Origin of the sequence: Okeania sp. SIO2B3, assembly GCF_010672525.1 — a bacterium.
Taxonomy (GTDB): Bacteria; Cyanobacteriota; Cyanobacteriia; order Cyanobacteriales; family Microcoleaceae; genus Okeania.
This window is the reverse complement of the sequence record NZ_JAAHGH010000027.1, coordinates 1-45,123: the sequence shown is the minus strand read 5'-3', so window position 1 is coordinate 45,123 and position 45,123 is coordinate 1. Positions and strand designations below refer to the sequence as shown.

The window sequence follows — 45,123 nt, the reverse complement described above, 5'->3', positions numbered from 1 at the left end:
TCTGATAATCTGAAAAATATAAATGTTATAAGGGTTCGCTCGCCCCTACGCATGACTTTTTATTCAACTAAAAAATTGAATCATCTCTCCAGCTTCCACAATAGTAGTAGTCAAAAAATTAATCATTCACAAGTTTTGCATCATTGAAGAAGCATTTTAACGAACTCGTCAAACAAAGCTAAGTCAAGGTTTTAGGTTGGTGATTGAGTCAGTTTCACAAATCAAACTTTCCCCAAAAACTTCAGTGTCTTTCTCCATCACCTTCTCAAAGGGATAGGTCAAGCGATCGCCACTAACACTCAACAATAATTTTTTACCCTCAGCCACCGTGAAATCATCAGAATTTTCATTTTCTGAAGCTCAAGAAAATTGTGAACAAAGGGGTTGCCAAGAGCCTCAAACTCTGATAATCTGAAAAATATAAATGTTATAAGGGTTCGCTCGCCCCTACGCATGACTTTTTATTCAACTAAAAAATTGAATCATCTCTCCAGCTTCCACAATAGTAGTAGTCAAAAAATTAATCATTCACAAGTTTTGCATCATTGAAGAAGCATTTTAACGAACTCGTCAAACAAAGCTAAGTCAAGGTTTTAGGTTGGTGATTGAGTCAGTTTCACAAATCAAACTTTCCCCAAAAACTTCAGTGTCTTTCTCCATCACCTTCTCAAAGGGATAGGTCAAGCGATCGCCACTAATACTCAACAATAATTTTTCACCCTCAGCCACCGTGAAATCACCAGAATTTTCATTTTCTGAAGCTCAAGAAAATTGTGAACAAAGGGGTTGCCAAGAGCCTCAAACTCTGATAATCTGAAAAATATAAATGTTATAAGGGTTCGTTCGCCCCTACGCATGATTTTTTATTCAACCAGGAAAATGAATCATCTCTCCAGCTTCCACAATAGTAGTAGTCAAAAAATTAATCATTCACAAGTTTTGCATCATTGAAGAAGCATTTTAACGAACTCGTCAAACAAAGCTAAGTCAAGGCTTTAGGTTGGTGATTGAGTCAGTTTCACAAATCAAACTTTCCCCAAAAACTTCGGTGTCTTTCTCCATCACCTTCTCAAAGGGATAGGTCATTTCAGTTATCAGTTAACCTCCTCCGGAGGAACTGCGGACTTCAGTACCTCTGCCTGTTTGCGCAGCATGACAAAGGTCAAGTCAGAGCCTTGAAATATTGAACTTTATTTTCTCTTGGTCGATTGCATATGGCGCAGGTTTCGGAGCCATCCCACCCTACGGGAAGCTCCGAAGATTGACCGCTTTTTCATCCCCTTGTAGAGCGGTAGCTCGCGGCGCAGCCAAGGGGATCTCACGGGGTGACAAGCATCTCAAAACCATTGCGAGATAAAGGTTTACAGGATATTCACTCTGTCAAAAATTGACGTTTTTTGTGAGAATAATAATTATTATTGATAAGTGTGCTGGTCAGCGATATAGCTGCCGCTAGGCTCCGCCAACGCTAACTCATACCCTGACATTAAATTGATTCATTGTTCAATTAAAGACCTAGCAAAATTAACAAACAAAATTTGTATCCCTCAATTAAAAAAGTGCTGAGATATCAAAACTACAAATACTTAACCTAGATTCCACATTTTGATGTGTGGCGGAATGTAAGCTTAATCTAGTAAAATGGACATAGCTTTCAATCCCCTTTGATAATTATGCTTTTTGTGGGGATTAAAATTCATCATAGTTTGGATAATATCGACTAAATATTCCCAACCGATGACCCATAATTCACAATTGCATACCTACCCAAAAGTTGCTATGCCTTCTGTCTTTTCGCCCTTGCTCTTTTAAGCGACAAATATAGTTTTGATAGCCAGTTTTTTTGATAATTTTACCACGATAAAATGAACCACAATAAGCAATGGCTATCAGTAAAATTAAATTGGTCAAGCGTTGTGTATTACCTTGACTTCCTTCCAAATTATATCCACCTGTTTGACAATCTTTAAACATAGCTTCAATGCCCATGCATGAGCGATAAATTTTTAATACTTCATCTAAATTAGAGAGATTTGTTAAAAGGTACCAAGGTTCTTTTTCTGTCTTTTGATTATACTTCCGTTTCCAATATACAGCTAAATTAAAACATCCAAATCCTTTTTTCTTGGTCAGGTTAATGTTATTACTTTTTTAGTTCCCGGAGCCACAGGCAAATCAGCCAATAGCTGATATTTTTTTTGATGAGATTTTTTATAGCAAGTGTCTTGCTTTTGTCTAAATATAAAATTAATTCTTTGAGTCCTAGCTCTAGTTTTTAGCCAGTGGGATAACTGAACACCATGTTAGCGGAGCTTTGCGTTAGCAAAATTCTCGGTCTCCAATAATTATCAGTTGATATGCTTTAAACAACCGTAAAACTGGTTTAATAAGTGCTTTCTGTTCTAGGAAATTGGTACTGCCTTTTTTCTTCAAAACTTGCCAGTAAATAGGTAAAGCTCTTTTTTTGTAGACAGCAGCAATAACGAAGACATTATTATTTTTCCATTGTGTTCTATCTATAGTGAGAATTAAACGACTACCATGAGCAAATTCTTGATTAATAATTGCCTGAATAATGGGAAACCAAAATACAGGTAAGCTCAAGGAAAATAATGTTAAAAATCTTTGAATGTGACGACGACGGCTTTCATACTTAATGGGTAAAGAAAAATAAGCAGCTAACCTTTCTATTTTGACAGTATGCATGGACAGTCAGTAACCAAACTAAAATTTTCAAAGTTTGGACTTGAGTTACAGTCAAAGATTGTTTAAAATAAGATTCATACAATAATATTAAGTTCATAGCAAGTCGGTCTATTGATGTAAGTAGACCGACTTTTTTGATCATAAAATGTGACTTATGGCCACCATCAGCATTGACCTAAAAATCAATATAAATTGGTGGAGAAGAGGTTAGCGTTGGCGGAGCCTAGCGGCAGCTATATCGCTGACCTATACACTCATCAATAATGATTATTATTCTCACAAAAACCGTCAATTTTTGACAGAGTGAATATCCTGTAAACCTTTATCTCGCAATGGTTTTAAGATGCTTGTCACCCCGTGAGCAAGGGGAGGCTTGAGACCTTATTTTTTGGTCAAGCGATCGCCACTAATACCAAATTGATAAATGTTTGCTACAAATATCTAGGGTATTTCTTAGGAGTCAACCCACCCCTAGCCCCTCCCAACCCACCCCTACCCCTCCCAGGAGGGGAGGGGAAGTCAGGAGTCAGGAGTCACACGGGAATAGCTTTAATACCATTTTTTAGGGCGTAAATTATCTTTTTTTCTCCAAGGTACATCTCCTGGAAATTATTTTTATCGCTCTTACTATTCGTAACATTCTTTTTTCACGCTTGGTATAACACTCAACAATAATTTTTTACCCTCCGCCACCGTGAAATCAACAAAATTTTCATTCTCTGAAGCTTCAAAAAATTGTGAAGAAAGGGGGTTGTCAAGAGCCTCAAACTCTGATAATCTGAAAGATATAAATGTTATGGGGGTTACTCGCCCATATGTATGACTTTTTAGTCAACTAAAAATCTACTACTCTATCTATAAAATTGATATCGATCAAGATATTAGAGTTTCAATTCATAGAAAAAGCCGATGAGGAGACTCGAACTCCTGACCGTTCGATTACAAGTCGAGTGCTCTACCAACTGAGCTACATCGGCAACGTTTTTAATAATAGCAAAGCTGCACCTATTTATGCAACCCCTTTTTACTTTTAAATCACATTTGTTTTAAATAGCTTAACAAATCGGCCATTTCCCGGTCGCTGGGCTGAAATTGGGGCATAGGTGGTGTTTGGCCACTAACTACTTGCTTAATAATTGCCACATCTGACTTGCGTTGGGAAATTCCTTCTAAATATGGTCCGATCTGACTCTCTAAAACCCACTCGTGACAACCTGCACAGTTCATTTGAAAAATCGCGTGGCCTTGAACTGGGTCTCCATCAATAGACAATACTCTCTTTGTATAAGGATCGGAAACCTGAAACTGCCTAAATCCTAAGAACATAAATAGGACTACCAACAGAACAGCCAGACCAGCTAAGGCGCTCCACTTGAGTAAGACTTCTTTTTTGGTATCAGCAAGCTGGTTATCCAAAATCTTTATATCTCAAAAACTATCTACAAGAAAGTTTAATATCAATTAATATACCTTAACAGTATGGCTCTTTTTTGGGTAATTCTTTTATATCAAGTAAAAGATTTAATATTAATCAATACTTTGAGGAACTATATTATTTATATTTGTATATATAACCAATTTGGTATATTTACCCGCGTAAAAATTTGAGAGGCAAGTCATACATGGATTAAAGCAATAATTGAAAATACTTTAATACGCCCCATCTGCCCATCTGCTCCTATATTTTTAAATAGATCCCATAAGGGTTTTATATATTGGCCTGGGAGTTCTCTACTGGCACTTTATCCCTAGACTCAAAAGAAATAGTAGTATTGATCAATAAACAAATAAAAATTTCAACTATAAGGAGTTGGCTTCGTGGTAGAACCATTACTTTCTGGAATCGTACTAGGTCTAATCCTCGTGACATTGGCAGGACTATTTTTTGCAGCTTACCAACAATATCGACGGGGCAACCAATTAAACATCGACTAGATTAGTCAATCTCTCCTCTTGCTCGGGACGAAAGAAGGTCAAAGCTGTATTGCCATAGACTTTCTGCCGACAAACTTCTAAGGTGGACACAGATTTAACAGACAATCCTTCGGGACTATGTTCCACTGCTAACTCGCTGGTTGGTGCTAGAAGTTGATATTGGGCGATCGCCTCCAATACTGGTTGATATAAATCACTAGCATAAGGTGGGTCAAAATAAATTAAGTCAAACTTCTGCCCTACCAGCACTTTTAAACGTTTTAACACATCTCCCCGTAACACCTGAAATTCCTGGGATGACCTGGCCACAAGTTGCCAATTTTGATGAATTACAGCACAAGCAGGGCCATATTTTTCAATAGCGATCGCTAAGGATGCTCCTCGACATAAAGCTTCAGCACCCATGGAACCCACTCCTGCACATATATCTAACCATCGACAACCAACTATATTAGTTTGCCAAATATTAAAGACTGCTTCTCGCACTTTGGCCAAAGTTGGACGAGTGGTCATTCCTGGTAAAGTTTTTAACGGACGATTTCCATATATCCTTAAGTTCATGGTTGCTCTAACCAGCTAAAGCCAAATTTTCAGATATAACTTTACTCACAAAATTTGACAAAATTTGTAGTCCAAGAGTAGAAGATTTTTCTGGGTGAAACTGTACTGCCATTAAATTGTTTTGCCCTACTGCTGCTGTGACTGTTTGATGGCCGTGGGTGACTGTTGCTGCTGTAACTTGAGAGTCAGTGGGGTCAACATAGTAGGAATGAACAAAATATACCCAAGGTTGAGAAGTTATTTCACTCCACAAAGGATGGTTTAGTTGAGTAAATTGTAGTTGGTTCCAACCCATTTGGGGAATTGTCAGACCAGGTTCAGATTTAAATCGACGTACTTTTCCAGCAAGTATTCCTAAACCTGGTTCCTGACCTTCTTCGCTACTTTCAAATAATATTTGCAATCCTAAGCATATACCTAAAAAAGGTTTTCCTGAAGCAATGACTTGTTTTATGGGTGTTTCTAAGTGGCGCGAACGCAAGTGTTGCACTGCTGGGTCGAAAGACCCTACTCCTGGTAAAATTACTGCATCAGCTTGTTCTATTTCTATTGGAGAATCTGTAATTTTTGGGGTTGCACCAGTTTTTTCTAAACCTTTACAGACAGAGTGTAAATTACCCATATCGTAGTCTATGACTGCAATAGTTGGCATTAATTTTTATCCTCATCTTGTGGTTGGCAATTTTATTATAGTCAAGAAGTTAGTATGATTTAAAGAATTTACACATTTTTTTATTTTGTCTTTGTTTGAAGAATGAAAATCAAAGTTTTACTGACATCATTTGATATTTGGAAATATCACCAGAAATCTAATTCTTCTGATGATTTACTTGATTTAATATTTGTTCAAAATTTCAATGATTATTCGTTAAGTTTTTTAAGAAAGTTGCCTGTTAATGCACAACTAGCTACAAAGATTGTTATTGATAAAATAGAAGAGATTAAGCCTGATTTTATTGTTTGTTGTGGTATGGCAGAAAAAAGGAAAATTCTCACAATAGAATCTCAAGCTAGTTGTGGAGAAATGGTGATGAAAACTTCTATTGATTTAGCAGAGTTAGTTGTAGGTTTGGATATGACTGAGATTAGTCATGATGCTGGAAAATTTGTTTGTGAATACTTGTATTATTCAGTTTTAAAATATCTGGAACTGAGTTATTTGAGAAGTAAATGTATCTTTGTTCATGTACCTATTTTAACAGAATATAATCGGGATATAATTGTAGAAGATTTTATGAAAGTAGTATCATTTTTCAGTCAAAAATGAAGATTTTTTAATAGTTTTTTTAATGCTAATCTTTAACTAATATCATGGTAAGCATTCAGCTGTCAGCTATCAGCCATCAGCTATTAGACATCTCCAGAAAAGAGGCAACAGGCAACAGCTCATCTGGCAACAGGGGGAAATAATTGATAATTTATGGATAATAATTGATTCTATTTTTGATTTTTGGAGATGTCTATTAGTTATGAACTTACTATTACACTGAAGGAGGAATTAGTCTCCAAAGAGAATTAAAACTTATGTTTGCGTAGCATTCCGCAGGAAATAAAAAGGTCATTTTTGTAAGTTATTAGGTTCAAAAGCTGTTTGCGTAGCATTCCGTAGGAAGAGCTGAATACTAATAGCTGAAATGCTTGCCGAATAATTAATAATTAATCATTATTAATTAAATAATTCAGCTTACTCTGCCTCCCCTTGGCTGCGCCGCGAGCTGTCGCTCTACAAGGGGAAAATAAAGAAATAATATTTCCTTATGTTCAATCCTCTCAGTTTTAACCAGAGGTAATTATCCATTATCCATTAATGAAATATTATGTCCGGTTGAATACTTATACTTTGGAGGAAGGAAATTGGATCTAAGGACGTTACATACAACATCACTACCATTTGTAACAAACATTTATTAAATTGGTATAATAATGGGCTTGGGGAAGAACTCATGGATGTTTTCTACACAATGCTACGCAAATATATAAGAGAAGCAGAGTATATGAAATTGTTTCATTTCACCAATGTAAAAAAGTTACAGTAATTGGGGAAATAAGTATCAAAAAAATAGTGGGATTAATGATAATAAATAATTCAATTGATAGTCAAGCATTTTAACTATTTATCAAGCATTTTTTAGTATTTAATTTATGGTCAGGATTGGTAGTAGTTAGAGCTTGCTGATTAATTATAAAAGTATTGGCTGATATTGATTTTAGCGTTTTAGAGTTAAAAAAATTACCAGCTTTTCGGTGGCAAGAGCTGCATAAAGCTAGTATTTTGGGATGATTATGGCAGAAAAATTGAGAGACAATTCTTAACTCCTACCTCCTCGCTCATTCCTCGTTTTTCCACTCCACCGGAGGGGTTAGGGGTGGGTTGTCTCCTGTCTCCTACAAAGAGCAAAAAGACTTTTCATACGCAAACCCTAGTTATAGATAACTTACCTGCACATAAATTAGCATCAATTGAACCACAGAATTGAATCTGTAGGAGCTGTAGGAGCTAAAGTTAAAAGTTATTTGCCGATCTTCATATAGGGTTTCTCAGCCTAATGAAGTACACCTATCTTTTATCTTTATTTGTCTTCTGTTCCCTGTTCCTTGTTGGCTATTCCTTGTTCCCTAAAACCAACGAATTTTATACCTCACTCTTCTTGGGAAATACTATACTCTCCTAATTTTCATACCATTGAATTATAGTAGTCACAACTGAAGTCAATATATACGCAGTTTTCTATTCGTTAGAAAATATTGTTCATTAACCATTAATTTTAACAACATTAAAATAATTATTCGAGCGGGAAATTTTGAAAAGTATTAGTTGCTTAATTTGAGAATATAAAAAAATGAAGAATAGATTTTAAATTTGAATTATCTTCATTGACAGTATATTTTTTTTGTGATAAATTACGAATATGCTATGTAAATGTATTTATTATAGATCGACTATTTCTATAATTACCTGTAGCTAAACTGACTCTAGATTGAATCAATATACGAATAATCTAGTAGTTATAGCAAGAGTAAATGCTTCTAATAAAGGCTTATATCTAGAAAAGTTGATTTAAAGAATATTCTTAATAGTACCGAAAAATACTCCACTGAATCGATGATGCTAAAAACTATTAGTATTCGATATAGCATTCTCATGTCTAAAAAAACTGGTTTTTTGTAATTCTGTACTATACCTATCAGCCTTGAGTAAATTAATTAATTAAGTATAGAGCAAAATGCTCAACCTACTTAAGATGTATAAAAAAAATTATACTGATATATCTAATCATGTTTCCTGTTATGAATAATTGTATATGGGTGTTAGATCGAGCAGGGTATTTTTTAGAAAGTATTCCAGTAAATAAAGAAGCCTGCTTTTCACACCATAACCACCTAGAATTTCAGAGAATATGTAAATTTATTGAAAATAATCAGAAAAATTTTTTGAGCAATCATGTTCAAATTTGTTTAAAAACAAATAGCCCTGTTGAAATAGAAAAAATCTATCATATAGAAAAACAAAATGTAAAAGTTAACGCTATAATTTACCCAATTAGCAAAGATAAAGTAATCTTAATTACTAATAATATTGAAGCGATAGACTCCAATATTCAATCACAAAAAAAACACTCTATAGCCACAGAAACAGACGAAAAATTACAAACACTTTTAGAAGCAATGCCAGGATTAGTTTCTTGGATTAGTTCAGATTTATATTATCTAGGAGTGAATAGACATTTAGCTGAAATTTACAAATTATCTCCAGAAGAATTTATTGGTAAAAATCTTGGTTTTCTGAGTGGAAATGATGCAGAATTCCCCAAATTTGTACGTGATTTTTTTGATAGTAACTCCACCGTTACTGTACAAGAAATGAAATCATCTGTAGGTCAATATCTCATAGTTGCTCAAAAATACAATCAGGGTCAAGCAGCGTGTACAGTTGGACTTGATATTACTGAACTACGTCAAACAGAAACAGCTCTGGCATTGACAGCTAAAGCAGTAGAAAGTAGCAGTGAAGCAATTAGTATGACCGATGCTAGTGGTAATCACATCTATCAAAATCTAGCATTTACTCAACTTTTTAATTACGCAACAGTAGAAGAATTAAATGCTAATGGTGGGTTACTAAGTTTAATAACAGATGAGAGAGCAGCTCAACAAATATCTGACACTATGAAAAATGGAAAATCATGGAATGGAGAAGTCTCCTGTCGTAGTCGTGGCGATCGCCTAATTCAGATTTTTATCCGGATAGATGCGATCGAAGATGCAAAAGACCAAGTGATAGGGTTTGTTGCTGTTAGTGCAGATATTACTGAACGAAAGCAAGCAGAGAAACAAATGCGGGAAAATGAACAAAGATTCCGAGCGCTAATTGAAAATAGCACAGATATTATCCAGATTTTAGACAAAAATGGTATTTATCAATACCTTAGTCCCTCCCAAGAAAGAATTTTAGGTTACACTTGTAAAGAATTAATAGGCAAATCTGCATTGGAATTAATTCACCCCAACGATCAGTGGTGGATGAAACAGGTAATAGAAGCAGTAAAACAACATCCGAAAACACGCCGGGGGTTAGATGAATATCGAGTCCGCCATAAAAATGGTAGTTGGTGTGTATTTGAAGCAGTAGTCATGAATTTACTTAATGATGAATCAGTTCAGGGAATTGTTATCAACTGCCACGACGTAACAGAAAGAAAATCAGCAGAGGATAAACTGCTGCACCAATCACTTTATGATAGTCTCACAGATTTGCCAAATAGAGCTTTATTAATGGAGCGACTACAGCAAGCATTGGCACGCACGCGTAGAAACCCCAATTATCTATTTGCTGTACTCACTATTAATTTAGATAGATTTAAGATAATTAATGAAAGTCACGGTCACTCTACGGGAGACCGACTCTTAGTTGAAATTGCTAAAAGAATCCAAATTTGTTTGCGACCAATAGATACAGTAGCACGAATAGGTAGTGATGAGTTTGTTATTCTCCTAGAGACAGTTCACGACCAAGGAGATGCCATTGGGTTAGCAACTCTGATACAAACAGCGATCGCTCAACCTATAGAATTCGATACTCAGAGACTCTTCATTACTTCGAGTATGGGTATTGTCATCAGTTCAGATGATTATCAATGGGCAGGCGATCTGCTCCGAGATGCTAATATTGCTATGGATCGAGCCAAAGCTCAAAATCAGGGGAGTTATTTAGTATTCACCAGATCCATGCACAACCACGTTACAGAAATGATGCAATTAGAACATGAGCTGCGTCACGCGGTAGAAATGCTAGAAGATTTAGCTTCCCCAGTTACCAATAATTTTTTGCTCAACTACCAACCAATTATTTCTCTATGTACAGGTGAATTATTAGGGTTTGAAGCTTTAGTACGCTGGCTACACCCTGAACGTGGCATTATTTCTCCAGTAAAATTTATCCCCCTCGCAGAAGAAACAGGTTTGATTCTTCCTCTCGGTCAGTGGGTATTGTGGGAAGCTTGTCGTCAACTCCAAGAATGGCAAAAAATCTACTCTCAAACTGACCTTACTGTAGCTGTGAATATTTCTGGTAAGCAGTTTTCCCAACCTAACTTAATTTTACATATTCAACGTATTTTGCAACAGACAGGTATAAATTCTCAAAGGTTGAAAATAGAGATTACAGAAAGCGTGGTCATGGATAATGCTGAGTCTGCTATTACTGTTTTATCTCAACTACAAGAATTAGGAATACAGTTAAGTGTTGATGATTTTGGAACAGGATATTCATCTCTGAGTTATTTGCATCGTTTCCCTATTAATACTCTGAAAGTAGATAAATCTTTTGTGACAAATATGGGAGTTAATGGCGAAAATTGTGAAATTGTACGGGCAATTATTACATTAGCTCATAGTCTAGGATTAGATGTGGTAGCAGAGGGGATAGAAACAGAGCAACAGTTGACTCAACTAAAGAATTTAGGATGTGAATATGGTCAGGGATACTTATTTTCTAAACCTGTAGATGCGACAAGAGCAACAACATTATTAGATACTAATTTTTTGGAGTCAGGAGACAGGAAACAGGAGACAGGAGACAGGATGTAACCCACCCCTAACCCCTCCCAGGAGGGGAAGATGTGGGGAGAAATAATACAAAAAATTCAATACACCAGAGCAGGTGTTTCCTCAAAATTGATGCGCTAAAAGACTTGACTACTATAATTAGGGTTTGCGCTCAAAAGTCTTATGGGTGAGGGTAGGAGACAGGAGACAACCCACCCCTAACCACTCCCAACCCACCCCTAACCACTCCCCTCCTGGGAGGGGAAGACAGGAGAAATGGGTACTTAGAGGAGGTTGGAGTAAGAATTGTAAGAATGATTTTTCTTCCCAACTATGAGCCTAAAATACGCTCCTTTTTGAGGATTTTCGACGTGATACCATGCACTTTTTAAAGGCCTCAAAAAGGCACTTACCTTTATCTGTAAATACTTTTAGATTTAATCAGCAAGCCCTAATTATATAGAACTCAATATATTAATATTAGACATCTCCAGAAAATAAATCTTTTACAGCGCTTTTCAAATTGATGAACCACATCGTCATAAGCAAAACCCAGTAGGGACGTTCCATGGAACGTCCCTACTGTGGTCTACTGAGATGAAAACCGCTGTAATTAGAGCAGGCTAAGGATACGAAAAATTCACCCTACAAAATCTTTTTTCGTGCCTTTGCGCGTAAAAATATCTTACCTGTTGCCAGATGAGCTGTTGCCTACTCCTGCAAAAAACCTATATCTTTTTCGGAGATTTCTATTGAAGTAAGCGATCGCCAGACTCCAAATCAAACCAATGAATCTGTTTAGCAGGTAATTCTAAAGTGACTAACTCATCCCAAGTTTGGTCATAAGGAACTAAAGCACGGATATTTTGTTCGGAATTTTCCACCCGAGCAATTAACAGTTTTTCCTTACCTAAATTCTCTACCAAAAAGACTTTACCTTTAATAGCAACCTCAGAAGTTTCAGCCAAAACAAAACCTACATCTTCCGGACGAATACCCATAACAATTTGTTTTGGTATTGTCGGAAAATCAGGTAGAGGAATTTTAAAATTACCCAAAATAGCATAATTTTCTTCACATTTAAGAGTCAGTAAATTCATTTGCGGACTACCAACAAAACCAGCTACAAATTTATTAGCAGGACGACTATAAATTTTATGAGGCGCATCAAGTTGTTGTAAGTAACCATCATATAAAATTGCTACTTTACTTGATAAAGTCATCGCTTCAGTTTGGTCGTGAGTAACATAAACTACAGGTTTTTGTTGAGAGTTAAATAACTGTTTCAACTCTGCTCGTACTTGTTCGCGCAATAGTGCATCTAAATTACTGAGAGGTTCATCTAACAAAAATACTTCTGGGTTGCGTACCAGCGATCGAGCTAATGCCACCCTTTGTCTTTGTCCACCAGACATCTCCCGGGGTTTGCGGTCTAATAATTGTCCTAATTCAAGTTTCTGAGCAACATTATTAACTCGTTGCTGAATTTCATCTTGAGGTATTTTACGGAGTTTCAAAGAAGCAGCAATATTTTCAAAGACCGTCATGTGGGGATAAAGGGCGTAACTTTGAAACACCATTGCAATATTACGACCGCCCGGTGGTACATTTGTTACATCGCGATCGCCAATAACCACTTTACCCTGAGTGGGTGTTTCTAACCCAGCAATAAGTCTTAGTAAAGTTGACTTTCCACAACCAGAAGGCCCCAATAAGGTTAAAAATTCCCCATCTTCAACTTCAATATTCATATCTTTAACGGGAATAACATTTTTAGTAAATTGTTTTCTGAGATTTTTTAATTGCAGTTTTGCCATAATTTTGATTACTTCTTACCTCTTGATATTCACTTACAGCAGTTACCATAGCTCGTATAGACAAATTAAAAGTCTCAAAGCTAGACAAAGTAGGATGTTGATTTCTGCCTCCAGCATAGCTGCTATAAGTGTAGTCTAGTTATCTGATTATTACCTTACAGAGCTTTTCAAATTGATGAACCACATCTTCACACATCAAACCTTGTAAGGACATTCCATGGAACGTTCCTACTGTGGTCTACCGTGCAGGAAAACTGCTGTATAGGTTTTATATCTGAGACAAGCGATCGCTCTATATCTCTCAACCAACACCTGAAATACATTTATATTACATTGTATTATTGCGGCATACGCATTAGTAGAGAAAGAAGATGTTAACTAGGAGCTTTATAGAACCCCTGAGTGATATCTTGACCTTGATGATAATTTTGAGCCATGGAGTCGTTCGTGGGAATTAGGAAATACTAGAAAAAGGAAAAATATTCCCATACTCCTGTGACTCTGTTTCTGAAATATTTACCCGCGTCAAAATTTGAGAGGTACACAGTCCTACATGGTTTCAATAATGAATAATGAATAATGAATAATTACCTCTCCTTGAAAAGAAGAGGATTGACTAATCATGAAAATTTTTATTTATTATCCCCTTAAAAGGGGAGGCACATACCCACAATTTTTCGGTAAAACAATAATTGAAAATACTTCAATATACCCCACCTCCGCATCACCTGATTTTTACAGCACTTTTTAGGATAAATGAGGTACAGTTTTAAGATTAATCTTTTTTTCCCTACTCCCTACTCCCTACTCCCTACTCCCTAAAGTCCTAAAATTTTGTACCTCTCACCTGGTCTGCTGCTCTATTTCTGAATAGGTTTTATATCTCAGACAAGCGATCGCTCTATGTATCTCAACCAAAACCTGAAATACATTTATATTACATTGTATTATTGCGACATACGCATTAGTAGAGAAGGAAAAGTTATTTGTTCCTGTCAGCGGAACGGAGTTCTATAAGCAATTAAACGGACTTTATATCACCTCTCTACAACCCACATTCGGAACTTCAAGAGCGTATCATTAAAAGTAGTATATAAATTTGTATTTTGGTAGGTATTTATCATCAGCAAATCATCTCAATTACTTTTTTTCGTTCATCAAATTCCGAGTCAAAAATTTACGCATAAATACTTGTTTGATTGATTACTCAATCACGGCAGTTATGATTTTCTTCTCAAATTCTGTCTCCTGTCTCCTGTCTCCTGACTCCTGACTCCTTCTTCGGTTGCTACATTTTGTGGTGCGGAATGTGGGCTACAAGGGTTGCTCGAATTGGAATATTTAATTTCTAGAGATGTCTAATAAAAATCACATCTGCTGACAAAGAATATGGAATTTCCTTATAAGGGTTGCTCGAAAAAGCTGATTTCAACAATTAATAATTAATAATTAATAATTAATACCAAATTCATAAGAAGTTGCATATTGCACAACCTAATATTTTAATTAGAGTTGACTATAGATCGAGATAGAAAAGTTAATAAATTTCATAATTTTGTGCTACCTTACATAAAATTAAACACGATTCAGTTAAGGATTTTTGTTGTCAGTTCTGTTGTGTAAACTCAAGGTTAGATATCTACAGGAAATTTAAGTTTTTTTCAGGGTTTTAAGCCTTCTTCCGTCTTCCGTCTTCCTTCTTCCTTCTTTCTAATCCTTACTTGACAATCCTGATGCTACGGGACTTGATATTACCTCACTTCCCAATAATTAAAAAAATATACCAAGCAATATCCTCACATATTTAAAACTATCAATAATTGAGTAATTCTTCCTTTCCTTTTTAGCTATCTATAGCATTATTTTCAATATTTTTTTCGCGCCTTCCTTCTTCCTACTTCAGGTTTTAATGCTGCATTATAATTTTTTTCATTCTCCTTAACTGACTGCCACAAATCAATCATTGGTTGTGGATAATCAACACCAATTTTTACTCCAAACTTCTTTTGCTCAACAGTTGATAATTTCCCAGGTTCATGTATTTTAGAAGCAGGTATTGCTTCTAATTCTGGCAACCAATGTTTAACATATTTTCCTTCGGGGTCATAATCTTTTGCCTGTTTAGGAATATTAAAATAACGAAAACCTCGTGCATCATTTCCTACTCCAGCAGTATAATTCCAATTCCCCCAATTACTGCAAACATCATAATCTATAAGTAAAGACTCAAACCATTCAGCACCAATTTGCCAATTAATTCCTAAATTTTTAGTCAGGAAACTAGCAACATTTTGTCTACCACGATTTGACATAAAACCTGTCATTAAAAGTTCGCGCATATTAGCATCTACTAAAGGAAATCCTGTTTTACCTTCTTGCCATTTTCTAAATTTTTCCCAATCTTCTTGCCAAGGAATATCTACTCCTTGTAAACCAGATTTATAAAATATTTTATTTCCATGTTTTTGACAAATAAATCGAAAATAATCCCGCCATAATAATTCAAATATTAACCAATAAGTAGAATTATTTTTTACCCTCCGCTCTTCATATTCTTGTACCTGTTCATAAATATAACGAGGTGATAAACATCCTAAAGCTAACCAAGGAGAAAATTTAGAGGAATAATTTGCCCCTAGCATTCCATTTCTTGTTTCTTTATAAACTTTTAAACAGTCTTCCTGCCAAAAGTAATTTTTTACTCTTTCTTTTCCAGCAGTTTCTCCACCTCTAAATGCTAAAACTGCTCGTGAATCTTGTGGTGGTAATTCTAGATTGAGTTTGGATAAAGTAGGTAATTCTCCCAGCTCAACTTCTGGCAAAAATGGTAATTTTTCAGGAGTTGAAAATGTAAGATTTATAGTAGATTTTTTTTCTATCTCTTTCCGAAAACTGGTAAATACTTCTGGTAATTGTGTAATTTCAAAAGGTAAATCATCAGGATGGTAAAGTGTGTTACCCCAAAATGGTTGAAACTTAACCCCAATTTGTTTTAATGCTCGATGAAGTGCTTTTTCTACTTGAATTTCTTCTGCTGTAACTTCTTGATGAAAAAATACAGATTTAACCTTTAATTCTTGAGCAAGTTGAGGAATTGCTATTTCTGGTTTTTGTTGACGAATTATTAAATTGCTACCTAATTTTTGCAGACTATTACGCAACTCAGCAATACTTTCAATTAAAAAATTTGCCCGAAAAGCACCTGTTTTAGGAAAGCCAAAATTAGTCTGACCAAATTGTCTTGGATCGAAGCAATAAATAGGAATAATTTGAGCCTTAATTTTTAGTGCTTTATCGAGCGGTTCATGGTCATGGACGCGTAAGTCGTTACGATACCATAATATAATTCTGTCTTGATTCATAAGCTTTTATACCAATTTGATAAATTTTTCCTACAAATAACTTTCTAGGCGTTAGGTGTTAGGTGTTAGGTGTTAGGTAAATTATTAATTGTTAGTTATTAATTATTAATTATTAACCGAAAAATTGTGGTTTAAAGCTTCCCCTTTTAAGGGAATAATAAAGAAAAATTTTCCTTTGAGTCAATCCTATCCGTTTTCAAGGAGAGGTAATTATTAATTATTAATTATTAATTATTAATTATTAATTGTAGAAGAGCCAGTTTATTTGTAATATTCTTTTTTAAATTTGGTATGATACATTGAAATTGTGAATAATATTAATAGACATCTCCAGAAAAGAGGGAGTAGGGAGTAAGGAATAGAGAGTAGGGGGAAATAATTGATTTTATTTTTTATTATTGGAGATGTCTAATGACTTTGGATAAATCTACAATTTAATCTATCAAAAATAAGAGCGCGAACAAAAAAACTTTCTCCTTCTACCACTCTTTCTTCTTCTTTATTCCCTCCTGAGGACTGAGGACTGAGGACTGACTCCTCAATAATAATAACTTTGGATAAATCTACAATTTAATCTATCAAAAATAAGAGCGCGAACAAAAAACTTTCTCCTTCTACTGCTCTTTCTTCTTCTTTATTCCCTCCTGAGGACTGACTCCTCAATAATGAAGATTAATATCATATACTAATTCACCAATACCTAATTATTTTTGATGAAAAAACTGATTACTACACTAACACCTGAGCAAGAAGCTCTAATTCGAGTTTATCGGAAAAAGTGGCATACAATAGCACATTCTACCCAACCTATTAATCGTCAAAAAGCTACTGAAGCGATTCAGTTTGCCTACAATTTAATGGGCGACCCAAATCCAGAAATTGTTTTTTGTGAAAGTCCCTATGCGGCTTTTGACATTCTACTTAGTGTCATTTGGCAGCGATGGGAAAGCAAAGATGACTATGGTCATCGTCACATTTTCGGAGATAGATGGCAACTTTTGAGAGAACAACTAAAGTTACAAATTACCGATAAATTATGTGAAGAAATAGATAGTAAAATTCGGGAAGATACTGACAGCTCATTAACAGAAGAGTCATTAAAACCAGAGGAACTTTGGAGCCATATTCTTTACTCTCAAATAGAAGAAAAATGGCAAGAAATAGTTTCTGAAATTTCAATTAAGTTGTTGTGTTTATGGAGTTATCCTATTCCCACAGAATTATGGAGTAGTTATGTTGCTTGGATAGATTTTTGTATTTCTGTGATTAATTGTGATTATAATTCAGACCACTGGCAAGTATTAGAATCTATTGTTAGAGACTGTGGTTGGATATATCCTTTGAAAAATCTATGTATTATTTGCGATCGCCCTAGAAAATTATTATTGGATGATGAATATCGCCCCCACGCTGAAGGCAAACCAGCAATTGAATTTACTGATGGTTATAGTTTATATGCTAATCATGGTGTGAGATTACCAGAAGAATATGGAATATTTTCTCCCCAAAAATGGGAAGCAAAATGGCTTTTGTCTACAAAAAATGCCGAACTCAGACGAGTATTAATTCAGGAAATTGGTTATGAGAAAATTTGCCAAGATTTACAAACTTTAGAAATAGATAAATGGCAAGAATATACTCTTTTAAGAATAGATGATGATGCCGATATTGAGCCAATATTAATCTTAAAAATGATTTGTCCAAGCACAGGAAATATTCATACTTTAAGAGTACCTCCTAGCCTAAGTTCGGCGAAAGAAGCTATTAGTTGGGTAAATTGGGGAATTGATTCAGAAGCATTTCATATACAAACTTAGCAATATCATTTCCGTGAATAGAGTAGGTGGAGACAAGGAACACTAACGGGAGCAAGGAACACTAAGAACGGGAGCAAGGAACACTAAGAACGGGAGCAAGGAACACTAAGAACGGGAGCAAGATGCTCCCACTCTATTCTACTATGACAATGCACTACTACCTAAGATTTTTGGCATGAAAAAATACCGACCACATTGCTGCGATCGGCTCCTTTGACTCTTTATTCTTCTAATTTTTCGTTTTTTGGTGGTTGCTCAACCTGTTCCAAGACTTTAGCCATTTCTCTTTCTAAAGCTGCTGCTTTATCTAAGAAGCTAGCAATAGAGACATCGCTTTCGTCGCCCCGTTGCTTTAAACGCCCATTATGGGCATACATATAATTTAATGCGTCGCGGACAATTTCTCGAAACAGGTCAAAAATTCCCCCAATAAGCCCACTGACTGCATCTGGTGCCAGCCCCTCGCCCATTTTTCTATCAACTCGCTCCGACTGATGTTCAGAGCATCCGCTATTTCTGCCAATAATTCCTTTGTCTCTGGAGTAACTGTTAGATTCAATTGTTGTTTCTTTTGCTCGTACTTGATCTTTCTTCCCATCTATTTTTTTTTGTCCATTGTAAGCGCTTAAAAATATTTTACTCAATTACTTGACAATATTATAAGCGCTTATCTATACTTATTTAAGTAAAAAGCGCTTAAAAATTTTTAGGAGGTGATGCCCAACGGAGCAGTTCAAACAGTTAAGACTTAGTACTTAACTGACATAGCCTTTAAATTTCTCAGTGACTATCTAATGGATATCTTTCCGGGTGAGGCAATAATGCTGCTAACTTCACCCCTTTCTAAGTAACCTAACTTTTTCTTACTTTTTTATGATTGGAAATTTATATGACCACAAATTCGAGACTCCTTTCAATGACCCACAACTTCCCAATTGGGCAGATGGATATCTAGATAAATTTTGCGATTTATTTTGGGACAACACCTGGAAAGAAGGCGATGAGGCGATCGCTTCTCTGGAAATAGATATGCTGGCCGATAGATATGCCTATATCAAAGAAGGTATGGCTTTGAGGGCTTTTCAGATTTATAAATTGTATAAAGATTTAGGATTTAAAACCTTCAAAGAGTATTGCGTAAAAGGCTTGAAAAAATCGGTCTATTACGTCAAACGAGTCATTAAAGCTGCTCAAATATCTTGGTCATTGATGCTGGAAGGATTTACCGAATTGCCAGATAACGTATCTCAAGCCCAAAAATTAGCCAGTTCTGCGGGACGAGTCAGTGAGGAAGTTGACGAGACAGTGAGCTGTTGGCAAGAGGTTTTGGGTAAAGCAAAGCAAGAATCTAAACCTATTACAGCAACTTATATTGAAACTACTATTATCGGGGAAACTACACCCCTCCTTGCCACAGCAAAACTACCCAGAGACGTTTGGGACAAATTAAAAGCTCAGGCCAAACAACAGGGAGTCAAGCCTGAAAAATTATTAGAAGAAATTATCGGAAATTATTTAGACGAAAGCTCGGAACCAGAGACCCAGACAGAGCCGGAACCGGAACCTCCATTAACTAACGAAACACAAGTAAACCAAGCATCCTTAGTTGAATGGGAAAGCGACTTACAACAACTTGTAGATCAACATTTTGAAGAGTATAAAGAAAGCAACACAACCTCAGACATTTCCTCAATACAAGAAGGTGAAAGCTCAATAAGGCGACCTCCGACTTAGAGCGACTTGAGAAAAAGCTCATATCATGTCCGGTTAAATACTAGAACGAAGGCAGAACTGAATCCAAATATACGTTTGAGCCGATAAAATCTAACTTTTGACTTTTGAGTTTTGATTTCCGTAGTTGTGGATCGTGGCAAATAAAAAGAGTCCCTAATTGCTTTCCAGCCAAACTGTAAACATTTTCAGTATGACTGAGGGACTCCGTTGTCCTACCAGAGAGAAGAACACCATAAGCAATGTAATTAATATTATGAAGTTAATGACAAGTTTTGTCAATACTTTTAGGTGGTTAATTTCAGATTAGTTTTGTATCAACCATTTGTAGCAGCAAAATCAAAGAGTTTTATTTCCTTAATTTTAGGCATTCTTAAGATTTCACTCTGTTAAGGAAAAAAATTAATGATAAAAAATATCAAAAAACTCTTGACAAATCCAGAATTTTATTGAATATTAGTTGCAATAAGTATGTAATATCCTCTGAAACAAGAGGTAAAAGGCCATAACTCTAAATCTGGACATCTGAAAAAAGTATTTAAACTTACTCTAGTCCAGAAGCAAAAAAAATGACCACTGTAATTAGTGGCCAAAGCTATGTATTTTGATTAGGAATATGATATCACAATTAGAACCTTCTACCCATTTCAGGAATACAGAATAGAGCTGAGTACTCAGATGAGCGATCGCATTTCTACATACTGCCATCTGCTCAAATTAGTGACTTAGCCGACACAAAATTAGAATTTATGCTATGGCAGTCTCAAATTTCATGCTGCCATAGTTGTTGACTTTATGAAAGAAAGTTCAACCAAAAATGGTGTAACTTTCTGATAAATTGTCAACCAATTTTATCTGTTAAAAATAGATAATTATTACTACTTAATATCTGCTCTATCCGCAGTTAAATCTGCATATTTAGTAGATAATCATCTCTTTATAGCTATTTTGATTAGAAATGCTCAAGCATTATTACTTGTAAAATTCATTGAACAAAATTATCTTGATATTTTTCAAAATACTCTGAAATTCAATCAATTAAAAAAAAAGTAATTAATCATACTGTTTTTATTTTTAATGTATATAATATATAATTATATCAGCAAACATTAATTGCTGTATAAAAAAAAGTAGTAATTGTTGTCATAAATTATTGCTGCTCGGACTCTAATCCAAGAAAAAAACCATGCAAACTTACGATAATTCAGAGGTTAAATACGACTGGTGGGCTGGTAATGCTCGCTTCGCTAAACTATCTGGTTTATTCATTGCTGCTCACGCAGGTCAAGCAGCTTTAATTACCTTTTGGGCAGGAGCATTTACTCTGTTTGAAATTTCTCGATATTCCCCTAGTTTACCTATGGGAGAACAGGGTTTAATTTTACTGCCACACCTAGCAACTTTAGGTTTAGGCATCGGAAACGGTGGAGAAGTTGTAGATACTTATCCCTATTTTGTCATCGGTGTTGTACATCTAATTTCATCAGCAGTATTGGGTGCAGGAGCACTTTTTCATACCTTTAAATCTCCAGAAAACTTAAAGGATGCAACAGGTGGAGCTAAGAAATTTCACTTTGAATGGGATAACCCAAAACAGCTAGGAATAATCTTAGGTCATCACCTACTTTTTTTAGGATTTGGCGCTCTATTATTAGTAGCCAAAGCTATGTATTTTGGTGGGCTTTATGATGCAGCAACTCAAACTGTACATTTAGTAACTAATCCCACTCTCGATCCATTCGTAATATATGGATATCAAACTCATTTTGCCAGTGTTGATAACTTAGAAGATTTAGTTGGAGGTCACGTTTATGTGGGAATTCTACTAGTCTCAGGTGGCATTTGGCACATTATCAAAGAGCCACTTCCTTGGGCAAAACGGGTTTTAATCTTTTCTGGCGAAGCAATTCTTTCCTATTCTCTAGGTGGAATAGCTTTAGCAGGATTTGTTGCGGCTTATTTCTGTGCCGTTAATACTTTAGCTTATCCTGTAGAGTTTTATGGCCCAGCTCTGGATATTAAGCTTGGGATTACTCCCTATTTTGCTGATACTGTGGAGTTGCCTTTAGGTGCTCATACTGCTCGTTGTTGGTTAGCTAATGCCCATTTCTTCTTAGCTTTCTTCTTCCTTCAAGGCCATCTCTGGCACGCTCTGCGAGCTATGGGTTTTGACTTTAAGCGTGTTGAAAATGCTTTGAATGGTGTTACTGAGTCTTAACAACTAACGCCTAAAACTCAGGAGCCAGGAAGCAGGATATTCTTTTACTTAGGTCTGAGGATCTGGCTCCTGTCATTCAGTTATCAGTTGTCATCAAAGTGTTTCAGGGAATAGAGGAATGTCTGCGCCATATTTGCGTAGCGCTATAGTTTTATCCCACATTCGGAACTTCAAGAGCGTATCATTAAAAGTAGTATATAAGTCAGTACCTTAGTAGGTATTTATACTATGCAAACCATCTCAATTACTTTTTTCGTTGATCAAATTCCGAGTAAATAATTAGGGTTTGCTTATAGAAGTTTTTTAGTAGAGGTAGGAGACAGGAGACAACCCAACCGCGGGCCCCTTCCAGGAGGGGAAGACAGCTATACTGGAGGAACGGGGAATTTACAGGAGGTAGGAGCAGGCGTTTTGTCCCTCAATTTTTCTGTGCCTGATTTGCCTAAAATGCTAACTTTTTGAACGTTTTAGACTAAAATAAGCGCACCCCTTGGGAATCTCAGAAGGATAAAATCTTTATCTGTCAATGCTTTGATAGTTAATCAGCAAACCCTAATTAAGCATAAATACTTGCTTTGATGATTACTCAATCACGGCAGCTATGATTTTCTTCTAAAATTCTGTCTTCTGTCTCCTGAGGACTGAGGACTGAGGACTGGCTCTATACTACGTTTTGTCGTGCAGAATGTAGGTTTTATAGTCAGTAGTCGGCAGTCGGTAGTTATCAGCAAACATCATATTCGCTGTTTGAGTGATGAACACTGCTTTTTTCCTTGCAAGCTTACTTGTTTCCTTCTGAAGTAAGTGCTTTTGAGTTTTCTTGATATCAAGTGGAAAAATTTTGTTTTTAGGCTTGACAAGTTCACTTAGGTTGTGAGTTAATATTAATAGAAATATTTCTCATTAGTTTGAGTGAAGTCTCTACTTACAATACTGAGGATTAAACATATTGTACATTAAGACTTTGACTGACAAATATTTTTCGCAATTTATTGAGATATTTTCTCATCTTTTTTTGAGGAAAATTTTGAGTACAGTAAGCTTTCAGGTATCTAAAATTGCATATTTTTCAAGAGCTATTATGGATGAAATACTGATATATCAAGAGCGATCGCAATTTTATCCGATAGTAAAATATGCAGCTTGAATACGCAACAATTTAATAAATATTGCTTTATAGCGATTTTCAAATAGATAGACTACAGTGGTCAAACCATTCTCCTACTGCCTACTTCCTGCTCCCTACTCCCTACTCCCTAACCTCTGAATAAGTGGTCTGTATATTTATTTTTTTTGTGCTATTTTTAGCCACTAACCCACAGGCAAACGACGATACCTCTATTATTTGTTACCTGTTCAATAATAATTATAGTTTTGTCAAGTTATTTCATCCCATCATTATCAGAAATAAACAATCAGAATCAATGGTAATTTGAATGATATTTAGCTACTTAAAAGTATGAATTACTAATCATAAATAAAATATAAGAGATCAAAACAAATGCAAACTTCACGAAAACTAGCTTCATGGAAAATCAGAAAAGTCAACAAAAATGGTAATCAAAAAAACCAGATTCAATATTTAGAAGGAAAAACTAATGGTCAAAATAAAACTACCGTTGCTAACAATAATATGGATAAATTACAAAGTGATTGGTCTGGTTATTGTGATGAATTAGATATTGATTAATTCTAATTCAATAACTTGAACTGCTAAAAGTTAGTAACATCTAACTACCATTAATATCAATGATTATCAAGGAGAAAACAAATGTCAAAGATTGGTCTTTTTGTCGGTAGTACAACAGGAAAAACTGAATCAGCAGCAGAAATGCTTCAGGAAGAATTTGGTGGAGAAGATGTAATTACTATCCATAATATGGATGAGGTAAATACCGAAGATTTTGATGGCTATCAAAACATTATAATTGCTAGTCCCACCTGGAATATTGGTGAACTACAAAGTGATTGGGAAGGTTTTTTTGATGAACTAGATAATATTGATTTTAATGGTAAAAAAGTAGCCTATTTTGGCACAGGCGACCAAATAGGATATGCCGACAACTTTCAAGATGCTATGGGTATTTTAGAAGAAAAAATCTCTAGTTTGGGAGGTAAAACAGTTGGATATTGGTCAACAGATGGCTATGAGCATACTGAATCTAAAGCTGTCAAAAACGGTAAATTTGTAGGTTTAGCTCTTGATGAAGATAATCAAGCTGAACTTACAGAAGAACGCGTCAAAAAATGGGTAGCACAACTCAAAACAGATTTTGGGATTTAGTCTGATTTGATTTAGAGGGTAAAGGGAGATTTACGAAACTGTATTGAGTGATGAAAATCTACCTAACTTTCTAATATATGAATGCTTGACAGAAGGAAGAAAGCTAGAGGAAAAAAGAGAATTTAACAAATTCAACTTAAGAAAAAATTCAGAAGTCACGCCCGTCATAATTTCTGAATTGAATTCTGTACAATTCGCAGATTTATGGAGTAAATTTGAGAGCAACGTTAAATCATATATTTGCTGGTATTTAATTAGCTAGTAGGAAATTAATACCCACCACTAATTAATATGAAATGTGAAAAAAAATGCTATGGAAAACATCCTCAATTCTTGCTTTTAAGAGAGGAATATGTAGTAAAATTTTAGTATTTCATTTAATTATTTATCTTAATTTTTCCTCCTAACTACTGACACCAGCTTTAGTCTATGAAACTCTCAACACCTACTCCTGAAATTACCTTCTTGCTTCTGCACAATTATTTTGTACTTAAAGCTACTATTTACTAATTATTATCTTGATAACTTAGGAGAATGAAAAGCAATGTCTAAGATTCCAGACGTATTGTGGTTAAATACCAGTCCTAGTCTACAAGTTTTTGACCGACGATTGATTCATTACCTATCAAGGAAAGTATTAATTGCTGAATGGGATTATTTTCAAACTGCTGATGAACCTTGTACTCTAGACGTAGCTGTTACTTTACTCCATGATTATCTCAAATCTTTGAATAAACCTATTCATCTTATAGGTCATAGCACAAGTGGATTAGTAGGATTAATATATGCTCGTAAATACCCAGAAAGAGTGAAGTCTTTAACTTTATTATCTGTCGGCGTTCATCCTACAGTTGATTGGCAAGCACATTATTATGTACATCGCCATCTTTTACCTTGTAGTCGCCAAGTAATTTTGATTAATATGGTGCAAAGTTTATTTGGTGAACAAGATAAAAGAAATACTCAAAATTTAATCAGGATATTGGAGAGAGATTTAGATTTATCTCCATCACCTCACTCATTGTTAAAACGCCAAAGTATGGTTCCTAGAGGAGTTCCTGTACCTTTAATGGTATGTGGTGGCAATGACGATCCGATTATCGATCCTAATTTAATTGGAGGATGGCAACCATTTTTAAAACCTGAAGACCGGATTTGGGAATGTCCTGAAGGTGGTTATTTTTTCCATCATTTTTATCCTCTAGATGTAGCACAACCACTGATAGAATTTTGGCAGGATAATGCACTGGTTTTATCGGAGATAAATCAGGAAGTAATAGCGAGTAAAATTTGATATTAGTCAAATAACTAGAGAGCAAATTATTATTGCTAATTATTGGCTTATTTTTCTGAAAAATAAGTGTTTGATTTCTTTTGAAAAAAACCGTAAGTAAATAGTTAGCAATCTCTTCAACTTTTTTCTAGTTATAGCGTTCCTCAGGTTAGCGAAGTACAGTTATCTTTTTTATTTTTGCCTTTCGGAGCTGTTGCCTTTCGGAGCTGTTGCCTAAAACCTAGAATTGTGTACCTCAGCAAGTATGATAATTGCTATATACGACTAAATATAATTAGTAATTTTTCCCAAATTATTAATTCAGAATAGAGTTAAAACTATGATTAATTTGATTCCAGAATATCTACTCCAAAATCTAGGTCATATCATTTTTATGATGGGTCTTCTATCATTAATTACTATAAGTTTGCGGAATTGTTATTTAACCTTTCAGCAAGGAATGAGTTATGTTAAACGACTGCATCAAATTCCTTGTAGTCGCTGTACATTTTTTACAGGAGATTATCGTTTGAAATGTACTGTACATCCTTACAATGCTCTTACCGAAACAGCTCTAAATTGTAGTGACTATGAACCAAATAATCCTCTAGCAAAACCAATTTTAAGAAAAAAGGACGAGAGTTTAAAAGCCACATCTTTTTAAAGGGTGGATGAAAAACGAACGGGCGATTTTAATGGCTTTAAAAAGTTGTCATTTTTTATTCTTTAATGTGATCATAATAATATGGAGGTGATAAAGATGTATGGATGCCAACAAGAGTTAATTAAAATTCCAGAGAATTTCCGGTTTTTAGAATATTTATGTATCACAGCAAATAAGCTTATTAATTGCGGGATTTATTTAGCCAGACAATGGTATTTTAAATTGGGGTATATCATAGGAAAATACGGGGTGCATCTCATATTTGCAACAATACTTTTTTCCTATATATTTCCTGTTGCCTGTTGCCTTTCGGAGCTGTTGCCTGTTGCCTAAAAGCGATAATTTTTTGGCTTTATTCAAAATTGAGATGCACCCAAAATACGACTTAGAAAAAAAGCTAAATTCCAATAGGAATTACCAGTTTTTGTATTCTCAAGCAGCACAACAAACTCTTAGGAGAGTAGCAGAAGCATTTAAGTCATATAAAGAACTTTCTCAAAAGTACAAAAAAGGAGAATTAACCAATAAGCCTCAATTGCCTAAGTACCGTAAAAAAAGGAGGGATGGGAGTTATAACTTATCCCAAACAAGCTTTAAAACTTGAAAAGGAGAAAGTAACAATACCTTTGGGAAGAAAGGTTAAAGCAGCATTTAAAGTTGATAGTTTTTTCTTTGAATTTCCCACTAATCTTGAGTTTATAGGAGAATAATTGTGAGCTTAAATTCAGTAATTACTAAACCCCAAAAACTAAAGCAGCATCAATTTAAACGTCGCCAATTAATACCATTAACAGACGTATTATTATGGCGAATAGATTCTGGAGTGGTTCGAACTCTTACCAAAAATGAAGAAGAAAATACGATTACTTTAGGATTTTGGGGTCAAGGAGACATTGTCGGTCAACCTCTATTTCCATCTTATCCTTATCAAGTTGAATGTTTAACTATTGTAGAAGCAAGTATCTTACCAAGGGGTTATTTCTATACTCAAGAAGTAATGCTTTCTCACATTCAAAAAACTCAAGAGTTACTCAGAATTATTCATTCTAGAAAAATCAAATTGCGACTGTTGAGATTATTAAAATGGTTAGCTGATAGATTTGGTAATCAACTGCCAGACGGGCAAATATTGGATATGAGGTTCACTCATCAAGAATTAGCTGAAATTGTTGGTACAAGTCGCGTTACTGTAACACGACTACTAAATCAATTTGAAAAGGAACAGAAAATAGGGTGGTCTCAGAATAATTGCCTAATTCTTTTTAATCAGTAAAAAGACAAGTTGTCACCTCCTGCAATACTTTTAATCCTTGAATACTACCTCGAATAAGTTGGAAAGCAGGCAGTGGTTGACGAAACATAGCGATCGCCAATGCTAAAGGTTGCAAACTTCCAGATGATGTCAGAGCAGAAGAGATATTGGGAAGGTCATGGTAATAGTCATCGCTGACTACTCTCACCATCGCCACGGAGACAGAGAGGTTAGCAAAGAAATTGAGAATGGCAAAACCTTCCATATCTACCACTTCTGCACCAGTATTTTTTCCCAATAGTTGTTTTTCCCCTGCCTTGTAGATGAAGCGATCGCTAGTTAAACCCGTTACTAAAGAAGCTTTTCCTTTTAAATGTGCTTGCAACTTAGCTGTTAAAACACTATCGCACTTTTGCCTGGGTAACTGAGAATAATCTTTTGATTTTGGGTTTAATACACTGTAGTCTGTATGGTGTTTACAATTGGTTGGAGTTTGAGTCCCCATCCACTTCTTCCTTCTTCCCTCTTCCTTCCCTGTTACTTCTTCCCTGTTACTTCTTCCTTCTTCCTTCTTCCTTCTTCCCTCTTCAATATATTTAACGCAGTCTCGATAAATAACCACATCTCCAGGTTGATATTGACTAGATAAACTACCACACAATCCCATAACCAATATTGTAGAGGGTTGATGGGAGGAAAAATCTTGTCTCAAATAACGAGTAACAGATGCAGCACCTATGGGCAAAGACAATAATTTAGGCTGAGATAACTCAGGGGTAAGACCGCGCTTCACAGATTTTAGTTCTGGCCCTTGGACAACCAAAATGGTATCAATCATTTCAATTTATAGGTAAGAGTTTTAAATAATTCTAAGTTTTTGAACATCTTACTTGCATATCCTCATATTTTGTTGGAAATATAAGTAATTAGCCAGCGATAGAAGGGGGTATTTTTATAGATGTCAGGGTCTACAGACTATATTTTTAGCAATACTCAAAATCTCAAAGAATTAGAAAGACTGCAGGCGATCGAACAAATTTTTGACCCAAAAACTCGTGAACGAATTTTAACAACTGGAATTACAGAAAAATGGCAATGTCTGGAAGTAGGAGCAGGAGCAGGAGCGATCGCTAAATGGCTCGCAACAGTTGTTGGAGATAGTGGAAAGGTTGTTGCAGTTGACCTAGATACTCGTTTTTTGGCAAAAATTCAATCATCTAACATTGAAGTTTTAGAAGCAGACTTTTGCCATCTCGCACTGGAAAGTGAATCTTTTGACTTAATTCATGCACGTTGTCTTCTCATCCATATTCAAGATTTTCAACTTGCCTTATCAAAAATGGTAGATTTGCTCAAACCCGGTGGATGGTTAGTCATTGAAGAGCCAGATTTTTCTGCGGCTAAAGCTATTGCGGGAGATAGTCAAATGTGTCAGTCAGTCAAGCAAGTAAATCTTGCTATTGAAAAGATGTTTGCAGATAGAGGAGCAGATTATGCTTTAGGAGCAAAGTTACCAGAGGTATTGCAAAAGTATGATTGGCAAAAGTTATCTGTAGAAAATGATGCTCCTATTTCTCCAGGGCGATCGGCAATAGCCAAAATGATGAAAATGTCTGCAATGCAGCTTACAGAAAAATATGTTGCAACTGGTAAAGCAAGCTACTCTGATGTTGATAACTATTGTTTGTTTGCAGACGACCCTAATACACAAGCAATTTACCACGCAATAGTAGGAGTTATTGCACAAAAATCTTATAGCATTAAGTCTTTTGGCGCTTGACAATAAATTTTAGTTGTAAGGGAATAGAGGAATATCTGCACAATAGTAGGAGTTATTGCACAAAAATCTTATAGCACTAAGTCTTTTGGCGCTTGACAATAAATTTTAGTTGTAAGGGAATAAAGAATAGGGAACAGGGAATAGAGGAATGTCCGCGCCATATTTACTGAATAATTAATAATTAATAATTATCCATTAATGAAGTAGCGCTATAGATAGTTCAGTATTGAATATTATTAGGACTTACGCAGTACAACGTATTTCCATCATTGCGACCCACAGGGAAGCAATCTCAAATCCTAATTTTTCGTACCTTATGCGTAAGTCCTGATTATATTAAGGAACGAGTTTTTTAGGACTTAATGTTGATGATGAACCACAAGACAGGGAAATGTTTTTCTCACAAATGTTTTTTCATCAGACAAAAATTGTCGAGCGGAAAAATCTCTAATAAAACGCTACTATCAAGCTGGTAATACCGTTTCACGGAAGTCAAAAGTCAAAAGTCAAAAGTCAAAAGTAAGATTTTACAGGCTCAAAACTTTGACATTACAGTAATTTCAAAAAATTATTTTACATCTAAGATTTGAAACTATTTGTGACATCTCCAAAGTGAATTGGTATAACTATTTTTTAACTTATATTGCTTATGAATTCTCAATCCTACCTTTACCTTTTAACTACATTATTGTCATTAATCAATCCACTTTTATTAATGCAGGCAAATGCTCAATCTCGACCTATGAAAATTCCTACTCCTTCCATTTCAGAAGAAGCAAAAGAAGTTTGTCCTCCACCAGCTTTATCTCGTCTCCAACGTCATACCATTACTACTGGAGAAACCATTGAAACTATTGCTCAAAAATACAACCTAATTCCTCCTACCCTGTTAGCATTTAATCGAGTGCTACAGAAAAGTCCGCCAACCGTGGGTACTGAGATAATTATTCCTCCCTATAATGGGATCGCCGTGAAAGTACCTACTGGCACAACTTGGAAAAATGTTGCAGAAAATTATAATATCCGTGCTGACGCATTATATGAAGTTAATGGTTGTCCACAAACACCAGAACAACAGACACCAGAAGTGGTTTTTTTACCAGGAGTAAATTGGTCTCCAGGGCAAAAAGCACCCCCACAAATTTCTTCATTAAAAGGTTATCCTTTACCTTTTGAAACTAGGGTGATTTTAGGTTATGGTTGGTTACTGCATCCGATTAAAAATCAAGTAGTTTTTCATAGTGGTTTAGACTTAATTGCTAATAGTGGTACATCAGTTTTTTCTGTAGGAGAAGGGATAGTAGCATTTGCCGGCAAACAAGGTAATTATGGCAATTTAGTAGTAATTAATCACGCTGCTGGCAAACAAACTCGTTATGCCCATTTAGATTCTATCAATGTTAAAACTGGTCAAAAAATTGCACAGGCAGAACTTTTAGGTACAGTTGGTCAGACAGGAAAACCTGATTTTGAAGAAGCTCATCTTCATTTTGAAATTAGATATAATTCTCCTTTTGGTTGGGTTGCCGAAAATCCTAATTCTTATATTGAAGTAGTGTTTAAGTGACTAGAAATAATCGCTAATAAAATTTAATTACTTATGAATACAGACAACTGAGATTTCAACTACGTATATCTAGATTTTGCTTTTATATGTGTCAATAAATTTCTCTTCAGTAAATATCAATTTTGGCTATTCGGATGACAATCAGATAAAACTATGTCATAATTAATATTAGGAGTATTTTAATTTTTTTTAGGAAATGCTTAATAAACTTCCTCTAAAAAATGAATTGATAATTTATTCCCAAACAATAAAAAACACACTAACTAGAATAAAAATTAGGAGTATAGATGATGATAGGCGTACCACTTTACTTAATGATGTTATGTTTCCTAGCTACTATTATCTGGGAAAAAGTAAAATATAATTCTGAAGCAGATTCTCAAAGCTAAATTCAGAACTCAGGTAATTTTCGCTCCTCCACTGGTCTGGTTATGTACAAAATGATTTAAACTCCCTATATTTACTGATCGAATTTAGTTATTTATGGAATATATAGCAGAAGTTAAGAAAGAAGAACGCTTTACTTATCTAAGAGAGAAGGAATAAGGTTGAGTATTGATATTCCATTGTTTTAAATATTCCATAAGTCAAGAGTAATAATGGCAGTTACTATATATTCTTCCCCTATCTCTCAAGATTACTGCTATCGATAACTTTAACTTTAGATATAAGCAGGCTTTGTACGAAGGTTATCGGAAATATAAATTCACTTTTTTTGTTATATCTAAGTAGCATGATATTAATATTCCTGATATGAAGTTAATGAATATTAATATTAAATTCCCATCAGTAAAATACCTTTAAAAAAACAAACAAAATTTAAACTTACCAAGAAACTTTTAGGATATTCTTTTCAAAGTTATATCATGTCCGGTAGCATCGGTATTTTATAGCTAAGTTCATTAATTGATAATGGATAATGGATAATTACCTCTGGTTAAAACCGCTCTTGATTGAATATAAGGAAATATTATTTCTTCTCTTGGTCGATTGGATATGGCGAGGAGACCTCGCCATCCCTCGACCGCTTTTTCCCCTTAAAAGGGGAGGCTTTAAAGCAGAATTATTTAATTATTAATTATTAATTATTAATTATTCGGTAAGGAAGAAGCGGTGCGACCCCGCGTCGGTGACAGACGCAAGCGGTCAGACCCCGCGACGACGACAGCTCGCTTGCGGAACGCGCACTCCTTTTCGGGAATGCTGACTCCTTTTCGGGAATGCGCACTCCTGTGAGGAAGAAGGAAGAGGGAAGAGGGAAGAGAGAAGAGAGAAGAAGTAGGAATGCTTAAGAGCAAGAAAAAAACTTAAATTTCCAGATATTCACCCTTGGGTTTACACAAACACACCCCAACGGACATGACATTAATCACAACTATAGTAGGCAACAGGGAATATGGAACAGTTGGAAAAACATTTTCTAGCCTAATATTTGTCATTCGCATAAGTCCTAACCAATTTTTTTCTTAGCTATAAATTTAAGAAGTAAGAAATTTGCGAGCAAGATACTCACACTGTTTACCCAACAAATTTAATTAAAACAGACACAGTAATACTATCGAACATATTATTAATTTGTCTCTACTCAGCCATCTGCGATCGCCCCTTATATCATGTTCGGTTGAATACTTATAATATCTGTGGACCGAAGGCAGCTATGCTGAGGGCAGCTATGCTGAAGGGAAAGAGCAAGGTTAGAAGACAGAGAGTTTTTTATAACTGATTATCCGAACATGATATTACCTGAAAAAACTGATGGCCGATGGACAGTATCCCATCAATTGTAATAAATTGTTACAATAATGATTGAAAGATAATTTAATTTTATAGATATTATGCATCTGACTTGGTTAGATAGTAATTCCTGGTTAATTGAAATTGGAGGTAAACGACTCCTGCTGGACCCTTGGTTAGTTGGTCCCCTAGTTTTCGGTAATCTACCTTGGTTATTCAAAGGAGAGAGGCGTACTCCTCGTGCCATACCAGAAAATATAGATTTAATTGTATTATCTCAAGGGTTAGAAGACCATGCTCATCCCCAGACCCTAAAACAGTTAGACAAAAATATTCCTGTAGTCGCTTCTCCCACTGCAGCAAAAGTAGTACAAGAGTTTGGTTATTCTCAAATAGTCACACTTGCCCATAATGAGACATATTCTTTTGACAATAGTATTGAAATTAGAGCAGTTCCTGGTTCACTCGTTGGCCCAACTCTGGTAGAAAACGGTTACATTTTTCAAGACCTAAAGACCGACAATACAATTTACTATGAACCACATGGCAGCCATTCTGAAAAAATCAAAGAATTGGCTCCTATAGATGTGGTTATTACCCCGATTATAAATTTGAATTTACCGTTAGTCGGGCCGATAATTAAAGGAAATGAAAGTGCTTTACAAGTAGCTCAATGGTTGAAACCCCAAGTAATGTTACCTACAGCAGCAGGGGGCGATATAGATTTTCAAGGATTATTAATATCTTTACTCAAAGCAGAGGGAAGTGTGGAAAAAATACAACTTCAGTTAACCAAAAATAATTTGGAGACAAAAGTAATAGAGGCTCAACCTGGAGAACGTTTTGAAGTACAATTAGAGCAAAGGGTATTAGCTAATTAGGGTTTGCTGAAAAAGTCTTATGGGTTAGGGTAGGAGACAGGAGACAACCCACCCCTAACCCCTCCCAACCCACCCCTAGCCCCTCCCCTCCTGGGAGGGGAAGACAGCAGACAGGAGAAATGGGTACTTAGAGGAGGTAGGAGTAAGAATTGTCAATTTGGGATTTTTCTGCCCAACTATGAGCCTAAAATACTAACTTTTTGAGGGTTTTATACCAATTTAAAAAAAGAATGCTACAAAAAGGTAGATATTGATAGGATATGCTTAAAAATAGCTGCTTCAGTTCATTTAAGATAGTTATCCCTATCTTTTTTCCCTTTTTTTCAATATTTACCCCTTCTACCATTTGTAACAAACATTTATCAAATTGGTATTAGGCGTAATACCAGGAACTTTTTAAAAGCCCCAAAAAGGCTAAAACCTTTATCTGTAAATACTTTTAGATTTAATCAGCAAGCCCTAATTAAACATAATAATTCCGCAGGAAATGCTTACCATTCAATAATAGTTGACATATTTTGAAAGCTGTTAACTATTACAGCAGGTTGAGGGTAAATGAGGTACAAATATGAATGGTAAAGTATTTGTAGTGCGGGCATCTTGCCCGCGACTGGTGTACCTCACTAATATGAAGTACGCTGTAACTTTATGAAGCTAATTTTTGAAGATTTCAGGTTAATAATATGATTAATTTCATATTGCATGACTAGCTTTTCCTATGATATAGCCATCAGGAATCAGATGTGAGAATTGAGGTGTTCCTTTAAAGTATAGAATATAGCAGTTATCTTATTTATATATATTCGTTTTTTCCCTATTCCCTATTCCCTATTACCTAAGGCGTAGCGCTATAAAAGTATGATTAATTTTCGTTGGATTTTTACAGTAATATTATCTTTGTTTTTGATTATTAGTAATTCTCAACCAGCTTTAGCTTCTATTCATACTTATCCCGAATCTTCTACACAAATCATGTATCGTTCTCGACAAAGTTTGCGAGACCTTTCAGATAGAGCATGGCAGATTGTATTATATAAAAGGATAAAATATGGTAAACTAATAACTTTAAATTTACGATTGGTAGGATTTCCTGGAATTATTGAGTTAGCTCATCCCCAACAGTTACAAATTACTACTGGCACTGGTAATATCTGGAATGCAGAGGATATTTTAGTTGATTCTTCTTTTCCTGCTAATGTTGGAGAATATGACTTTTTGGAAGTAATGAAAAAGTTAAATTCTGATACTCCACTGCGAATTAATATACCTTTGCAAGGTGAAAATTCAGCAGAATTAGTCGTACCAATTTTTGCTGTTAAAGAATGGCGAAAATTGTTCGATGAAGTTGATTTTTTGTGATTTTTTACCAAATAATTAAGGTTTGAAGCTTCTCCATTCATGGAGAAAAAAGAAAAAAATTCAAGAATAGGTAATTCTAAATTCTAAATTCTTGAATGTATTCTAGCTGAGAAAGAATTGGTCAGGACAATTACTGATTATGAATCTTAGACTAGGAAATGTTTTTCCAACTTTTCCCTGCCATAGTTGAGATTAATTAAGGAGAAAAAAAGTGAAAAAAATAATTATAGTTTGCTTATTAATATTCACATTGATCAACTTTATAGAAATGCCCACTGTATTAGCAGCAGAAACAGCAAAAGGAGCAGAAATTTTTCAGATTAATTGTGCTGGTTGTCATGCTAAAGGAGGCAATATTGTTAGATGGTGGAAAAACTTAAAAATAGGAACTTTGAAAAGAAATAAATTAGATTCTGTTGAGGCGATCGCTTTCCTAGTTAAGAATGGAAAAAATAATATGTCTGCTTACAAAGACCGTTTAACTGAAACAGAGATAGAAACAGTATCTGGTTATGTGTTGAAGCAAGCAGAAAATGGTTGGCGTTAATGTTAATTATTCTGATGTTTGCTTCTCCCTGTACGGACGCCCTTATGCAACGTCCCTACCCACTCCCCTACTTCCCCTCCCCTCCTGGGAGGGACCCGCGGGTGGGTTGGGAGGGCCCCGCGGGTGGGTCCCCTGTTCAACAAAGTGTAGAAAAGTTTTTGAGAAATGGAATTACTTTTAGGGAGAGGTAATTATTAATTATCAATTATTGAAAAATAGTAATTCAAAAATAAGATTGAGGCATTTGTTAGTCTTTTGATGAAGATTTTCCCAAATCTCCATTGACTAGATGTATAATTTTGATTATGATAATGATTATCATAATCATCCTAGTAAATAAAATGGCCATAAATCTAGGAAATCAGCCCACAGAATCTCTTTAGTAAACTAGAAATAGTAATTTCCCAGCTACTCAGTAACTCATTTTAACAAGTAAAATTGATTAGCATTATGACTGATTTTCTTGTTAATGACAAAATGACCTCACTCTATAGCATTCTTCAAAATAAATAAGATTTAAGAGTAGCTGTCTTCGTCAATAAATTTAGTAATAATGAATAATTCACTACAATTAGATATTCCTAAAAGAGGGATGCCAGTTACTATTATTACTGGATTTCTAGGCAGTGGAAAAACAACCCTAATCAATCAAATTTTGTATAATAAGCACAACTTAAAAGTTGCAGTATTAGTTAATGAATTTGGAGACATTAATATAGATAGTCAGTTATTAATAGATATTAATGACAATATGGTAGAATTGAGCAATGGTTGTATTTGTTGTACGATCAACGAAGGATTAGTAGATACAGTCTACGAAATTTTAGAACGGGATGAAAAAATTGATTATCTAATTATAGAAACCACTGGTTTAGCAAACCCCTTTCCAATTATGTTAACTTTTTTGAGTACAGAGTTAAAAGATTTAACTTATTTAGATTCTGTACTGACTTTAGTGGATTGTGAAAATTTTACACCAGACCATTTTGATAGTGAAGCAGCTTTTAAACAGATTGCTTATGGGGACATTATTTTACTCAATAAAACAGATTTAGTATCCCAAGATCGAGTAGATTATTTAGAGTCTTATATTAAAACTGTAAATAATGGAGCTCGGGTTTTGAGAAGTGAGTACAGCAAGATACCATTATACTTAATCCTAGATGTAAATCTATCCAAACTTCAGCCTTATTCTCTTCTAGAAAATAATAATCAGCGTGAACTACAAAAAATCCCTAAAGATCATCTAATAAACGATGGTTTTACGTCTATTTCATTCCAAAGTAAAAGACCTTTTTCTGCCCTCAAATTTCAACAGAATTTTCTAGATGAATTACCAGAGAATATATTTAGAGCAAAAGGAATTCTTTGGTTCAAAGAAAGTGAATCAAAACATATATTTCAATTGAGCGGTAAACGCTATGATATGCAAGTAGAGGAATGGTCAACCACTCCGACAAATCAGTTAGTATTGATTGGACGAAATTTGAATCCATTAATAATTCAACAAGGCTTAACAAACTGTCTAACTATGTGATAAATTAAGAATGGCGATTATCAGAGAAATATAGATAATAATCCTCATAACTAATCTTATTTATGTTGGAAAATCTCTGCCAAACTCTCCGAAAAAATATTAACCTTCAAACCTTTGAACTATGACTTTATCAGCAGTTCCAGAATTTGTTTCTACCGATGAATTGAAAACAAAATCTCAGCCTCCTGTTACAGAAGCTGAAATGATTCAAGCGGTGAGAACTTTATTAATAGGATTAGGAGAAAATCCAGACCGAGAAGGATTATTAGATACTCCTAAACGGGTGGTAAAAGCACTAAAATTTCTAACTTCAGGTTATCATCAATCTCTAGATGAATTGTTGAATGGAGCTGTTTTTAATGAAGATATCTCAGAAATGGTTTTAGTTCGAGATATCGATCTTTTTAGCTCTTGCGAGCATCATATTTTGCCTATTCTTGGTCGTGCTCATGTAGCATATATTCCTAATGGAAAAGTAATTGGACTATCAAAAATTGCTCGAATTTGTGAAATGTATGCCCGACGTTTGCAGGTACAAGAACGTCTAACAGCACAAATAGCTGATGCGCTTCAAGGATTACTTAAACCTTTAGGTGTTGCTGTAGTTGTTGAAGCAACTCATATGTGCATGGTCATGCGTGGAGTACAAAAACCAGGTTCTTGGACAACTACTAGCGCTATGCGTGGTGTTTTTGCTGATGACGTGAAAACTCGTCAAGAGTTTATGAGTTTAATTAGGCATAGTAATTCTTTTCATTAGTTTTTTGAAGTTTAGCTAGAATAACAAAAAGGTAAGCATTTCCTACGGAATGCTGCGCAAACAGCAGTCAGCTTTATTACCTTTAGTTAACAAGTCAATTTCGTTGCTCTTGTGCTTCAAATATTTGAAAATGTAGGAGAAGTTAAGCTAATACTTGCTTAATTAATTTTTATTGCTGAGAGCTAAATGCTAATAGCTGAATGCTTAGACAAAAAGTTGATTGGCATTAAAATTTCTGATGATGCTAAGACAAAAAGCATTAATACTAAAATCAGAAAGGAAGAGACTTTTTGCCCCATACTTAGAATTGCTCCTATCAAGTTACGAAGTAGGTGAGCATCAATAAATGTAACGTAAGCATTCAGCCGTCAGCCATCAGCTATTACTTTTAGTTGAGGATAAAAGCTTTATTAATTATCTTACGACAAAAGTTGGCTCCCTTGCCCTTAAAGTCTATATTAATTTAAACACTGCCATTAAGGAGAGAGTCTTATAGCTGATAGCTGACAGCTAATAGCTGTTTGCGCAGCATTCCGCAGGAAATGCTTACAATGTAACAGAACTTACGCACCCAAACAAGAAACCGGGTTTATTGCCCTAATTATTTTTTTTTTTACCACGAAATTTAGTCGGTAAACCTGGTTTCTGCGTAAGTTATGTTATTAATATTTATGTTTTTCAATGTTACGAAAATGGCTAATGCATTAGGTGCAGAAATGACAGAAGGTGGGGAACTTTTTCAGATTCATTGTGTAGGTAGTCATGTTAATGGAGGTAATATTGTTAGATGGGGAAAAAATTTCAAAATAGAGACTTTGGAAAGAAATAAACTAGACTCTGTGGAGGCGATCGCTTACTTAGTTAAGAATGGGAAAAATAATATGTAAGCTTACAAAGACCGTTTAATAGAAACAGAGATAGAAACTGTATCTGGTTATGTGTTGGAAGAGGCAAAAAATGGTTGGCATTCTGAAGGGGCGATCGGTAAAGTAAAAAGTTTTTGGGATAATCTTTTTAACAATTGATAATTGATAATAAAAGAGTTTTTTAAATCTCTAGTTTATATCCCCCCTGCCCCCTTTTGTCAGGAGGGAGCCTTCAAATTCCCCCTTTGAAAGGGGGATTTAGGGAAATTGTAAATGTACTTCATAACTTTGGGAATTGCTATAATACTCTAATTATCCATTATTCATTATCAACTTATGAATTCTCCTAACACAAATAATCAGAATCAGATCCCGCGACGTTTTCGAGAAAGAATACAGATCGCTAAAGACAACAAACTTAAGAAGTTAGATTTAAGTGCTAATTTTTATAGCACATCTGATGAAAAATTAACTGAAATTCCTATTGAGGTTTGGGAATTAGAGCAGCTAGAAGTATTAAATTTAAGTTATAATCAAGTAACAACCATCCCGGAATCTATCACGAAACTTACTAATTTAACTCTGCTTGGTTTAAATAGTAATCAATTAACAACCATCCCAGAATCTATCACGAAACTTACCAATTTAATTGGGCTTGATTTAAGTAGTAATCAATTGACAACCATCCCGGAGTTTATAACGAAACTCACCAATTTAATTGGGCTTAATTTAAGAAATAATCAATTAACAACCATCCCGGAGTTTATAACGAAACTCACCAATTTAACTGAGCTTAATTTAAGAAATAATCAATTAACAATCATCCCGGAATCTATCACGAAACTTACCAATTTAACTGGACTTGATTTAAGTGCAAATCAATTAACAACTATCCCGGAATCTATCACGAAACTTACCAATTTAACTGAGATTGATTTAAGTTATAATCAATTAAAAACCATCCCGTAATCTATCATTCAACTCACCAATTTAACTCTACTTCATTTAAGTAGTAATCCCCTGGAAACTCCACCAATAGAAATTGCTGAAAAAGGGATACAAGTAATGAGAGAGTATTTCCAACAAATAAAAGAAGAAGGAACAGATTATCTCTATGAAGCAAAATTACTAATTATTGGAGAAGGCGGTGCTGGCAAAACTACTCTAGCTAATAAAATTCAAAACCCAGACTATCAACTACGAGATGAAGATACAACTAAAGGAATTGATGTTCATCAGTGGAATTTTCCCACAAAAAAACAACACAACTTTCAGATGAATATTTGGGATTTTGGCGGACAAGAAATTTATCACGCTACTCACCAATTTTTCTTGACTAAACGCTCCTTATATATCCTGATTGCTGATACCCGCAAAGAAGATACAGATTTCTATTATTGGCTGAATATAGTAGAATTATTGAGCGATAATAGCCCTTTATTAATTGTCAAAAATGAGAAACAAGACCGGAAACGAGAAATTAATCAACGGGAGTTACAAGGGCAATTTACTAAGATCAAAGAAATCTTAGAAAGCAATCTTAAAACTAACCGAAATTTAGAAAAAATTAGAACAGAAATCCAACATTACATCACTAACTTACCTCATATTGGTAGTGCCCTTCCTAAAACTTGGAAAAAAGTGTGGGAGGCATTAGAATTAGATTCTCGTAACTATATTAGTCTGACAGAATATTTATCTATTTGCGAAGCTAATGGGTTGAATAAAGATGAGGATAAATTACAATTAATTGGCTATTTACATGACTTAGGAGTTTGTCTACACTTTCGGGAATATCCGTTGTTAAATAAAACAGTTATTCTCAAACCAGAATGGGGAACAGCAGCAGTTTATAAAGCTTTAGATAATCGGAGAGTTTATAATAATTTTGGCAAATTTACCAAAAATGACTTAACCAAGATTTGGCATGAAAAAAAATATGCCAATATGCACGACGAGTTACTACAATTAATGATTAAGTTTCAACTATGTTATAAAATTCCCGATAATTCTCAGACATATATTGCACCTCAATTACTAACAGCAGCTAAACCAGCATATAACTGGGATGAAAATGATAATCTGATTCTACGGTACACTTATGAATTTATGCCGAAGGGAATTATTACTCAGTTTATTGTGGCGATGCACAAGGATATTGAGTCACAAAAATATGTTTGGAAAAGTGGAGTTATTCTCAAGAAAAATCGAGCTAGAGCAGAAGTAATTGAATATTACGATAAGAGAGAAATGAAAATTAGGATTTCTGGGCAACAAAAACGGGATTTAATGATAATTGTGACCCACGAATTAGAGAAAATTCATAGTTCGTACAATAATCGACTCAAATATCATAAATTAATTCCTTGTAATTGTGCGGGTTGCCAAAATATTCAGAATCCTTATTTCTACAACTTTAGTGAATTAAAAGAACGAATTAATTATCACAACTACACTATTGAATGTGGTAAACCTCCCTATCATAAAGTTAATGTATTGAGTTTAATTGATGATGCGATAGATAGGAGTCGGGATGAAGAATTTTTCTCACCTAGAAGAGATTTTCTAGAAGTAGAAAATTCTCCTGAAGTCAAGGACAAAAAAGAGAAATTGAGCGGTCTAAATTTCTTGTGGAAACAATTTTTATATTGCTTGAGTTGGATGCAGAATGGGCAAATGATTTTGGCGTTGGTTTCTGTGATTATTGGTATTGGTGTGACGATTATATATCCTAAATTATATCCATCTGGTTTTCCTGAATGGATTGAGAAAATTCAAGAGATAATATTTTCCACTCCCCAAAAAGAAAAAGAATCTGAGAAAAAGCAGAGCGTGGGAAGTGTGGGAAGTGTGGGGAAACAGAGAAAATAGGAGGAATAATTGTACCTTGACTTTTTGTGAGGGTGCAACCGAAAATCCTTTGGCGTGGCGATTGATTTTCATTAGCTCTTAGAAAATGAAAATAATGGATGATGATTTTTTCCTTCTATTGCGTATAGAGCAATAGTCGTTTCATTTGCTAAAGCTCCTGGAGATAGATGGTGAAATTTTTCTCTTCTATTGCGTATAGTTTTTAGGCTCCTTAAAACGGTTTTCCTGAAACCTTTGTATTTCAAGAAAAAATACCAAATGGGTTTTATAGACTCATATACTTTCCTTCTTTCTTCTTCCTTAAATCAAACTACTTAACTTAGGATTTCTTTCTCGCAAAACCTCAGAATAAAGCATTTCCAATTGAGCAATATTTCTACTCAAAGTATAACGTTCTAAAACTCTCCGGCGAGCTTTTTGCCCCAAAAGAGTAGTTAATTCAGGATGATCCTTAAACAAAGGCAATAAAGTTTGCAACTGAGTAGTAACATTATGAGTATTCAAAATTATACCCGCACCATTTTCCAACACCTCACCATCAGCACCCGCATCTGTCGCCACACAAGCCAAACCACAAGACATTGCTTCCAACAAAGCCAAAGACAAACCCTCAACCAAAGAAGGTAAAATAAACACATCCGCACCACGCAAAATTTCTATCCGTCGTTGTTCATCACTCACATATCCAAACCAACTAACCCCCTTCACATCGCTATAGAAAACTTGCAAAGAAGCAGCTAATGGCCCATCACCAACAATTATCAAATGACTACCATTTCCCATATCACAATGTTTCCAAGCCTTAAGTAGAGACTCAACATTCTTAGCCGTAGAAATACGACCTAAATAGAGAAATATACGTTGAGCATTTAACTCAGCCTTGAGACTAGAGAAACCAGGACAATATTTATCTACATCAACCCCATTGGGAATTACTGCCACTTTATGGCCAGGAACTCCTAATTTCACCAAGAAATCTCGCTGTATTTCAGAAAAAATAATAACTCGGTCATAATGTGCCAAAAAAGGAGCATATAACTGATAAGCCAAAAATTGAGTCCCAGATTTAATATTGCGCGGTTTACTATCAAACTGGGCATGAAAAGTAGCTACTAAAGGAATATTTAGCTCTTCGCAGATTTCAGGCAGTAAAAAATCAAGAGGAGAAAGAGTTAGAGAAGCATGGACAATATCAGGCTTGAGTTTCTGTAAAGCCTCGCTCAAAACTTTGCTAGATTTAAGGGTAGGTATGATATAACCCTGAGATTTGTAGATACAAGGTAGAGACACTTCATGAAATCTTGGCCATTTATCAGGTTCATTATCTTCAGTAGCAAAATGAAGAAAGCTAACCTGATAGCCCAGGTCTAATAGAGCATTGGTTATTTCTCTAGAGTAGGTAACGTTGCCACAAAAAGGATATTTTTTTCCAAGCCAAGCAATATGCATTCAGATGAATAGGCAGATATTATTTTTGAGAGATTTTATCATTGATAGACAAAAACGCCTCAGTTTTTGACTTCTCCCCGCGATAAATCGACGGGGATTCTAAAAGGATACTGCGCAATGGGTTAAAACCGCATTGCTTCGCGTCTTTTTAGCTGACCAGAATTTTAACTTCTGGGGACGAGTCAAAACGCCCCTAGACACTCGACTTAAATCAAAATTAAGTGTTGTGCTTACTTCTTGATTCAGTCCAGGGCTTTTCCCAAGACCGCACTGAATCGCTTTACGAATTATATTGGCTGCACCATTGGCATCAGTATTAATATACTGATGATGACCGGTTTGATACAAACCTCTTTTTCTTCGTTTTCCTGATGGTTGCCACCCTTTCCTACGGAATGCTACGCAAACAGGTTTTTCACCGAAAATAGGTAGCCAATCATTATCTAAAAACGAAGCCTTGGAAGTATAACTTTCCTCCGTTTCTATAAATTTAATCCCGTATTGAGAACATAATTGAGCTATACGTTCTTTAAGTTTAGCTGTAGGAATTGACACAAAAGATTGATTGGTCTTTTTTCCTAAATTACTCTCTTTTTTTTGCTCTTTATTCCATCCAAAAACAATAACTCCAATCTGATTGTCCAGACAGTGATTAATGACCATTCTCGCTGCTTTATTCACAGCATCTTTCATTTGTCGATTCCGTTTCTCTGTGATCTTAGCTAACCGTTTTGACCAAAATCCAAGTCGCTTCCCATCTTTGATAATTGACACCTGTTTGTTATACCAACGATTAACATATTTTAGGTTTTTTCCATCAATAATCAAACTCATACCGACGTTAGAAACCGCCGTCAACCAATTGTTTAATCCTGGATCTATTCCTAGTACATAGTCATAATTTAACTCAACTTTTTGACCTTCAATCTCATAAATAAATTCAGCATAAAAACATTGATTTCTGGGCAGGATTCTTAGTTCTTTAATGTCATTAAACATTAAATTTGATGGCATACTTAAATAAAAACTATCAAAGCCAAACCATTGTTTAACCTTCCTCCCTAAAGGAATTCTAATCTGATTACCTGTTAATCTTAATGCTTGTTTGGGATAAGTTACCAAAGCTAATCCTCCCTTTTTTCTACTATATTTAGGCAGCTTTGGTCTATCAGTTAGCTCTCCTTGTTTGTACTTTTTACTTAATTGCTTGAATGACTTAAAAGATTCGGCAACACTTCTTAATATTTGTTGGGCTGCTTGAGAATATATCACCTGATAATGTTGGTTGCTTTTATACTCTTTCTCTAAGTCAAACTTACCGATAATCTTATGGGTTTTCAAATAGATTTGACGACCATAATAAATGCCACAATTGGTAAGCTTGTTAGATTCACAGCAGATAAATTCTAATACAGCTTTTAATTCATGATTTGGACTAATTAAATTTTGTTGACAGCCATACATTTTTATTTTTACCTCCCTCAGACTATAATAGTCTTAATTAAAAGAAAAAGATAGGATGGATTAAAATCCATCCAGTCGCATTTCACCCATCGCTTCAAAGACGATGGCTTTCATGCTCCCGTGTTAATTTGGTAAATAATACCATTTGGTGACATCTCCCACACTAAGCTGACGCTATAGTCTGGGCTTCTCGTTTCGTAGCCCCGGTATCCCGTCGGGCAAGCGCGTGCTTTAAGGATGTCTGGGCCCTACCGCCCTATTTTTTATATTTATCGCCGCATTTAAGTCGCGGTCTATTAATATGCCGCAATGTGGACAAGAATGAGTTCGTATGTTTAATTCTTTAGGGACTTTTTCCCCACAATTTGAGCAATCTTGGCTAGTATTTTTGGGCTTCACTGCTATGGTTTTCCCCTCCAGCATTTTCGGCTTTGACAGTTAAAATAGTTAGAAATTGGCCCCCAAATCGCATCGTTAATTGATTTACTTAATCGGGTTTTTGCCAGTCCTTTAATATTTAAGTTTGCCTCCGGCACGCCGCTCCGCGTCTACGTGGGCAATAACTTCAGATGAGTGATCATAATTCATTGGCTGTTTTGATCAGGTAAATCATACCCGCTTGTCAGCTACTTTTTTATGTTGT

37 protein-coding genes and 1 tRNA gene are annotated in these 45,123 nt (G+C 35.1%); 22 read left to right on the top strand and 16 right to left on the bottom strand.

Features of this window, described 5'->3' with window-relative positions; translation table 11 throughout:
• Positions 1–183: 183 nt before the first annotated feature.
• The 6 genes from F6K15_RS19130 to F6K15_RS19105 form a co-directional block, all read right to left on the bottom strand.
• Positions 184–327 (bottom strand): hypothetical protein, encoded by a 144-nt coding sequence (locus F6K15_RS19130; protein WP_293063279.1) that lies wholly within the window; start codon positions 325–327, stop codon positions 184–186.
• Between the two features lie 258 nt (positions 328–585).
• Positions 586–729 carry a hypothetical protein gene (locus tag F6K15_RS19125; RefSeq protein ID WP_293063277.1) on the bottom strand — a complete coding sequence of 48 codons (144 nt, stop codon included), beginning with the start codon at positions 727–729 and terminating at the stop codon, positions 586–588.
• Between the two features lie 1,020 nt (positions 730–1,749).
• A complete protein-coding gene (locus F6K15_RS19120) occupies positions 1,750–1,974 on the bottom strand; it encodes a hypothetical protein (protein ID WP_293063275.1) in 225 nt (74 codons plus the stop codon).
• Positions 1,975–2,319: 345 nt separating this feature from the next.
• Positions 2,320–2,706, bottom strand: coding sequence for a hypothetical protein (locus F6K15_RS19115; RefSeq protein ID WP_293063273.1), 387 nt, complete (start codon positions 2,704–2,706; stop codon positions 2,320–2,322).
• Between the two features lie 904 nt (positions 2,707–3,610).
• Positions 3,611–3,683 (bottom strand) — tRNA-Thr (locus F6K15_RS19110).
• 58 nt (positions 3,684–3,741) lie between these two features.
• Complete coding sequence (locus tag F6K15_RS19105; protein WP_293063272.1) at positions 3,742–4,122, bottom strand: cytochrome c; 381 nt, start codon at positions 4,120–4,122, stop codon at positions 3,742–3,744.
• Positions 4,123–4,524: 402 nt separating this feature from the next.
• Here F6K15_RS19105 and petG point away from each other — a divergent pair, with 402 nt between their 5' ends.
• Positions 4,525–4,641 carry a cytochrome b6-f complex subunit V gene (petG, locus tag F6K15_RS19100; protein WP_124147707.1) on the top strand — a complete coding sequence of 39 codons (117 nt, stop codon included), beginning with the start codon at positions 4,525–4,527 and terminating at the stop codon, positions 4,639–4,641.
• On the opposite strand, the gene rsmD is transcribed toward petG, so the two are convergent.
• Entirely contained in the window at positions 4,627–5,202 is a 576-nt protein-coding gene (gene rsmD / locus F6K15_RS19095) for a 16S rRNA (guanine(966)-N(2))-methyltransferase RsmD (RefSeq protein WP_293063268.1), read from the bottom strand. The genes petG and rsmD overlap by 15 nt on opposite strands.
• Before the next feature lie 7 nt (positions 5,203–5,209).
• Positions 5,210–5,854, bottom strand: a complete 645-nt coding sequence (hisH, locus tag F6K15_RS19090; RefSeq protein ID WP_293063267.1) for an imidazole glycerol phosphate synthase subunit HisH — start codon at positions 5,852–5,854, stop codon at positions 5,210–5,212.
• A 102-nt stretch (positions 5,855–5,956) separates the two neighbouring features.
• Here hisH and F6K15_RS19085 point away from each other — a divergent pair, with 102 nt between their 5' ends.
• Positions 5,957–6,469 (top strand): peptidase C15, encoded by a 513-nt coding sequence (locus tag F6K15_RS19085; RefSeq protein ID WP_293063265.1) that lies wholly within the window; start codon positions 5,957–5,959, stop codon positions 6,467–6,469.
• Positions 6,470–8,490: 2,021 nt separating this feature from the next.
• Positions 8,491–11,289, top strand: a complete 2,799-nt coding sequence (locus tag F6K15_RS19080) for an EAL domain-containing protein (RefSeq protein WP_293063263.1) — start codon at positions 8,491–8,493, stop codon at positions 11,287–11,289.
• A gap of 707 nt (positions 11,290–11,996) precedes the next feature.
• On the opposite strand, the gene F6K15_RS19075 is transcribed toward F6K15_RS19080, so the two are convergent.
• Together F6K15_RS19075 and F6K15_RS19070 are read right to left on the bottom strand one after the other, a co-directional pair.
• Positions 11,997–13,064 carry an ABC transporter ATP-binding protein gene (locus F6K15_RS19075; RefSeq protein WP_293063261.1) on the bottom strand — a complete coding sequence of 356 codons (1,068 nt, stop codon included), beginning with the start codon at positions 13,062–13,064 and terminating at the stop codon, positions 11,997–11,999.
• Between the two features lie 1,865 nt (positions 13,065–14,929).
• Entirely contained in the window at positions 14,930–16,426 is a 1,497-nt protein-coding gene (locus tag F6K15_RS19070; protein ID WP_293063259.1) for a DASH family cryptochrome, read from the bottom strand.
• A 713-nt stretch (positions 16,427–17,139) separates the two neighbouring features.
• Between F6K15_RS19070 and F6K15_RS19065 the strand changes: the two genes are divergently transcribed.
• Entirely contained in the window at positions 17,140–18,243 is a 1,104-nt protein-coding gene (locus F6K15_RS19065; RefSeq protein ID WP_293063257.1) for a DUF6745 domain-containing protein, read from the top strand.
• Positions 18,244–18,464: 221 nt separating this feature from the next.
• On the opposite strand, the gene F6K15_RS38480 is transcribed toward F6K15_RS19065, so the two are convergent.
• On the bottom strand, positions 18,465–18,620 hold the full coding sequence (locus F6K15_RS38480) for a hypothetical protein (RefSeq protein WP_363268278.1): 156 nt from the start codon (positions 18,618–18,620) through the stop codon (positions 18,465–18,467).
• Between the two features lie 5 nt (positions 18,621–18,625).
• Complete coding sequence (locus F6K15_RS38475) at positions 18,626–18,841, bottom strand: ribbon-helix-helix domain-containing protein (RefSeq protein ID WP_202219210.1); 216 nt, start codon at positions 18,839–18,841, stop codon at positions 18,626–18,628.
• A gap of 275 nt (positions 18,842–19,116) precedes the next feature.
• Between F6K15_RS38475 and F6K15_RS19055 the strand changes: the two genes are divergently transcribed.
• From F6K15_RS19055 to F6K15_RS19020, 8 genes are all read left to right on the top strand, one after another.
• The gene (locus F6K15_RS19055) at positions 19,117–19,977 is read left to right on the top strand and encodes a hypothetical protein (protein ID WP_293063254.1); all 861 of its coding nucleotides are present in this window, start codon (positions 19,117–19,119) and stop codon (positions 19,975–19,977) included.
• Positions 19,978–21,160: 1,183 nt separating this feature from the next.
• Positions 21,161–22,192: a chlorophyll a/b binding light-harvesting protein gene (locus F6K15_RS19050; protein WP_293063252.1), complete on the top strand. Its 1,032-nt coding sequence runs from the start codon at positions 21,161–21,163 to the stop codon at positions 22,190–22,192.
• A gap of 1,501 nt (positions 22,193–23,693) precedes the next feature.
• Positions 23,694–23,882, top strand: coding sequence for a hypothetical protein (locus tag F6K15_RS19045; RefSeq protein ID WP_293063250.1), 189 nt, complete (start codon positions 23,694–23,696; stop codon positions 23,880–23,882).
• A gap of 81 nt (positions 23,883–23,963) precedes the next feature.
• Positions 23,964–24,476 (top strand): flavodoxin FldA, encoded by a 513-nt coding sequence (gene fldA / locus F6K15_RS19040; RefSeq protein WP_293063248.1) that lies wholly within the window; start codon positions 23,964–23,966, stop codon positions 24,474–24,476.
• Between the two features lie 544 nt (positions 24,477–25,020).
• Entirely contained in the window at positions 25,021–25,770 is a 750-nt protein-coding gene (locus F6K15_RS19035) for an alpha/beta fold hydrolase (protein ID WP_293063246.1), read from the top strand.
• Positions 25,771–26,089: 319 nt separating this feature from the next.
• Entirely contained in the window at positions 26,090–26,413 is a 324-nt protein-coding gene (locus F6K15_RS19030) for a hypothetical protein (RefSeq protein ID WP_293063244.1), read from the top strand.
• Positions 26,414–26,976: 563 nt separating this feature from the next.
• On the top strand, positions 26,977–27,123 hold the full coding sequence (locus F6K15_RS19025; RefSeq protein ID WP_293063242.1) for a hypothetical protein: 147 nt from the start codon (positions 26,977–26,979) through the stop codon (positions 27,121–27,123).
• Between the two features lie 2 nt (positions 27,124–27,125).
• Positions 27,126–27,686 carry a Crp/Fnr family transcriptional regulator gene (locus tag F6K15_RS19020; RefSeq protein ID WP_293063240.1) on the top strand — a complete coding sequence of 187 codons (561 nt, stop codon included), beginning with the start codon at positions 27,126–27,128 and terminating at the stop codon, positions 27,684–27,686.
• Here F6K15_RS19020 and F6K15_RS19015 read toward each other — a convergent pair.
• Complete coding sequence (locus F6K15_RS19015; RefSeq protein WP_293063238.1) at positions 27,676–28,503, bottom strand: phosphorylase; 828 nt, start codon at positions 28,501–28,503, stop codon at positions 27,676–27,678. The two genes, F6K15_RS19020 and F6K15_RS19015, sit on opposite strands and share 11 nt — an antisense overlap.
• Positions 28,504–28,623: 120 nt before the next feature.
• Here F6K15_RS19015 and F6K15_RS19010 point away from each other — a divergent pair, with 120 nt between their 5' ends.
• From F6K15_RS19010 to F6K15_RS18965, 10 genes are all read left to right on the top strand, one after another.
• Positions 28,624–29,445 (top strand): bifunctional 2-polyprenyl-6-hydroxyphenol methylase/3-demethylubiquinol 3-O-methyltransferase UbiG, encoded by an 822-nt coding sequence (locus F6K15_RS19010; RefSeq protein WP_293063236.1) that lies wholly within the window; start codon positions 28,624–28,626, stop codon positions 29,443–29,445.
• A 649-nt stretch (positions 29,446–30,094) separates the two neighbouring features.
• A complete protein-coding gene (locus F6K15_RS19005; protein ID WP_293063234.1) occupies positions 30,095–31,012 on the top strand; it encodes a M23 family metallopeptidase in 918 nt (305 codons plus the stop codon).
• A 1,835-nt stretch (positions 31,013–32,847) separates the two neighbouring features.
• Positions 32,848–33,627 (top strand): MBL fold metallo-hydrolase, encoded by a 780-nt coding sequence (locus tag F6K15_RS19000; RefSeq protein WP_293063232.1) that lies wholly within the window; start codon positions 32,848–32,850, stop codon positions 33,625–33,627.
• 858 nt (positions 33,628–34,485) lie between these two features.
• Positions 34,486–34,986 carry a DUF3122 domain-containing protein gene (locus tag F6K15_RS18995; RefSeq protein ID WP_293063230.1) on the top strand — a complete coding sequence of 167 codons (501 nt, stop codon included), beginning with the start codon at positions 34,486–34,488 and terminating at the stop codon, positions 34,984–34,986.
• A gap of 211 nt (positions 34,987–35,197) precedes the next feature.
• On the top strand, positions 35,198–35,533 hold the full coding sequence (gene petJ / locus F6K15_RS18990) for a cytochrome c6 PetJ (RefSeq protein WP_293063228.1): 336 nt from the start codon (positions 35,198–35,200) through the stop codon (positions 35,531–35,533).
• 553 nt (positions 35,534–36,086) lie between these two features.
• Complete coding sequence (locus tag F6K15_RS18985; protein WP_293063227.1) at positions 36,087–37,070, top strand: GTP-binding protein; 984 nt, start codon at positions 36,087–36,089, stop codon at positions 37,068–37,070.
• A 121-nt stretch (positions 37,071–37,191) separates the two neighbouring features.
• Complete coding sequence (gene folE, locus F6K15_RS18980) at positions 37,192–37,830, top strand: GTP cyclohydrolase I FolE (RefSeq protein WP_293063225.1); 639 nt, start codon at positions 37,192–37,194, stop codon at positions 37,828–37,830.
• 692 nt (positions 37,831–38,522) lie between these two features.
• Positions 38,523–38,717 (top strand): hypothetical protein, encoded by a 195-nt coding sequence (locus F6K15_RS18975; protein WP_293063224.1) that lies wholly within the window; start codon positions 38,523–38,525, stop codon positions 38,715–38,717.
• Positions 38,718–39,032: 315 nt separating this feature from the next.
• Positions 39,033–39,665 carry a leucine-rich repeat domain-containing protein gene (locus F6K15_RS18970; RefSeq protein WP_293063223.1) on the top strand — a complete coding sequence of 211 codons (633 nt, stop codon included), beginning with the start codon at positions 39,033–39,035 and terminating at the stop codon, positions 39,663–39,665.
• Positions 39,666–39,761: 96 nt separating this feature from the next.
• Positions 39,762–41,567 carry a COR domain-containing protein gene (locus F6K15_RS18965; protein ID WP_293063221.1) on the top strand — a complete coding sequence of 602 codons (1,806 nt, stop codon included), beginning with the start codon at positions 39,762–39,764 and terminating at the stop codon, positions 41,565–41,567.
• Between the two features lie 300 nt (positions 41,568–41,867).
• On the opposite strand, the gene F6K15_RS18960 is transcribed toward F6K15_RS18965, so the two are convergent.
• From F6K15_RS18960 to F6K15_RS38470, 3 genes are all read right to left on the bottom strand, one after another.
• Positions 41,868–43,016 (bottom strand): glycosyltransferase family 4 protein, encoded by a 1,149-nt coding sequence (locus F6K15_RS18960; RefSeq protein WP_293063219.1) that lies wholly within the window; start codon positions 43,014–43,016, stop codon positions 41,868–41,870.
• Between the two features lie 99 nt (positions 43,017–43,115).
• On the bottom strand, positions 43,116–44,480 hold the full coding sequence (locus tag F6K15_RS18955; protein WP_293063217.1) for a transposase: 1,365 nt from the start codon (positions 44,478–44,480) through the stop codon (positions 43,116–43,118).
• 231 nt (positions 44,481–44,711) lie between these two features.
• Entirely contained in the window at positions 44,712–44,903 is a 192-nt protein-coding gene (locus F6K15_RS38470) for a zinc ribbon domain-containing protein (protein ID WP_363268271.1), read from the bottom strand.
• Positions 44,904–45,123 lie beyond the last annotated feature (220 nt).

What these genes read in the sequence shown, in the direction of transcription:
- F6K15_RS18960 (WP_293063219.1), bottom strand. Translation starts at nt 43,016, where the DNA reads ATGCATATTGCTTGGCTTGGAAAAAAATATCCTTTTTGTGGCAACGTT.
- F6K15_RS19045 (WP_293063250.1), top strand. Translation starts at nt 23,694, where the DNA reads ATGCAAACTTCACGAAAACTAGCTTCATGGAAAATCAGAAAAGTCAAC.
- F6K15_RS18985 (WP_293063227.1), top strand. Translation starts at nt 36,087, where the DNA reads ATGAATAATTCACTACAATTAGATATTCCTAAAAGAGGGATGCCAGTT.
- F6K15_RS19000 (WP_293063232.1), top strand. Translation starts at nt 32,848, where the DNA reads ATGCATCTGACTTGGTTAGATAGTAATTCCTGGTTAATTGAAATTGGA.
- F6K15_RS18955 (WP_293063217.1), bottom strand. Translation starts at nt 44,480, where the DNA reads ATGTATGGCTGTCAACAAAATTTAATTAGTCCAAATCATGAATTAAAA.
- fldA (WP_293063248.1), top strand. Translation starts at nt 23,964, where the DNA reads ATGTCAAAGATTGGTCTTTTTGTCGGTAGTACAACAGGAAAAACTGAA.
- F6K15_RS19120 (WP_293063275.1), bottom strand. Translation starts at nt 1,974, where the DNA reads ATGTTTAAAGATTGTCAAACAGGTGGATATAATTTGGAAGGAAGTCAA.
- F6K15_RS38470 (WP_363268271.1), bottom strand. Translation starts at nt 44,903, where the DNA reads ATGCTGGAGGGGAAAACCATAGCAGTGAAGCCCAAAAATACTAGCCAA.
- F6K15_RS19115 (WP_293063273.1), bottom strand. Translation starts at nt 2,706, where the DNA reads ATGCATACTGTCAAAATAGAAAGGTTAGCTGCTTATTTTTCTTTACCC.
- F6K15_RS19050 (WP_293063252.1), top strand. Translation starts at nt 21,161, where the DNA reads ATGCAAACTTACGATAATTCAGAGGTTAAATACGACTGGTGGGCTGGT.
- hisH (WP_293063267.1), bottom strand. Translation starts at nt 5,854, where the DNA reads ATGCCAACTATTGCAGTCATAGACTACGATATGGGTAATTTACACTCT.
- F6K15_RS38480 (WP_363268278.1), bottom strand. Translation starts at nt 18,620, where the DNA reads ATGTATGCCCATAATGGGCGTTTAAAGCAACGGGGCGACGAAAGCGAT.
- F6K15_RS19010 (WP_293063236.1), top strand. Translation starts at nt 28,624, where the DNA reads ATGTCAGGGTCTACAGACTATATTTTTAGCAATACTCAAAATCTCAAA.
- F6K15_RS19005 (WP_293063234.1), top strand. Translation starts at nt 30,095, where the DNA reads ATGAATTCTCAATCCTACCTTTACCTTTTAACTACATTATTGTCATTA.
- F6K15_RS18970 (WP_293063223.1), top strand. Translation starts at nt 39,033, where the DNA reads ATGAATTCTCCTAACACAAATAATCAGAATCAGATCCCGCGACGTTTT.
- F6K15_RS19065 (WP_293063257.1), top strand. Translation starts at nt 17,140, where the DNA reads ATGAAAAAACTGATTACTACACTAACACCTGAGCAAGAAGCTCTAATT.
- rsmD (WP_293063268.1), bottom strand. Translation starts at nt 5,202, where the DNA reads ATGAACTTAAGGATATATGGAAATCGTCCGTTAAAAACTTTACCAGGA.
- F6K15_RS18975 (WP_293063224.1), top strand. Translation starts at nt 38,523, where the DNA reads ATGGCTAATGCATTAGGTGCAGAAATGACAGAAGGTGGGGAACTTTTT.
- F6K15_RS19055 (WP_293063254.1), top strand. Translation starts at nt 19,117, where the DNA reads ATGATTGGAAATTTATATGACCACAAATTCGAGACTCCTTTCAATGAC.
- F6K15_RS19075 (WP_293063261.1), bottom strand. Translation starts at nt 13,064, where the DNA reads ATGGCAAAACTGCAATTAAAAAATCTCAGAAAACAATTTACTAAAAAT.
- F6K15_RS19070 (WP_293063259.1), bottom strand. Translation starts at nt 16,426, where the DNA reads ATGAATCAAGACAGAATTATATTATGGTATCGTAACGACTTACGCGTC.
- F6K15_RS19015 (WP_293063238.1), bottom strand. Translation starts at nt 28,503, where the DNA reads ATGATTGATACCATTTTGGTTGTCCAAGGGCCAGAACTAAAATCTGTG.
- folE (WP_293063225.1), top strand. Translation starts at nt 37,192, where the DNA reads ATGACTTTATCAGCAGTTCCAGAATTTGTTTCTACCGATGAATTGAAA.
- F6K15_RS38475 (WP_202219210.1), bottom strand. Translation starts at nt 18,841, where the DNA reads ATGGGAAGAAAGATCAAGTACGAGCAAAAGAAACAACAATTGAATCTA.
- F6K15_RS19035 (WP_293063246.1), top strand. Translation starts at nt 25,021, where the DNA reads ATGTCTAAGATTCCAGACGTATTGTGGTTAAATACCAGTCCTAGTCTA.
- F6K15_RS18965 (WP_293063221.1), top strand. Translation starts at nt 39,762, where the DNA reads ATGAGAGAGTATTTCCAACAAATAAAAGAAGAAGGAACAGATTATCTC.
- F6K15_RS19030 (WP_293063244.1), top strand. Translation starts at nt 26,090, where the DNA reads ATGATTAATTTGATTCCAGAATATCTACTCCAAAATCTAGGTCATATC.
- F6K15_RS19080 (WP_293063263.1), top strand. Translation starts at nt 8,491, where the DNA reads ATGAATAATTGTATATGGGTGTTAGATCGAGCAGGGTATTTTTTAGAA.
- F6K15_RS19025 (WP_293063242.1), top strand. Translation starts at nt 26,977, where the DNA reads ATGGGAGTTATAACTTATCCCAAACAAGCTTTAAAACTTGAAAAGGAG.
- F6K15_RS19085 (WP_293063265.1), top strand. Translation starts at nt 5,957, where the DNA reads ATGAAAATCAAAGTTTTACTGACATCATTTGATATTTGGAAATATCAC.
- F6K15_RS18995 (WP_293063230.1), top strand. Translation starts at nt 34,486, where the DNA reads ATGATTAATTTTCGTTGGATTTTTACAGTAATATTATCTTTGTTTTTG.